Raw genomic sequence first — 56,920 nt, forward strand, 5'->3', positions numbered from 1 at the left:
TTTTTTTTACGCTCGACGAAAAACCGCAGCTCAGCCCTTGATGCGCTTCACGATCGCATCGGCGAAGCTGTCGGTGCTGCCCTTGCCGCCGATGTCCGGCGTCACGCTGTCGCGATCATTCGTCATGGTGTCGCGGATCGCCTGGCGCAGGCGGTCGCCCTTGGCCACCATGTCCAGGTAATCGAGCATGTCAGCGGCGGCCAGCAGCAGCGCGCAGGGGTTGGCGATGCCGCGGCCGGCGATGTCCGGCGCCGAGCCGTGCACCGCCTCGAAGATCGCCGCGTGCTCGCCGATGTTGTCGCCCGGCGCCAGGCCGAGGCCACCGACCAGGCCGGCGCACAGGTCGGACAGGATGTCGCCGAACAGGTTGGTGGTGACGATCACGTCGAATTGCTCGGGCTTCATCACCAGCTGCATGCAGGTGTTGTCCACGATCATCTCGTTGAACTCGATCTGCGGGTATTCCTTCGCGATCTCGCGCGCCACGTTGAGGAACAGGCCCGAGCTGGTCTTCAGGATGTTCGCCTTGTGTACGGCGGTGACCTTCTTGCGGCCCTTCTTCACCGCCAGCTCGAACGCGTAGCGGACGATGCGGCTGCTACCCTTGCGGGTGTTGCGCGCCACCGACTCGGCGATCTCGCCGTCGGCGGACAGGGTCTGGCCCTCGGAGCGGTAGGCGCCTTCGGTGTTCTCGCGCACCGTGATGATGTCGATGTTTTCGTAGCGCGACTTGGTGCCGGGGAAGCTCACCGCCGGGCGCACGTTTGCGTACAGGTCGAAAAGACGGCGCAGGGTCACGTTGACCGAGGTGAAGCCGCCGCCGATCGGCGTGGTCAGCGGGCCTTTCAGCGCGACCTTGTGCTCGGCGATCCTGTCCAGCGTGGCCTTGGGCAGCAGATCGCCATGCTTGTCCAGCGCGACCATGCCGGCGTCGACGAAATCGTAGGTCAGGCCGCAGTCCAGCGCGTCGAGCACGCGCAGCGTGGCGGTCATGATCTCCGGGCCTATGCCGTCGCCCGGGATCACGGCAATGGTTTTGTTCATGGGGATACTCCTTGGGGGACGATTGCGTGCGCGCATGGAACGGCGCAGGTCAAGACCGCCCATTATCGCCCATGCAACCGTTCCCGGACAGCCGATGGCCCGGGAAAACCGTTGCAAATCCTCGCACGGAGCATTGCAGAAACTCGCAGGGGGACATTCCCGTGCCTCCCCGCCGGTGAACAGCCTCGCCCGCGAACGGGCTCCCGCGCACGGTCAGCCGTGGTCGGCGCATTCCGCCGTGGCGGATTCGCCGGCTTCCAGCTTGTCCAGGAAATCCACCGCCCTGCGCAGATGCGGGATCACGATCGAACCACCCACCACCAGGCCGACGCTGAACACCTCGAAGAACTCGTCGCGCTGCACGCCGGCCTCCTTGCACTGGGCCACGTGGTAGCTGATGCAGTCGTCGCAGCGCAGCACCATCGAGGCGACCAGGCCCAGCATCTCCTTGGTCTTCACGTCCAGCGCGCCGGCCTTGTAGGTCTGCGTGTCCAGCGCGAAGAAACGCCGCACGACCTGGTTGTCCTCGGCCAGGATGCGCTCGTTCATGCGCTGGCGGAAGGCGGTGAATTCGGCAAGCTTGTCGCTCATGCGCCCTGCTCCAGCCATTGCGCCAACTCGCCGCTGCGGTCGGCGGCCACCAGGTCGTCGTAGCCGCCCACGTGCCGGTCGTTGATGAAAATCTGCGGCACCGTGCGGCGACCGCCGCTGCGCGCCAGCATCGCGTCGCGTTGCGCGGGATCGGCGTCCACGCGTACCTCGGTCCATTCCAGCCCCTTGGATTTCAGCAGGTTCTTGGCCGACACGCAGTACGGACACACGGCGGTCGAGTAGACCTCGATCTTGGACATCACGACACTCCACGAACAATGGGGAACTGCACAGCAGATGGGGCCGCGCGCGCCCGGCTCAAGCCGGACGGCTGCGGTGAACCGACGCAGCAGGACATGGTCACAATGCTATTGTCGCCGAACCCATGATCATGCCGCCACGTCCCGTTCCCTGCCTGCTCGCCACCCTGCTCTGCGCCGCGCTGGCGAGCACCGCCAGTGCCCAGCAGGACATGCGCCTGCCGGACCTGGGCAGTTCGGCCAACGCACTGATTTCGCCCAGCGAGGCGCAGGATTACGGCGCCTCCATGCTGCGCCAGATGCGCGCGCTGGACATGGTGGTCGACGACCCGCTGCTGGACGACTACATCAACGACCTCGGCTACCGGCTGGTCGCCAGCAGCGACAAGCCGAAGGAACACTTCGCCTTTTTCATCGTCAAGGACCCGGAAATCAACGCCTTCGCCGCGCCTGGCGGCTATATCGCGGTGAACTCGGGGCTGCTCACGATCACCCGTGACGAAAGCGAGCTGGCCGGCGTGATCGCCCATGAGATCGGCCACATCACCCAGAACCACCTGCAGCGTGCGTTCGAGGACTCGAAGAAGGATGCGCCGCTGATGGCCCTGGTGCTGCTCGGCGCGATCGCCGCCGGGGCCAGCAACCACAGCGGCGACGCACCGATGGCCGTGCTGGCCGGCGGCCAGGGGCTGATCGCGCAGAAATCGATCAATTTCACCCGCAAGGACGAGATCGAGGCCGATCGCGTCGGCATCCAGACGCTGTCCAAGGCCGGCTTCGACCCCAATGCGATGGCGGGCTTCTTCCAGCGCATGCAGGATGCGATGAGCGCCGGCGCCGGCGGCGAGGACGTGCCGGCGCTGTTGCAGACGCATCCGGTGACGACCAGCCGGATCAGCGACGCCAAGGCGCGCGCCGATGCGCTGATCGCCGCGCAGAAGCTGCGCGTGGGCACCACCGGGATCGATCGGCAGCAATGGGCGAGGAGCACGGCGCCGATCCCCTTCGTGAAGGACCCCACCACCCTGCTCGCTGCCCACCGCCCAAGCGATCTGGACACCTACGCGCTGATGCGCGAACGCGCCCGCGTGCTGGCCGGCGACGCCACGCGGCTGGCCACGTATTACGCGTCCAGCCTGCAGACGCGACGCGATTTCGACACCCCGGCAAATCACTACGGCTACGCGCTGGCGCTGACGCGCAGCGGCCGCGGCGCGCTGGCCATGGGGCAATTGCAGCCACTGCTGGACAACCATCCGGGAAACCTGCTGCTGAAGCTGGCCGTGGCCGATGCCCGCCTGCAGGCCGGCCAGCGGGCCGCCGCGCTGGCCATCTACTCGGAACTCAACACCCAGTCCCCGCGCAACCGTGCGGTCGCGCTGGCGTATGCCCATGCGCTCACCGCCGGCGGCGACAAGGACCAGGCCCGGCTCGCCGCCGGCAAGTTGCGGCCGCTGCTGGACAATGCCAGCGAACCGGAGATCTACAGCACCTACGCCCGCGCCAGCGACAAGGCCGGCGACAGCGTGCGCGCCGGCGAAGCCTACGCCGACGCGAGCTATTACTCGGGCCGACCGTACGACGCCATGGAGCAGCTCAAGCGGCTGCTCAAGCGCGACGACCTGGACTACTACGCCCGCGTGCGCATCCAGGCGCGGATCACCGAGCTGACGCCGCTGGTGCTGGAACTGCACAAGCGCAAGATCCGGACCGCGGACAGTCCCGGCGATGATTCGCGGCAATAAGTGCCGCACTGTCATCGCCGCGTAACATGGATTCGCTGCAATACTTTCGTCATCCGCCACGGCAGACCACCGCGTGCACAAACGCATCCTCATCGTTGAAGACGAAACCTCGATTCGCGAAATGATCGCCTTTGCCCTGCGCAAGGCCGGCATGGAAACCATGCAGGCGGTCGATGCCCGCGCCGCCCAGCTGGCGCTGTCCGAACAGGTGCCGGACCTGATCCTGCTGGACTGGATGCTGCCGGGCATGAGCGGGCTGGAGCTGGCGCGGCGCCTGCGCAAGGAAGAGCTCAGCCGCGAAATCCCGATCATCATGCTGACCGCACGCGGCGAGGAAATGGACCGCGTCAACGGCCTGGAGGCCGGCGTCGACGACTACGTGGTGAAGCCGTTCTCCACCCGCGAGCTGGTCGCCCGGATCAAGGCCGTCCTGCGGCGCAGCCAGGGCGACGACGGCACGGGTGTGATCGAACTGGGCGGTCTGCGCATCGACGGGGCCGCACACCGGGTGTTCGCCGGCGAGGAGCCGGTGGCGATCGGCCCCACCGAGTATCGGCTGCTGTATTTCTTCATGACCCATGCCGAGCGGGTCTACTCGCGTGCGCAATTGCTGGACCACGTCTGGGGCGGCAGCGTCTACGTGGAAGAGCGCACCGTCGACGTGCATATCCGCCGGCTGCGCAAGACGCTGGAGCCCTGGAAGCTGGATGAACTGGTGCAGACGGTGCGCGGCACCGGCTACCGCTTTTCCACCAGCATCTGAACGGCGCCGCCTCGCTTGCGTCGCCAGGATCTTTTGCCGATGCTGGCGGTCGCCGCATACGCCCCCGGATGACCCCGCTCCCGCATGCCTGACTGGAAACTCCCCACGTTCCTCGCCTCGATCCTGTGCGCCGGGGCGGCACTGGGCTGGCTGGCCGGAAGTTCCGCCTGGATCGGGCTGGCCATCGCCGCCATCCTCGGAGTCGTCTTCCTGCTGACCCGGCTCCGTCATCTGCAGCAGGCCATGATGGCCGCACCCGCTGCCGCCGGCGCCACTCACGATGACCGACTCATGACCCGCGCGCACCAGCTTGCCGCGAACCTGCGCGACCTTCGCCGGGCCGCGGACCACCTGCCGGATGCGGTGGTGCTGCTCGACCGTCACCAGCAGGTGCGCTGGTTCAACCACGCCGCGGGCAACCTGCTGGGACTGGATCGGGCGGGGGATCGCGGCCAGTCGCTGACCGAACGACTGGCCGGCTCCGAACTGGCCGACTGGCTGCGCGACGGGGCACAAGACCAGCTCGACGACGTCGCCGCCCCCGGCAACAAGGCGAGCCAGCTCAACGTCACCCTGCTGCCGTTCGGCAAGCATCAGCAATTGCTGCTGGCGAACGACATCACCCACCTGAAGCGACTGGAACAGGTGCGCCGGGATTTCGTCTCCAATGTTTCCCACGAGCTGCGCACGCCGTTGACGGTGATCCACGGCTATCTCGAATTGCTGGACCCCGAAGACGTGCCCGAGCTGGCGCCGGTGCTCACCGAGATGCGGGCGCAGTCGAAACGGATGGGCCAGATCGTCGAGGACCTGCTGACCCTGTCGCGACTGGAGACCCAGCACGAGGTGGTCGACGAACGCGTGCCCATGGCCGCCCTGCTGGCCACCGTGCGCAAGGAGGCCGAGGCGCTCAGCCAGGGCCGCCACCAGATCAGCCTGGAATCCACCGCCAACGCGGACCTGTTCGGTTCACCGAAGGACCTGCACAGCGCCTTGTCGAACCTGGTCAGCAACGCGGTGCGCTATACGCCCAACGGCGGCAGCATCGCGATCCGCTGGCGGCGCGAACCCGGCGGCGCGGTGTATTCGGTCAGCGATACCGGCTTCGGCATCCCCGCCAGCCACCTGGCCAGGCTGACCGAACGGTTCTACCGGGTATCCTCCAGCCGCTCGCGCGACAGCGGCGGCACCGGACTGGGGCTGTCGATCGTCAAGCACGTGCTGAACCTGCACCAGGCCCACTTGCAGATCGAAAGCGAAGCCGGTGCGGGTTCCACCTTTTCCTGCCACTTCGGCGATGCACGATTGCTGGCTCCCGACGCCGGCGAATGAAGCCGCTGCCACGGGCGCGATGTATTTGGCGCACGTCATGGGCCAGAATGAAGCATGCCCACACCACCGAGTTGCCCATCGCCCGATACCGGTCCCGGTGCACCGGAGTTGTATCTCAGCCGCGAGCTGGCCGCGCTGGAATTCAATTTCCGGGTACTGGCGATGGCGCGCGACCCCAGCGTGCCGCTGCTCGAGCGCCTGCGCTACCTGAGCATCGTGGCGAGCAACCTCGACGAATTCTTCGAGGTGCGGGTGGCGATGCTCAAGCACCACCACGCGTACGGTTCGGCCGCACCGGGTCCCGACGGGGTCAGCTCCGGCGACCTGCTGGTGCAGATCCGCAGTCGCGTGCTCGACCTGGTCGCCGAGCAGTACGCAACCTGGCAGGAACAGATCGGTCCCCAGCTGGATGCCGAGCAGATCCACATCCTCACCCGCAAACGCTGGAACCCGCGCCAGCGGCGCTGGCTGCAGGGCTATTTCGAGCACGAGGTGCTGCCGGTGCTGTCGCCGCTGGGACTGGACCCGGCGCATCCGTTCCCGCGCATCCTCAACAAGACGCTGAACATCGCGGTGGTGCTGAAGGGGCGCGACGCCTTCGGCCACGAGGGGCACATGGCGCTGGTGCGGGCACCGCGTTCATTGCCCCGGATCATCCGTGTGCCCGCCGAGGTCAGCGGCCCGGGGGAGCATTTCGTGTTCCTGGCCGAACTGCTGCAGGCCTTCGTCGACCTGATGTTTCCCGGCCTCAGGGTAGTCGGCTCGTACCAGTTCCGGGTCACCCGCAACAGCGAGCTGATCGTCGAGGAGGCCGAGGTGGAGAACCTGGCGCTGGCCCTCAGCGAGGAGCTGGTCGGGCGCGGCTACGCGCGGCCGGTGCGGCTGGAGATCGCCAACGATTGCCCGAAGGCGATCACCGCGATGCTGATCGAGAACTTCCAGCTTGAAGAGACCGACGTCTACCGCTGCGACGGCCCGGTCAACATCATCCGCGCCGGCCTGATCTACGACTGGCTGGACCGGCCGGAGCTGAAGTTCCCGCGGTTCAATCCGCAGCTGCCCTCGGCGCTCGAGAGCAACCGCAACAAGTTCGACCTGATCGGCCAGCACGACGTGCTGCTGCACCATCCGTACCAGAGCTTCGCGGCGGTGATCGACCTGCTGCGCCAGGCCACCGCCGACCCGCAGGTGCTGGCGATCAAGCAGACCCTGTACCGCGCCGGCGAGGACACCCCGCTGGTCGACCTGCTGGTCGAGGCGGCCCGCCACGGCAAGGACGTCACCGTGGTGATCGAGCTGCGCGCGCGCTTCGACGAGGAGGCCAACATCCGCCTGGCCACGCGGCTGCAGGAAGCCGGCGTGCAGGTGGTCTATGGCGTGGTCGGCTACAAGACCCACGCCAAGATGATGCTGATCGTGCGCCGCGAGGGCGAGGCGCTGCGCCGCTACGTGCACCTGTCCACCGGCAACTACCACCAGGCCAACAGCCGGATGTACACCGACATCGGGCTGATGACGGCCAACCCCGAGATCGGCGAGGACATGCACAAGGTCTTCCAGCAGCTGTCCGGCTTGGGACCCATCATCGACCTGAAGCGCCTGCTGCATTCGCCGTTCACGCTGTATCCGAAAGTGCTGGAGAAGATCGAGCGCGAGACCGCCCACGCGACCGCGGGTCGGCCAGCGCGCATCGTGGCCAAGCTCAACGCGCTCAATGAAGCGCGGGTGATCTCCGCGCTGTACCGGGCCTCGCAGGCCGGCGTGGAGATCGACCTGATCGTGCGCGGCGCGTGCACTCTCCGCCCCGGCCTGCCCGGCATCTCCGAGCGCATCCGGGTGCGCTCGATCGTGGGACGTTTCCTCGAGCACAGCCGGGTGTACTGGTTCGCCAACGATGGCGACGCGGAGATCTATTGCGCCAGCGCGGACTGGATGGAGCGCAACCTGATGCGGCGTATCGAGGTGGCCTTTCCGATCCTGGACCCGGACCTGGCGGCGCGCGTGTTCGAGGAAACCCTGGCCAACGGCCTGGCCGACAACACCCAGGCCTGGCTGCTGGGCAGCGATGGTCGCTATGTCCGCGCCACTCCCGGCGAGCACCCGCCGTACAGCGCCCAGCAGGGCCTGCTCGAACGCTACTGCAAGTGAGCCGATCGCCATGAACCGATGCAAGCCTTTCACGCGCGCGTGCGAGAATCCGTCCTTTGCCATCGCGGGAGCCCCGGCGTGAGCCCAGCCGAACAGACACCGATCCGCGATGGTGAACTCATCGCCGCGATCGACATGGGTTCCAACAGCTTCCACATGGTGGTCGCGCGGATGGAACACGGCGAGCCGCGCGTGATCGATCGCCTGCGCGACACCGTGCGGATGGCCGCCGGCCTGCGCGCCGACGGCAGCCTGGACGCCGAACGACGCGCCCGCGCGATCGCCTGCCTGGCCCGCTTCGGCCAGCGCATCGCCGGCCTGCCGTCGATACGGGTGCGCGCGGTGGCCACCAACACGGTACGCCGGCTCGCCTCGCCACAGACCTTCCTGACCTCGGCCGAGGCCGCGCTCGGCCATCCGATCGAAGTCGTCTCCGGGCGCGAGGAAGGCCGCCTGATCTTCCTCGGCGCCGCCCACGACCTGCCCGTTTCACGCGAGCCGCGACTGGTCATCGACGTGGGCGGTGGCAGCACCGAGTTCATCATCGGCCGGGGCCTGGCTCCGCTGCACACCGAGAGCGTGCAGGCCGGCTGCATTGCCTCGACCCTGCGTTTCTTCCCGGGCGGCAAGATCAACCGCAAGCGCTGGCAGCGCGCGGTGAGCGAGATCGGCGTGCTGCTGCAGCAGTTCGCCGAGGACTACCGCGAATCCGGCTGGCAGGATGCCTACGGCTCCTCCGGCACGGCCAAGTCGATCGGCTCGGTCGTGCAGGAAATGAAATTCTGCGACGACGGCATCACCCCCGCCTCGCTGGCCTCGCTGCGCGACGTGCTGATCGAACACGGCCAGATCAACACGCTCAAGCTGCCCGGCCTGGTCGAGGACCGCGCGCCCGTGCTCGCCGGCGGCGTGGTGATCATGGAAGCGGCGTTTGCCGCGCTGGGCATCGACCGGCTGCGCGTGTGCGAAAGCTCGATGCGCGAAGGGCTGCTGTGGGACCTGCTGGGCCGCGCCGGCGGCAGCGATCCGCGCACTGCCAGCATCGAGGCACTGGCCAGCCGCTATGGCGTGGATCGCGCCCAGGCACGCCGGGTCGAATCGACCGCACTGATGCTGTTCGACCAGGTGGCACGCAGCTGGAAGCTGGACGCCGACGCGCGCGAGTGGCTTTCCTGGGCCGCGCGCGTGCATGAGATCGGCCTGGCCATCGCGCACAGCCAGCACCACCATCATGGCGCCTACATCCTGCGGCACGCCGACCTGGCCGGCTTCTCGCGGCAGGAGCAGCAGTTGCTGGCCGCGGTGGTCGACATGCACCGGCGCAAGCCGGACAAGCCGGTGATTACCGCCCTGCCGCAGCGTTATCGCACACTGGCCCGATACACCACGGCGCTGCTGCGCCTGGCCGTGCTGTTCCGCCGCGCACGTCGCGCCGAGTCGCTGCCGCAGATGCGCCTGGCCGCCAGCAGCCGATCGCTGCGACTGACCTTGCCGCACGCGTGGTTCGAGCAGCACCCGCTCAGCGAAGCGGACCTGCAACAGGAACAGGCGCCCATGGCCGAACTCGGCCTGCGGCTGGAACTTTCCGGCAGCTGACGCGAACCCGCGCCGCGGCGTCGCCGCGTATGATGTCCCGAGGCCCCGACCATCTTTATGCCCATGCTGAAATCCCTGCTCGCCATCCTGCTTCTGTCACTGCCGCTGACGCTGACCGCGCAGACGGCCAAACCGGCGCCGGCTGCCGCGCCGGCGCCGCCACCGCAAGTCGTGCTGACCACCTCGCAAGGCGAGATCACGCTGGAGCTGTATCCGGACAAGTCACCCAAGAGCGTGGCGAACTTCCTGCAGTACGTCCGCGACGGCTTCTACGACGGCACGCTGTTGCACCGGGCGATTCCCGGCTACCTGGTGCAAGGCGGCCTGTATACCCGCGACCTGCAGCCCAAGCGCACCCGCTCGGCCATCGCCAGCGAGGCCGACAACGGCCTGTCCAACCTGCGCGGCACGGTGGCGGTCGCCCGTGGGGCGGACCCGAACTCCGGCACCGCGCAGTTCTTCTTCAACCTGGTCGACAACCGGCGGCTGGATTTCGCCGGCAACCAGAGCGGGCTGACCTGGGGCTACACCGTGTTCGGCAAGGTCATCAAGGGCATGGACGTGGTCGACAAGATCGCCGCCATGCCGACCCGCGCACTGGGGCCCTTTGCCGGCGACGTGCCCAATCCGCTGGTGTTGATCGAAAGCGCCCGGGTGATCGGCGAACAGGCACCAGCCTCCGCCGCCAGCGCCGCGAGTCCCGCCAAGGCAGCGTCGTCGGCGACGCCTGCGAACGCGGCCAAGTCCGGCAAGAAGGCTTCCAGGAAAGTTGCCAAGCCCGCCGGCAAGGACTGATCCGCCCATGAGCACCCTGTTCATCGCGGACCTGCATCTGGACGCCAGCCGACCGCAGATCACCGAGCTGTTCGAAAAATACCTGGCCAGCGACGAAGTCCGTCAGGCCGACGCCCTGTACATCCTGGGCGACCTGGTCGAGGCGTGGATCGGCGACGATGATGACGCCGAACTGCCCGCGCGCATCGCCGCCGCAACGCGCGGGGTGCGCGACGCCGGCGTGCCGGTCTATTTCATGGTCGGCAACCGCGACTTCCTGCTCGGCGAAGCCTTCGCCGAACGTGCCGGCCTGACCCTGCTCGACGACGGTGTCGTGCATGACGTGCAGGGCCGCCCCACCCTGCTGATGCATGGCGACGTGCTGTGCACCGACGACACCGCCTACCAGGCCGTGCGCCGCCAGGTGCGCACGCCCGAATGGGCCGCGCAGATCCTCGCGATGCCGCTGGAAGCGCGCCGCGCGTTTGCCGCCAAGGCGCGCGCCGACAGCAAGGCGCACACCGGCAGCACCATGGAAAGCATCATGGACGTCAACGCCGATGCCGTAGCCGATGCGATGCGCCGAGCGGGCGTGACGCGATTGATCCACGGGCATACGCACCGGCCCGCCATCCATCGCCTTGAGGTGGATGGAAAGCCGACCGAGCGGATCGTGCTGGGAGACTGGTACGAACACGGCTCGGTGTTGCGGGTGGATGATCGCGGCAACGTCGAACTGCGCGGGTTGGCGGTGGGCTGAGCCGCATCGTGCACTTGATCGGCGCTGGCGCCGTTTCGATCAAGTCGCATGAAGGGCCGCAGCGTTCATGCTCGGCTCCCTCCACAGCTTGCACGGGAGGGATGGGGTGGGTCGCTCTTGATCTCGCGGTGACGCAGCCAGGTACACAAGACGCCTGCTTCGATGGGCGATGCCATGACGTGGAGTTCGCGAGGGACTGTTTGGCCCATCCTTGGGCCGAACCTCTGCGCGCTGCGCTCCGGCGCCAGCCTGCGGCTGTCGTTGTTTGTTTCACACGATACCAAGCTCACGCCCTGCTCCCTCCCCTGCTTGCAGGGGAGGGCTGGGGTGGGGTTGCTCTTGATTTCGTGATGGCGCATCCGGATACGCAAAACGCCTGCTTCGATGGGCGATGCCATGACGTGGAGTTCGCGAGGGATTGTTCGGCCCATCCATGAGCCGAACCCTTCCGCGCTGCGCGCTCCAGGGCCAGCCTGCGGCTGCCCACAATGTTCCAGACAAAATTGTCGACGACGAAAGGCAGGATGCCGTAGTCGAACATCGGCGCAGCCGATGGCCGAAGGGCGAGGCACAGGATGTGCCGAGTAACCGGAGGGTTCGTCTTCCGCCAGATACGCACAACGCCGGCTTTGATGGAGTTTCACGCGGCGTGGTGTTCGGGGATTGTGAATCCCATCCATGGGATTCACCCTTCCGCGCTGCGCGCTCCAGGGCCAGCCTGCGGCTGTCCGAATTTGTTCCAGACAAATTCGTCGAACGGTTGGTTCGTCCACCACCTCTCTCCGCCAGATACGCAAAACGCCCCTTGCGGGGCGCTTTGCGTATCTGGCGGAGAGAGAGGGATTCGAACCCTCGATCAGGTGTTTAGCCCGATACTCCCTTAGCAGGGGAGCCCCTTCGGCCACTCGGGCATCTCTCCGGGGTTTTTGTTCCGCATTGCTGCGGAGCCGGCAAGGATACTGACCGGCGCGGTCGAGGTAAAGGCTTAATTCACTCGATCAGTGTTCGACGGACTCGTCGGGACCACTGCCGGGCTCGCTTTCGCCCTTGATGCGCTGATAGATCTCTTCGCGATGCACCGCCACATTCTTCGGTGCATTGATGCCGATGCGTACCTGATTGCCTTTCACACCAAGAACGGTGACGGTCACCTCGTCGCCGATCATCAGGGTCTCACCGACCCTGCGGGTCAGAATCAACATGATTTTGCTACTCCATAAAAGCTGTTGGTCACAGGCCTGCAGATCGACGTTGCCTCACCCCTGAGCGTCCGTCTTTCCGCAGTTCGACGAATGATCCGTCGAAGGCCCTACCCCGCCTTCCCGGCTCACAGCCAAAACACTCCTTGGCGTCCTGACTGGCGACACGAGCGTTTCCGACCGCGTCGACACTGTTTCGATAGTAACTGAGCACGATTCCCCTGTGCAATCTGCCAGGGTCGTGACGAATGGCACACGCAAAAGCTGATAGGGATCAATGCGCCGAGATCCACTCCGGCAAGACCGACAGGATCGTCGGCAGCTCCGGCGCATCCGTGCCGCCGCCCTGGGCCATGTCGGGCCTGCCGCCGCCCTTGCCGTCGATCTGTTTCGCCACGTGTGCCACCACGTCGCCCGCCTTGATCCGGGCCAAGGCCTTGCCGTGGACTCCCGCGATCAGCGAGACCCGGCCGTCTGCCGCGCCGGCCAGCAGGATCACGCAGTCGCCCAACTGCTGCTTGAGCTGGTCCACGCTGTCGCGCAGCGACTTGGCGTCGAGGCCTTCCAGCCGGGCCGCGACCACCTTGATTCCATCGACATCCGTGGCCGAACCGGCCAGGTCGGCGGTCGCCGAGCCGGCGGCCTTGCTGCGCAGGGATTCCAGTTCGCGTTCGAGTTTCTTCTGGCGATCGAACAGCTGGCGCAGTTTTTCCACCGCATCGTCGCCGCTGCTGGAAAGCAGCTGCGAGAATTCGGCCAGACGACGCTCTTCGTCGGCGATGTAGGCCAGCGCGCCGGCCCCAGTGACTGCCTCGATGCGGCGCACGCCGGAAGCCACGCCCGCCTCGCTGACGACCTTGAACAGGCCGATGTCGCCGGTACGGCCCACGTGGGTACCACCGCACAGCTCGGTGGAGAAATCGCCCATCTTCAGCACGCGTACTTCGTCGCCGTACTTCTCGCCGAACAGCGCCATCGCGCCAAACTCGATCGCCTGGTCGTAACCCATGTTGTGCACTTCGGCCGCCGCGTTGCGGCGCACCTCGGCGTTCACCAGGGCCTCGACCCGGGCCAGCTCGTCGTCGCTCATCGGCTTGTGGTGCGAGAAGTCGAAGCGCAGCCGCTCCGGCGCCACCAGCGAGCCCTTCTGCGTGACGTGGGTGCCCAGCACCTGGCGCAGGGCCGCGTGCAGCAAATGGGTGGCCGAATGGTTGAGCACGATGGCCTGGCGGCGCGAGGCGTCGACCGAGGCATCAACCAGGTCGCCGGTCCGCAGCGGCTGGTCGCCGTGCCAGGTGCCGGCGTGGCCGAAGAACACGCCGCCCATCTTCAGCGTATCGCCGACGTCGAAACGGCCGGACGCATTGGATAGCGTGCCGGTGTCGCCGACCTGGCCACCCGACTCGGCATAGAACGGCGTGCGATCGAGAATGACGAGGCCCTCCTCGCCCTCGCCCAGCTGGTCGACCTGCTTGCCGCCGCGCACGATGCCGAGCACCTTGCTGCCGCTGCCCTGCAGCGCCTCGTAGCCGAGGAACACGGTGGGGTTGAGCTGGCTGGCCAGCTCGGCCGGCATCTGCCCCTTGGCCTCGAACTTGCCCGCGGCGCGGGCTCGCTCGCGCTGTTCGTTCATGGCCTGCTCGAAGCCGGCCATGTCCACTTCAAGTCCGCGCTCACGCGCGATGTCGGCGGTAAGGTCGACCGGGAAGCCATAGGTGTCGTAAAGACGGAACGCATCGACGCCCGGGATCATCTTGCCGGATTTGCCGGCGATGTCGTCGAACAGGCGCATGCCGTGCTCCAGCGTCTCGCCGAAGCGCTGTTCCTCGGTGCGCAGCGCATCCTCGACGAAGGCCTGCCTTGCCGAAAGCTCCGGATAAGCCTCGCCCATTTCCTCGACCAGCGGCTGCACCATCTTCCAGAAGAAGTCGCCGCGCACGCCGAGCATCCAGCCGTGCCGCAGCGCGCGGCGGATGATCCGGCGCAGCACGTAGCCGCGGCCTTCGTTGGACGGCAGCACGCCGTCGACGATCAGGAAGGAACAGGCGCGGATGTGGTCGGCGATCACGCGCAGCGACTTGTTGCCCAGGTCCTGCGTACCAGTGAGTTCACCAGCCACACGGATCAGGTGGGCGAACAGGTCGATCTCGTAGTTCGAATGCACGTGTTGCAGCACCGCGGCGAGGCGCTCCAGGCCCATGCCGGTGTCCACGCACGGCGCCGGCAGCGGGCTCAGCGTGCCGTCGGGCGCGCGGTCGAACTGCATGAACACCAGGTTCCAGATCTCGATGTAGCGGTCGCCGTCCTCGTCCGGCGAGCCGGGCGGGCCACCGGCGATGTCCGCACCGTGGTCGTAGAAGATCTCGGTGCACGGGCCACACGGGCCGGTGTCGGCCATCTGCCAGAAATTGTCCGAAGCGAACGGTGCGCCCTTGTTGTCGCCGATGCGCACGATGCGTTCGGCCGGCACGCCGACCTGCTTGTTCCAGATGTCGAAGGCCTCGTCGTCGGTATGGTAGACGGTGACCCACAGCTTGTCCGCCGGCAACTTGAAGACTTCCGTCAGCAGCTCCCACGCGTAGGAGATCGCGTCGCGCTTGAAGTAGTCGCCGAACGACCAGTTGCCCAGCATCTCGAAGAAGGTGTGATGGCGCGCGGTGTAGCCCACGGCGTCCAGGTCGTTGTGCTTGCCACCGGCGCGCAGGCAGCGCTGCACGTCGGCCGCGCGGACGTAACCGGGTTTTTCGCTGCCCAGGAACACGTTCTTGAACTGCACCATGCCGGAGTTGGTGAACAGCAGGGTCGGATCGCTGGACGGCACCAGCGAGCTGGACGGCACGATGGTGTGGTCCTTGGAGCGGAAATAATCGAGGAAGGCGGAACGGATTTCGGAGGTTTTCATGCGGATCGCGATGGCTGGCGGCAACGGGCCACGCCGAGACCGGGCCAATCGCTCCGTCAACCCATGGCCGCGAGGCGATGGATGTCAGGAAATATCGTCGGCGTCGTCCACATCGGCGTGGGTAACATTCCGTACTGTGGCGGCGGCAAAGCCGCGACGCAAGAGGAATTGCGCCCGGCGGGCGCGTTCGGCGGGGTCCGCGGCGCCCTTCCCGCCATAGCGGCGACGCAGTTGGGCTGCGGCCGAGGCACCCCAGTCGACCTCGGCTTCATCCATCAGCTCGCGGATGCGCGCATCGGCCAGACCGTGGCTTTTCAGCTCCTGGCGCAGGCGCACAGGCCCATAGCCTTGCGCGATCCGGCTGCGCAGCAGCACCTCGGCGAAGCGGTCATCGTCCTGGTAGTGCTGCTCGCCGAGGCGGTCCAGCGCAGCGACGGCTTCGTCACCTTCGTAGCCGCCCTGGCGCAGCTTGGTCTTCAGCTCCTTGCGCGAATGTTCACGGCGCGCCAGCAGGCCCAGCGCCTTGTCGTAGGCGCTGCGTTTCGGCTTGGCCGGGTCATTCGTGCCAGGACGCTTTTTCATCTTCATCGCCATGCAAACGGGCACCCGATACGAGCGGATTTCCCCCGCGGTTCCCCCTGAGCGTAGCGCAGCGAAGTCAAAGGGCGCCCCTCGACTCCACCCCTGCGGATCCACGCTCAGGAGCAACGACCGGGAAGGCCTGCATTGTCGCGCCCGAATACGCCTACGACACCGGACCAAAACGCACATGGCCCGGGCAAGCCGGGCCATGTGCATGCAACAGACCGTCAACCCTCACGGTTCACGCTTCCTCGAGCGCCTCTTCAGCGGCGGCGGCAGCCGGCCGGCCGACCGGCACCAGCAGGCGTTCGCGCAGCTGCTTGTCGATCTCGTTGGCGATCGCCGGGTTGTCGCGCAGGAACTGGCGCACGTTCTCCTTGCCTTGGCCGATGCGGTCGCCGTTGTAGCTGTACCAGGCGCCGGACTTGTCGATCAGGTTCTGCGCCACGCCCAGCTCGATGATCTCGCCCTCGCGCGAAGTGCCCTCGCCGTACAGGATCTCGAACTCGGTCTGTCGGAACGGCGGCGCCACCTTGTTCTTGACCACCTTGACGCGGGTTTCCGAACCGATGATCTCGTCACCCTTCTTCACCGCGCCGATGCGGCGGATGTCCAGGCGCACCGAGGCGTAGAACTTCAGCGCGTTGCCGCCGGTGGTGGTTTCCGGGCTGCCGAACATCACGCCGATCTTCATGCGGATCTGGTTGATGAAGATCACCAGGCAACCGGACTTCTTGATGTTGGCGGTGAGTTTGCGCAGCGCCTGGCTCATCAGGCGGGCGTGCAGGCCGACGTGGGAGTCGCCCATCTCGCCCTCGATTTCCGCCTTCGGGGTCAGCGCGGCGACCGAGTCGACCACCACCATGTCCACCGCGCCGGAGCGCACCAGCATGTCGGCGATTTCCAGCGCCTGTTCGCCGGTATCCGGCTGCGACACCAGCAGGTCGTCGACCTTGACGCCCAGCTTCTCGGCGTAGGTCGGGTCGAGCGCGTGCTCGGCGTCGATGAACGCGGCGGTGCCGCCGGCGCGCTGGCAGCTGGCGATCGCCTGCAGGGTCATGGTGGTCTTGCCGGAGGATTCCGGGCCGTAGATCTCGACCACGCGACCGCGCGGCAGGCCGCCGACGCCCAGCGCGATGTCCAGTCCCAGCGAGCCGGTGGAGATCGTCTCGATCGCCTCGTTGACGCGATCGCCCATGCGCATGACGGCACCCTTGCCGAACTGCTTTTCGATCTGGCCGAGGGCGGAGGTGAGCGCCTTGCGCTTGTTGTCATCCATCGTAGGTATTCCGGTTGGGCTGTGAATGGGGAGCATGATGCCCGGGTCGAATCTCACGGGCTGCGATCTGCGCCATCGGCGCGGAGCGACGTGTACGCGGCCAGTATCCCACACTGGTCAAGCCGGTCTGGCGGCCGATCGCGTGTCACTCCGTCAGCGTTTTGCGCAAGCCGATGAGCGCGGCGGCCACTGTTTGTCGGCGCACCGCCTCGCGGTCGCCCGGGAAATGGAACAGCCGCGCATGGGCGTAGCCGCCACGACGCTTCCAGCCGATCCAGACCGTGCCCACCGGTTTGTCCGGCATGCCTCCGGAAGGCCCGGCGATGCCGGTCACCGCCACCGCCACGCCGGCGCCGAAACGCGCCAGTGCGCCGGAGACCATTTCCAGCACGGTTTCCTCGCTGACCGCGCCGGCATGCTCCAGCGTGCGGGGATTGACGCCGAGCAGCGCCTCCTTCGCCTCGTAGCTGTAGGTCACCACGCCGGCGTCATACCAGGCCGAACTGCCCGGCAAGTCGGTCAGCGTCTTGGCGATCCAGCCGCCGCTGCAGGATTCCGCCGTCACCAGCATCAGCCGACAGCGCTGCACCTCGGCCGCGGCCTCTGCAGCCAGTGCCAGCAACTCCGCATCGGTAGGAACAGACAACAACTCCATGCGAGACTCCCGGACTTGAACGCTTTGCGCCACGCGCAGAGGCACCGTTCTACCCGTTCCGCGCGACCACGCCAAGACTTGCATTGCATGAGCCAAGACGATCTCACCAAACACACCCCGTTCATGCGCCAGTACCTTTCGGCCAAGGCCGAGCATCCGGACGTACTGCTGTTCTTCCGCATGGGCGATTTCTACGAGCTGTTCTACGACGACGCCCGCAAGGCGGCGCGGCTGCTCGACATCACCCTGACCCAGCGCGGGCAATCCGGTGGTGCGCCGATCCCGATGGCCGGCGTGCCCTACCACGCGGCCGAGAACTACCTGGCGCGGCTGGTGCGGCTGGGCGAATCGGTGGCGATCTGCGAGCAGATGGGCGATCCGGCCCTGGCCAAGGGCATCGTCGAGCGCAAGGTGGTGCGCATCATCACGCCCGGCACGGTGACCGATGCAGCCTTGCTCGAGGATCGCCGCGACAACCTGCTGCTGGCGATCGCCGCCGGCACCCGCGGCGACTACGGCCTGGCCTGGGTCGACCTGTCCAGCGGCCGCTTCCTGCTCAGCGAAGTACCGAGCGCCGAGGCGCTGGCTGCCGAACTGGCGCGACTGCAGCCGGCCGAGACCCTGGTCGGCGAGGACGTGGCCTGGCCGAAACTGGTCAGCGCCCTGCCCGGACTGCGCAAGCGGCCGCCGTGGCATTTCGATGCCGATGCGGCGAAGCGCGAGCTCAATCGCTTCTTCGGCACGCGCGACCTGGGCGGTTTCGGCGTCGACGGCATGCCGCTGGCGGTCGCCGCTGCCGGCTGCCTGCTCGGCTACGTCGAGGAAACCCAGAAGAGCGCACTGCCCCACCTCACCGGCATGGCGGTGGAAAGCGCCAGCGAGACGATCGCGCTGGACGCCGCCACCCGGCGCAATCTGGAACTGGACACCCATCCCAGCGGTCGCATCGAACACAGCCTGCTCGGCGTGCTCGACGAAACCGTGACGCCGATGGGAGCGCGCGCACTGCGTCGCTGGCTGACCCGCCCGTTGCGTTCGCGCCAGGCCCTGCGCCGGCGTCATCAGGCGATCGGCATGCTGATCGACAGTCGCCGCCACGAATCCCTGCGCGAACAGCTGCGCGGCATCGGCGACCTCGAACGCATCCTCGCCCGCGTGGCGCTGCGCTCGGCGCGACCGCGCGATCTGTCGACCCTGCGCGATGGCCTTGCCGCCGCGCCGAAGTTGCGCGAACAGATCGCCACGCTGGACAGCCCGCTCCTGCACACCCTGGTCGAAAGCATCGGCGACCACGCGGACACGGCCGCCCTGCTCGCCCGCGCCATCGTCGAACAGCCGCCGGTACTGCAGCGCGACGGCGGCGTGGTCGCCGACGGCTACGACACCGAACTCGACGAACTGCGCCGCCTGTCCACCCACGCCGACCAGTACCTGGTCGAACTGGAGGAGCGCGAGAAGGCCGCCAGCGGCATCAGCACGCTGAAAGTCGGCTACAACCGTGTGCACGGCTATTACATCGAGATCAGCAAGGGACAGTCCGACAAGGCGCCCACGCATTACACGCGCCGGCAGACCACGAAGAACGCCGAGCGCTACATCACCGAGGAGCTGAAGAGCTTCGAGGACAAGGTGCTGTCGGCGAAGGAACGCTCGCTGATGCGCGAGCGCGCGTTGTACGAAGCGCTGCTCGACACGCTCACCGAAAAGCTCGAACCGTTGAAGGCCGCGGCCAGCGCGATCGCCGCGCTCGACGTGCTCGCCACCCTGGCCGAACGTGCCGAGGCACTGGACTGGAGCGCGCCCGAACTCACCGACGAGCCGGGCATCTGCATCGAACGCGGCCGCCATCCGGTGGTGGAAAAAGTCCGCGACGAACCGTTCGAGCCGAACGATTTGAAGCTCGACGACGCGCGCCGCATGCTGGTGATCACCGGCCCCAACATGGGCGGCAAGAGCACCTACATGCGCCAGAACGCGCTGATCGTGCTGCTCGCCCACATCGGCAGCTACGTGCCGGCCAGCCGTGCGGTGATCGGCCCGATCGATCGCATCTTCACCCGCATCGGCGCCGGCGACGACCTGTCGCGCGGTCAGTCCACCTTCATGGTGGAGATGAGCGAGACGGCCAACATCCTGCACAACGCCACCGCCGACAGCCTGGTGCTGATGGACGAGGTCGGCCGCGGCACCAGCACCTACGACGGCCTGTCGCTGGCACGCGCCGCGGCGGTGCATCTGGCACGCCATTGCCGTGCATACACCTTGTTCGCCACGCATTATTTCGAGCTGACCGAACTGGCCGGCGAATTCCCGTCGATCGCCAACGTGCACCTGGACGCCGTCGAGCTGCACGATCAAAAGCGGGGCGAGCAACTGGTATTCATGCACGCGGTGAAGGACGGTCCGGCCAACCGCAGCTTTGGCCTGCAGGTGGCGGCATTGGCCGGCCTGCCGAAGTCCGTGATCGCCGATGCGAAACGCACCCTGACCGAACTCGAACGCGGCATGCACCAGCACGTCAGTGCACCGGCACGCGCAGCCGAAGCCTCGCCGCAGTTGGGCTTGTTCGCCGCCGCCCAACCGTCTGCCGCCGAGCGTGCGCTGGCAGACATCGATCCGGATGCACTGACCCCGCGCGAGGCACTGGAGGCGCTGTACCGCCTCAAGTCGCTGAACTGAGCGCATGAAAAAAGGCCGGCGCCCTGTGACGCCGGCCTTTCCAGGCCCTCCCGACCCATCGCCGATGATCAGGATCGGCGATACCCCTCCCCAACTGTTGCCGCCTGCGTGCGGCTGGAATCGTCAGGCCGCTGCGCTGAGCCGCGCCGCGTCCAGCGCCTGACTCAGATCGGCCCACAGGTCGTCGACATGCTCGATGCCCGCCGACAGACGCAGCAGACCCGGCGTGATGCCGTGCTGCGCCTGGGTGGCGGCGTCGACGACGCGATGGGTCAGCCCGGCCGGGTGCTGGATCAGCGTATCGACCGAGCCCAGACTGACCGCCGGCGTGGCCAGCCTCACCGCAGCCATCACCGCGCTGGCGGCCGCATGCCCACCATGCATCTCGAACGCCATCAGGCTGCCCGGGCCATGCATCTGCGTGTCGACCAGATGCGCATTCGCCACCGTGCCGAGGCCGGGGTAGCACACCTTCGCCACCACCGGATGCGCCGCCAGCAGCTTCGCCAGCCTCTGCGCGTTGTCCTGCGCCTTCAGCACGCGCAGCGACAAGGTCTGCAGGCCGCGATGCAGTAGGTAGGCTCCCAGCGGATGCAGCAGGCCGCCGGTGGCGGCCCGCACCTGGCGCAGCGCCGCGGCCCATTCGGCGTCGCAGGCGACCACGCCGGCGATCACGTCGCCGTGGCCGCCGAGGAACTTGGTCGCGCTGTGCAATACCAGCGTGGCGCCCAGCGCGGCCGGTTGCTGCAGCACCGGGGTGGCAAAGGTGGAATCGACCAGCACCGGCACCGAGCCGGCCGCCTTCACAACGGCGGCGATGTCGATCAGGTCCAGCGTGGGGTTGGCCGGCGTCTCGATGATCACCAGCGCCGTGTCGGCATTGATCGCGTCGGCCACGTCCTTCGGCTCGACCCAACGCGTGGCGATGCCGAGCAGGCCCGAGTTCAACAGATGATCGTTGGTGCCGTACAACGGGCGCACCGCCAGCACATGCCGGCCGCGCTGGCCGGCGGCGAGCAGGCAGGCCGACATCGCCGCCATGCCCGAGCCGAACGCGACGGCATCGGTGGTGCCTTCCAGCTGCGCCAGCGCGTTCTCGAAACGCGCCACGGTGGGGTTGTGCAGGCGCGCGTAGATCGGATTGGCCGCCGTCGCCGCGCCGCCCACCAGCGCATCGAAGCTGGTGGTGCCCTCGGCCAGGTCGCGCACCGGATAGGTGGTGGACAGGTCCAGCGGCGGCGCGTGCACGCCCAGCTCACCGAAATCCTCGCGACCGGCATGTACACCCAGTGTTTCAAGACGCGGCATCAGTCCAGCCTCATTCGATGGAATGCCCGGATACTAGAATCATCCGCTATGCTGAAAATCCATCACCGAATTTAATTTCGCCAAAGCCCGAATCATGCGCCTGGACCGAATCGACTTCGCCATACTGCGCGAGCTGCGGAAGAACGCGCGGCTGCCCAACAAGACACTGGCCGAACGGGTGGGCGTGGCCCCCTCGACGGCGCTGGAGCGGGTGCGCCGGCTGCGCGAAAGCGGCTCGATCAGCGGTTACCACGCGGAGGTTGCCCCGGCGGCGGTGGGCATCGGCCTGCAGGCGATGATCAGCGTGCGGTTGGCGCGCCATTCGCGCGAAGATCTGGACGCCTTCCACGCCTACCTGCTGACCCTGCGCGAGGTACTGGCGTTCTATCACGTGGCCGGCGCCAACGATTACCTGCTGCACGTGGCGGTGGCCGACAGCGACCATCTGCGCGATTTCGCGCTGGATGCATTCACCACGCGACCGGAAGTGGCGCATATCGAGACCAGCCTGATCTTCACCTTCCGGCGCAATCCCGACGTGCCGATCTACCGCGAGGCGGATGAAGGCTGAGAGCTGCGATCATTCCGGACCGCGGGCAGCGAATTTCTTCACCGGCCGAGGCCGTTGCGGAACAGTCCGCGCTCAACCGATACCGTGGGCCAGCTTCAGGACCAGCGGCGGCGGTGTTGCCGGCGCGGCCAGCTGCGCGGTCACGTCCGCATCCGGCATGGCGATATCCGGAATGTCGGTCAGGTCTTCGGCGGTCAACTCGACCGCCTCCAGCGCAGCGGGCTGCTGCTCGACCAGTGGCGAATCCTGACGTGCGGGCAATCGTCCCGACTGCACCAGCTGGCCGATGCGCAGATACACCTCGTCGCGGTCGAAGGGCTTCTGCATGAAGTCGTCGGCGCCGAAACGCTGCACGTAGAACTGCTCGGTGGCCTGCGGGTTGCCACTGATCATCACGATCGGGATGTCCCGCGTCAGCGGGTCATGGCGCAGCGCGCGCAGCACCGCGAAGCCGTTCATGCCCGGCATCACGATGTCCAGGAAGATCAGTGACGGCTGCTCGCTGCGCGCCAGCTCGATCGCCGCCTTGCCGTCGCCGGCTTTCAGCACGGCGTAACCGTCCTGCCGCAGCATCTTGCCCAGCACGGCGCAGATCGTGGGGGAATCGTCGACCACCAGCATGCGCGCACCCAGCGGTGCCTGCGCTTCAACGCGATGGATGGCCTCGACATGGTTGCCCAGCAGGCGCTTGAAAAAGCCGATGCCATTCTTCAGTGCGTGTCCGTCCATGCAAGCCTCCGCGGCCATGTGGTGGCTGGATCGCCAACCCGGTGGATTTGAAGGGATAGTCCTCCATCCACGCAGGGCATTCTGCGATGCACTGCTCAGAGCCCACGAAGAAACGCCGTTTTCCACGGGTTTTACCCGCGAATTCGCGACTATTGAAGGCCGTGCCGCCTCGACTGGCGTCTGATCCGCGGCGGCTCAACGATCATGCTTGAGCCGGCGCAGATCACGCCGCGCCTGCTTGTCCGGTCGTTTCGGCGGACCGCTGGCACCGATCAGGTGATGCAGCTCGCGCGCCGCCTCGCGTGCCACGCGGCTGGCCTCGGTCTCACGATAGAGAAGCTGTGCGGCGCTTGCCGGCCCCCGCCGATCGGACAACGCCAGCACCTCGACTTCCATCCGTTCCTCACCGCGGCTGATCTTCAGGCGGTCGCCCGAATGGAGCGTTCTTGCCGGTTTGCAGCCGGCGTCATTGACGTCGATGCGACCACCGTCGATGGCCTGCTTGGCGAGGCTGCGGGTCTTGAAGAAACGTGCGGCCCACAGCCACACGTCGACGCGTGTGGTGGCCGGCGCGGGTATCGGAGACTTGTTCATGGCGCCCATTGTCGCGCCATCGACGTGCTTCAGTCGTGCGTGGCGGCCGGCGCGACCATGTCGTGCGGGTCGGGCATGGCGATATCGGGAATCGCCGCATGCTCGGCCTCGGTGTGCTCGGGCTCGCCCGCGGGCGCTTCCACCTCCGCCCGCGGGCGCACGACCAGGCGTCCGCTGCGGGTCAGGTGTTCGATGCGGGCAAACACTTCACCGCGGCCAAACGGCTTCTTCATGAAATCATCGGCGCCGAAACGCTGCACGTAGAACTGCTCGGTGGCCTGCAGGTTGCCGCTGATCATCACGATCGGGATGTCGCGGGTCAGCGGGTCGTGGCGCAGTGCGCGCAGCACCGCGAAGCCGCTCATGCCGGGCATCACGATGTCGAGGAAGATCAGGTCGGGGCTTTCCCGACGCGCCGTCGCCAGTGCCTGCTCGCCGTCGGCCGCCTTCAACACCATGTGGCCGTTCTGCATCAGCATCTTGCCGATCACCGCGCGGATGGTGGCCGAATCGTCGACGACCAGGATGCACGCGCTCTTGGGTTCCCCGGTGCGCGGCACGGCACGACGTTCGCCATGTTCGCTGCCGAACAGCCGCTTGATCAGTTCGAAACCAGCCATGCCCCGAGCTCCCCTGCCCCGTTCGGGCTAGTTTCGACGTACTCCGCGTCGGACGCAAGAAATGCGTTACCCGCCAAGCAGCGCGTTGCCCAGCGGAATGGTCAGCAGGGACAGCACGATGCCGGCGCCCAGCACGGTATTGGCCAGGGTCGGTTCCAGCCCGTATTCGTCGGCCAGGATCGTGGCGGACACCATCGGCGCCATCGCCGCCTGCAGCACGCCCACGGTCAGGACCAGTCCGTCGACGCCGGCGGCAGCCCCCATGGCCCAGCACAGCACCGGCGCCAGCAACAGCTTCCAGGCCAGGCCCCAGCTGGCCGCCCCCAGTTGCCGCTGGCCGGGGTGGAACCTGAACTGCAGGCCGACCGAAAACAGCGCCAGCGGGGTCAGCGTGGCGCCGATCGGCACAAACACCCCGTCCAGCAGTGGCGGCCAGCCTCCGCACATACCGGCCACGATGCCGATCAGCAGCGCGATGGTGGGCGGGAAGGTGAAGATGCGGCGGGCTACCAGGCCCAGCTCCGGCTTGCGCCCCGAATACAGCGAGGCCACCACGATGCCGCCGATCGCCAGCACCGGGAAGCAGCCCAGTTGGTCGGCCACCACGGCCAGCGCCAGCCCCTGCTTGCCGTGCAGCGCCTCCATCAGCGGATAACCCATGAACGAGGTGTTGCCCAGCCCGCAAACCAGGATCAGCGCGCCCGTACGCTGGCGCGACCAGCCCAGCCGCGGCCCGAGCAGGCCGAACAGCAGCCACGCGCCGCCGAAGGTCAGCCACATCACCGCCACCAGGAACCACAGCTGGGGATCGAAGCTGACCTTCGGAATCAGTTCCAGCACCAGCGCCGACAGCGCCACGTTCAGCACCCACCAGTTGATGCCCTGCACGATGCCGGCCGGCGGCTTCGCGTAGCGCGCCACCAGGGTGCCGAGAATCAGGCAGACGAACAGCAACAACATCGCACTCATCGAACGGGTGCCGCGGGGAAAGTCCGGCAATTAGACGCGAAGCGGGCACGACTGAAAAGCCGCCATCGCGGAACCGTCGGCGATAATCCGCCGCTTGCGATTGCCCATGGCACCATGGCCCCGATGAATGACCTCACCCACCTCGCCCACGGACTGGCCGGCGACAACACGCCGCCGGATTGGCCACCGCTGCGCGCGGACGAAGTCGAAGCCGTGCTGCGCGACTATCCCGCCATCGGCGACCCGGCCCGCATCGCCTGGCACAGTCCGCGCCCGCTGTCGGCGGCGTGCCTGGTCGAAAGCCCGCGCGGCACGTGCTTCGTCAAGCGCCATCACCAGCGCGTGCGCGGCGTGGAAACGCTGGGCGAGGAACATCGCTTCATCGCGCACCTGCGCGAGCGCGGCGTGCCGATCCCCGAGGTATTGCGCCACGCCGGTGGCGGCACGGTCACCGCACGCGGCGAGTGGGTGTACGAAGTGCACCGCTGTGCTGACGGGATCGACCTGTACCGCGAAACGATCTCGTGGGAACCGCTGTCCGACCGCGAGCACGCACTGGTCGCCGGACAGATGCTGGCCAGCCTGCACGAGGCCGCCGCCGACTATCGCGCCGCCCAGCGCAGCACCCACATCCTGGTCGCACGCAGCGAACTGATCTGCGCCGTCGATCCCGTCGCGACGCTGGCCGCGCAACTGCCGCAGCGGCCCGCGCTGGCCGCCTATCTGCGCGATCGCCACTGGCAGGACGAGCTGGGCGACCTGCTGGCCCCGTGGCACGCCGCCGCCCAGCCGGGGCTTGCACGGCAGCCGCCGCTGTGGACCCACGGCGACTGGCACGTGTCGAACCTTTACTGGAGTGACGACGGCGCCGGCGCACGGATCAGCGACGTGCTCGACTTCGGCCTGTGCGCGCGCAACTTCGCACTGTTCGACCTGGCCACCGCGATCGAGCGCAACGCGATCGCCTGGCTGGAGCTGGATCGGCGCAACGACGTCGCCCACCCCGACATCGCCCGGGCGCTGATCGACGGCTATCACCGGCAGCGGCCATTGAGCCGCGACGACCGGCAGCTGCTGGCCAGCCTGCTGCCGCTGGTGCACGTGGATTTCGCGCTGTCCGAAGTCGAGTACTTCCAGGGCATCACGCAGTCCCCGGCCAACGCCGACGTGGCCTGGGACACCTTCCTGCGCGGCCATGCCGCGTGGTTCCACACGCCGCCGGGACAGGCCCTGCTGCAACTCATCCGCGACCTCGACTGAGAGGTTGTGCGTTTTCAACCTCTCAGTCCGGCCACGGATAGCCGGGCGCGGAGCAGTCACGCAAGTGGCTGATTCGCGTGAGCGCGTCCGGGCATGTACCGGACACGCGATGGAAGCTCGAGCAGTTCCGCTCGATCCGTGGTTCAATACGCGTTCTTGAAGCGGGGGTGCCCGGCGTAGCCGGGCTGAGAGAGTCCCTTGGAACCTGATCCGGCTTGTACCGGCGTAGGGAGCTTGCAGATCCGGCGCGTCCTTGCGACTGCCGGGTCGCCGTCGCTTCGTCCGTACTCCCTTGACGACGACGATGACGATGCTTCTTTCCCGCACTCCCCTGCTGCTCGCCCTGCTCGCGGTGATCGCCCCCGTGCATGCCACGGATACCGCCGGCGAACCGCAGGCCACGCGCCTGTCGCCGGTCCACGTGAACGCGAACGGCAGCAACGGCTACCACGCCGACAACTCGCAACTGGACACCTTCGGCAGCTTTGGCAATGCGCCGCTGCAGGACACGCCCGCCGCGATCACCGTGATCACCCGCGACCAGATCGACGACCGCCAGCCGCATACGCTGAGCGAACTGGCACGCAGCGACGCCGCACTCGGCGACAGCTACGCGCCGGTCGGTTACTACCAGGATGTCGCCATCCGCGGCTACGCGCTCGACCTGGCCACCGGCTACAAGCTCAACGAAATGAGCCTGGTCGGCGAACAGCCGATCGCGCTGGAAGACAAGCAGCGGGTGGAAATCCTCAAGGGCCTGGGCGGCCTCGAAGCGGGCGTGGTGGCGCCGGGCGGCCTGGTCAACTACGTCAGCAAGCGGCCGACCGACGTGCGCAGCGCCACCATCGGCACCGATTCGCACGGTTCGCGCTACCTCGCCATAGACGTCGGCGGCTGGCTGTCGCCGACGTTCGGCGTGCGGGTCAACGCGGCCCATGACGGCGTGCAGTCCTACGTCGACCACGCCGACGGCCGGCGCAACTTCATCTCGCTGGCAGCCGACTGGAAGATCAGCCCGAACGCCACCCTGCAACTGGACAGCAACTATCAGTCCAGCTCGCAGCGCTCGGTGTCCGGCTACCAGCTGCTCGGCGGCCGCGTGATCCCCGCGCATCCCGAGCGCACCCGCATGCTCGGCTTCGAACCGTGGCAGCAGCCGGTCGGCATCGACGCCAGCAACAGCACGCTGCGCCTCGACTACCGCCTGGCTGATGCCTGGACGGCCCAGCTCTCGGCCAGCCACAGCCGCGCGGTGATCGACGACAACGTGGCGTTCGCCTACGGCTGCTTCTACTCGACCGACTGCGCCAGCGGCGCCACGCCGGGCTGGTTCTTCGCACCCAACGGCGACTACGACGTCTACGACTACCGCAGCCCCGACGACACCCGCGCCAACGACGAAGCGCGCGCGGTGCTGAAGGGCGCGTTCGACACCGGCGCGGTCAGCCACGAGATCAGCCTGGGCGCCAGCGCGTTCCGCCGCACCATCGACCGTCGCGCCGACGTGTACGACTACGTCGGCACCGCCAACATCGATCAGCTGGACCCGCCGTACTTCGCGCCGTCGCCGAATCAGCCGGGCGCCTCGGTGCGTCGCCTGACCAGCTGGCAGCATTCCGTGTTCGCGCTGGATCGCCTGCATCTCGGCACGCAGTGGCAGTTGCTGGCCGGCGGGCGTTTCGTGCGCCTGCACGAACGCGCCAATGATTCCGACGGCGTGCCCGAGCGCGACACGCGACTGGGCAAGTTCCTGCCGCAGGCGGCCGTGCTGTACCAGCCCACCACGCGGCTGACCACCTATCTCAGCTACAGCGAAAGCCTGTCGCTGGGCAACGAGGCGCCGTACTGGACCGCCAACGGCGGCACCACGCTGGCCCCGCTGCTGGCGCGCCAGACCGAGGCGGGCGTGAAGTACGCCGCCAGCGATGCCCTGAGTCTGTCGGCGGCGTTGTACCGCATCAGCCAGCCATACCAGTTCGCCCGACCGGACAGCAGCGCCGAGGGCTTCACCTTCGTCCAGCAGGGCAACGAGGCGCATGCCGGACTGGAACTCAACGCCGCCGGCCAGCTGACCGATCGCCTGCGCCTCACCGCCAGCGTCAACCTCATTCGCGCACGTGCGCAAGACAACGGCGCGCCCGCTTACGAAGACCACCAGGTGGTCAACGTGCCGCGCCTGCGCAGTGCGGTGTACCTGGACTATCGCCTGCCGTTCGCCGACCGGCTCAGCCTGCTCGGCGGCTGGCGCTACGCCAGCAGCAACGTGGCCACGCCCGACGGCGTGACGCGGGTGCCGGCCTACCACGTGTTCGATGCGGGCCTGCGCTACGCCAGCCAGTGGAACGGCCACGCGATGACCTGGCGGCTCAGTGTCGACAACGCGTTCAACCGCTTCTACTGGCGCGACACCGGCAGCTCCGGCGGCGACAGCTACCTGTTCCCGGGCGCGCCGCGGCTGGCGCGCCTGTCGCTGACGTTCGCGTTCTGAAGATGACCTGGGTCGAACTCATCGCGGCCATCGTCAGCGCGCTTGGCGTCTGGCTCACCGCCCGGCGCCAGCCATGGTGCTGGCCGATCGGGCTGGTGTCCGTGCTGATCTACGCCTGGGTGTTCGTCGACGCCAGGCTGTATTCCGATGCACTGCTGCAACTGGCGTTCGCCGGATTCATCGGCTACGGCTGGTACCGCTGGCTGCAACACCTGGGCGAAGACGGACTCGTCCAGGTGGCGCCGCTGCCGCGGCGTCAGGCGATCATCCACCTCGCCATCGGCGGCGTCGGCGCGATCGCGCTCGGCGCCTTCATGCATCACCTCACCGACGCCGCCCTGCCCTGGCTGGACGCGGCGCTGACCGCCTTCAGCCTGGTCGCCCAGTGGTGGCAGGCGCGGCGGCACGTGGCCGCGTGGTGGCTGTGGATCGCGGTGGACGTGATCTACGTGGGCGAGTACGTCTACAAGCACCTGCTGATCACCGCGGTGCTGTACGCCGGCTTCGTGGTGCTGGCGGTGATCGGCCTGCGCGCGTGGCAGGGCGCCGGCCGCCAGCCGGCCGAAGCGTCGCCTGCCGCTTGAACGGCGCGACCCGGCCGCGCTACCGTCGACGCGTCGCCCTCGCGTTCAGCGCGGCCTAACCCGCGCGGCGGCAACATCCAGCCGATGCCAGAAGCGTGGGCGGTAGAAACCAAGCGGCTGCGGCTGCGTGGTTTTGGCCAGCTTTTCCGCTCACTTTCGTTGAATAGCTACGGCTATTCGCCTCAAATGATCGAGAAACCTGACTCAAAACCACTTTGCCTCGCTCGCTTGGTTTCTACCGCCCACGCTCCTAGTCATCCAGGATGGACGTCCCCATGAAAGTCCGGCCGAACCGAATTTCCCTGTCATGCCTGGCGCTCCTGCTGCTGGCCGCCGCGGGCACCGCGGGCGCGCAGAACATCTACAAGTGCACCGTCGGCGGACAGGTCAGCTACACCGACCATCCCTGCCCGCAGGGCAATGGCGAGCTGCTGCACCAGGCCGACGACACTGAAGTCATCGACCGCTACCTGCGCCTGGGCCAGGACAAGCTGGCGAAGAGCTATGCCGATTCGCACCACCTCGAAGCGCTGTACCAGCAGCGCATCGAGGCCCGCCAGCAGGCGCAGGACGAGAAGGAACAGCGCCAGGCCGACGAAGCCTACGCCGCGCAGCAGCGCGCCGAGCAGGAACGGCAGCAGGCGCTGGTCGACGAGGCCGCCGAGCGCAACCGCCTGCAGGGCGAGAACGAAGTCCTGCGCCAGCAGAACGACGCCTACCAGGACCAGCTGCAGCAACAGCCGGCGTACAACCCGCCGCCGGCGTACTGGGTACCGTATCCGAACCGTCGTCCGGGCCGCGATCACGACCACCACGGCGATGGCGACGGTCATCACCGCCCGCCGCCGAAGGAACCAGTGTTCCACCCGTGCAAGCAGCTGGCCGGTGGCCGCGTGCAGTGCTGAGCTGACGGGATGAAACGGCATCACGCGTGATCGCAACGCCGGTGTTCGCTACGGCAACGCCGGAATCGCCAGGCTGCGTTCGGCATCGCCGGTGGCACCGGTGCGCAGGGTGGGCGGGATGTGTCCCACGTCGCCCACCGAGATGACCTTGAAGCGGCCGTCGGCCTCGACCAGGATTCTGGTGATGCTGGCGTTGCCCACCGACATTTCCAGCCAGGCCTTGCTGTCGACGCCCAGTGCACGGACCACCATGTTGCGGATCACGTTGCCGTGGCAAACCATCAGTTCGGTCTGCGCGTGGCCGTGCGCCGGCTTGAAGTAATCCGCGAACAGGCGATCGAATTGGCGGGCGCAGGCCGCAAGGTCCGCCGGTTTCTCGTCGGCGGTCACTTCGGTGCGACGGGTCGGCGGCGTGCATTCGGCCAGGTCGTCGACCACCTCGAAATGCCGGCCCGGAAAGTCACCGGCGATGACGGCCGCGGTGTCGCGCGCACGCTGCACCGGGCTCACGTACATCGCATCGAAGCGCTCCGGCAAGGCGGCCAGCCGGGCGCCGGCCAGATGCGCCTGGGCCACGCCGATCGGCGCCAGGTGCGGACCCAGTTTCGGGTCAGCCTTCGCGTCGGGCAGGTAGTAGCCGTGGCGCACCAGCACGATGGTGCGCGTGGCGGGCGCCTCGGTCGCGCCGATTGACGCCACCGGCAGCAGGCACAGCAGCGTCAGCAAAAGTCGTGGAAACATGGCGTGCCCCGTTGCGGTCAGTGCGCCGAGTATCCAACGCCAACACGCAACGAACCAGCTCAGGCCGCCAGTCGGCGCGGCAGCAAGGTCCCGGACGAAGCGCGCTACTTGCCGGCAGCCACCGGGACGAAGCGCAGGTCCTGGTAGTCCCAGCTGAAATCGGCGATCGGCGACACCGCCTTCATCCTCATCTGCGCGATGCTGCCATCGGGGTTCAGCGCGAAGCTCACGTAGGCATCCTCCACGTCGGGCATCGCCCAGTGCGTGCGGAAGGTGTCGTGGCGCACGTGCTCCAGTACGCCATGCAACCCGGGCGAGCGATCGAAGCTGATCGTCAGCGCACCGTTCGCATCCTGGCGCAGGGTGGCCGTGCCGTACCACGGGTCGCGATACACGCCGGCGTATGCCGAAAGCGGCAGCGACGGAGCACCGCGGGACTGCGTGTCACTGCCCGCAGTCTTCAGCGCCGCCGCAGCGCTCGCCCTGATCCCCTCGAACATCCTGCCGTAGCCGGCGATCCAGTCCGGCGAGGGAAGTCCCAGCAGGCTGTCGAGCAGATGCTCGCGCATCGCCAGCAAGGTGGCGGGATCTTCGGCGTTGAGCATCACGGCGAACGCCGCGTGTCGTTCCGGAATGATCACCACCGCGGAATAGCCGCCCAGCACGCCGCCCAGATGGGTGATGATCCGGTGGCCGCGGTAGTCCTGCACCTCGAAGCCCAGTGCGTAGGCGTTGAATTGCGGTTGCGCCAGCGCGACCTCGGCCGGCAGCGGAGCGATCGGGATCAGCGTCTGCGGCGTCCACAGCATCTTCGCGGCCGCGGCGCTGAAGATCGGCCTGGCGTCCTTCCGCCGACCGCCATCGAGCTGCAGCCGCAACCATTGCCCCATGTCGGCCGCACTGACCTGCAGCGCACCGGCGGCCGCGAACACGCTGCCGGTCATCACCGTGGTCAGCACCCGCTGGGGGCCGACGCCGCGCACCGGCGTGGTGTTCTTGCCGTGCAACGCGGCCTGGTCGGCGGTGCGGGCATCGATGCTGGTCTGCGTGTCGCGCATCTGCAGCGGGTCGAGGATGTGCTGCTGCACGAAGTCCTCCCAGCGCTGGCCGGAAACGGCTTCGACGAGTTGCCCGGCGACGATGTACAGCACGTTGTCGTAGTCGTAGCCGCCGCGGAACGAGCGCACCGGCTTCAGGTAGCGGATGTCATGCACCAGTTCCGCGCGCGTGCGGTCGCTGGTGGGAAACATCATCAGGTCGCCCTCGCCCAGGCCCAGCCCGCTGCGATGCACCAGCAGGTCGGTCACCGTCATCTCGGCCGACGCATAGGCGTCGTACATGCGAAAGCCGGGCAGCTTGTCCACCACGCGGTCGTCCCAGTGCAGCTTGCCCTGGTCGACCAGGATCGCCAGCGCTGCCGCGGTGAAGGCCTTGGTGTTGGAACCGATCGGGAAGATCGTGTGCGCGTCGACCCGCGCGGCCTCACCCAGCTTGCGCACGCCGTAGCCGTGCGTGGTGATGGTCTGGCCATCGACGATGGTCACCGCCATGCCCGGTGTGCCGAAGGTCTTCATGGCCCGCGCGGCGAAGGCGTCCAGATCCTGCGCCGGCGCGGCAGGCAGCGCCGGGGCGCCGGCGACGACCAGCGCGATGAGCAACCCGGAGAGGCAACGGCGCAGCGACAGTCGCGGAATCCTGCAGGTCATGCTCTTGCCTCGCTCGATGATGTCGCCCATGTCAGCGCCGTTTTGCCGGCTTCTTCGCCTTCTTGTGCTGTCCGGCACGGGCCGGCTTGCCCTCGCCCGACATCGAAGGCCCGTCGTAGCCGATGAATTTCTGGCGCAACTCGGTGATGTCGCCGACCCGTCCGAGGATGTCGCCCATCTCGCGGATCACCGCGTTGATCAACAGGCTGAACAGGCTGGTGAGCGTGCCGAAGCTGTGCCAGGCGCGGCCGGTCTGCATCGGGATCATCAGCACGTGCGGAGTCAGCTGGCGCGCCCAGTAGCACTGCGTGTCGGTGATGATCAGCAGCGGAATGCCGCGCTCGACCACCTCCTCGGCCAGCAGGCGGAAGTGGCGCGAATAGCGGCGGATGTCGATCAGCACCACGCAACTCTGCTCGGTGGAATCCAGCAGCATGCCGGTATAGGAGCCGTCGGCGCCGGATTCGAACGACACCCGCGGCCGCACGTGCTGCAGCGAGGAGGCGAAGCCCAGTCCCAGGAAGGAGCCGTGCTGGAAGCTGGCCACCGACACGCGATCGGCCGACACCAGCATCTTCACGATGGGCGCCCATTCCTCGCCCCGCGCCAGCGCGTAGACATCGTTGAGGCTGCGGATCTCCGCCTGCAGGCTCTCGCTGATGTAGTCGGCGTCGGCTGCCGGTTCGGAGGTCTTGTACAACTGCATCCACGGCGCATCGCCGCGCAGTTCCTCTTTCAGGTCGCCGACGCCGGCATAACCCAGGTTGCGCAGGAACCGACCCACCGTCATCGCGCTCACGCCCACGCGCTTGCCCAGCGACGCGGCCGTCTCGAACGGGATGCCGCTGATGTTGTGCAGCAGGTAGCTGGCGATCTTCTGCTCGGCCGTGGTGAAGCTGTCCCAGCGGCTCTTCAGCTTTTTTTGCAGGTCCTTGGTCATCGTCATCCGCTTATCTGGCCAGCGCCATGGCGGCGCCTTCCGTTCCATGGGTTTCCACGTCGCCCAGGCGACGGCCAAGCATATACAACAGCGCGGCCGACACGCCGGCCACCGCCGCGATCAGGGCGAAGAACCAGGCGTGACCGAGCCGGCTCCACAGCGTACCCAGCGCGCCGGCCAACAGATTGCCGAAGAAGCCCGCGAAGAACCAGGTGGCGATGCTGGTGGCGCGAAAACCCTCCGGCGCCATGCGCCCGAACAGGGCCAGCCCCACCGGCAGGATGTACAGCTCGCCGGTGGTCATCAGCACGAACCAGGCCGCCAGCCAGCCCCAGTGCGCGCGCACGCCGTGCGCCTCGCACCACGCCGACAGCACGGCCAGCATCAGGTAGGAACCACCCACGATGGCGGCGCCGAACGCCATCCGCCCGAGCAGCGGCGTCTCCACGCCGCGTTGCGCCAGCCGCGCCCAGCGCGCCACCAGCAGCGGGGTGAAGGCGAACACCACCACCGAGTTGATCGACTGGAACCAGGTCATCGGGATGACCCAGCCCGAGGCCAGCTCGCGGTCCACGCCCTGGTCGATCCACAGCGCGATGGTGTTGCCGACCTGCTCGTAGGCGCCGCGGAACACCACCACGATCGCGGCGACGCCAAGCAGCAGCGCGAAACGATCGATCACCGCCCGATCCACCGGCGGCCGCGCCGCCCTTGCCTCGGCGCCGCGCTTCGGTTCCGGCGGCAGGTAACGGGCGCCGGCCAGGTAGATCACCAGCGACAGCAGCATGCCGAAGCCGGCCGCGGCGAAACCCCAGTGCCAGCCGTACGCCTCGCCCAGCGTGCCGCAGATCAGCGGCGCCAGGAACGCACCGAGGTTCACCCCCACGTAGTAGATGTTGTAGGCACTCTTGCTGCGCGGATCGCCATCGCGGTAAAGCCCTTCGATCTGGCTGGCCAGGCTGGGCAGGAACAACCCGTTGCCCAACGCGATGGTGGCCAGCGCCGGATAGAACAGCGGCTCGGAGGCCATCATGAAATGACCCAAGGCCATCGTGGCGCCGCCGATCATCACCGCGTTGCGCTTGCCCAGCCAGCGGTCGGCCACCATGCCGCCGAACACCGGCGTGAAATACACGAAGGCCGCGTAGGCGCCGTAGATCAGCGAGGCGTATTGCTGGTCCAGGTCCAGGTGCTTGGTCATGTAGTAGACCAGCAGCGCGCGCATGCCGAAGAAGGAGAACATCTCCCACATTTCGGTGAGGAACAGCACGCTCAGGCCGCGCGGATGGCCAAACCAGTTTTTCTCGCGTGCTGGAATCATGCTGTCGGACACGGTGCGATGTCGCTCCCCTGTGGTCTAGGCGGCCGCCGCCAGCGGCCCGCCCCATATCGCATCGTCGCACCAGATGCGGCCATGCTCGTAGATCGCCGACGGTGCCGGGTCACGCCGCAAGTAGATCGGCCCGTCCAGGTCCACCACCTTGCACGACTGGCCCAGCACGAAGGCCGGCGCCATCGCCAGCGACGAGCCGGACATGTTGCCCACCATCAGCTCGAAGCCCAGCTCGCGTGCCTGGGCGGCCATCGCCAGCGCCTCGGTGAGGCCGCCGCACTTGTCCAGCTTGATGTTGATCATGCCGACCCGGCCCACCAGCGACGGCAGGTCGTGATGATCCTGCACGCTCTCGTCGGCGGCGATCATGATCGGGCTGTCCAGCCCGTCGAGCCAGGCCTCATTGCCGATCGGGAACGGCTGCTCCACCACCGCCACCCGCGCCTCGACCAGCGCCGGCAGCAGGCGCGCGAACGAGTCGCGGGTGAAACCCTGGTTGGCGTCGACCATGATCCACGCATCGGGGCACGCCGCGCGCACCGCACGCACGCGCTCGGCGTTGAGCTCGTCATTGGTGAGCTTGAGCTTGAGCGCGCGGGCACCGGGGAAGCCCCGCGCGATCCCGGCCATCGTCGCCGGCGCGTCGGCGCCGAGGGTGAAGGTGGTCACCAGCGGCTGCGGCGCCTCGCCACCGGCCAGCATCCACACCGGCCGGCCGCTGCGCTTGGCCTCCAGATCCCACAGAGCGCAATCGACCGCATTGCGCGCGCCGCCGGCCGGCAGCAGTTGCAGCAGCTCCTGCCGCGTCAGGCCGCCCTCGATCCGTTCGCGCAGCGCCTCGACCTGCACCTGCATCGCGGCCGGCGTGTCGTTGCGGTAGTAGACGCCCAGCGCCTCGCCACGACCGAACCGGTCGCCCTCGTGCAGGGTCACCACCAGCGCCTCGAACTCGTCGAAGGTGTAACCGGTGATGTGGAACGGCTCCTTCAATGCCCACTTCTCGAGCCGCGTGTGCAACTGCAGCCGTGCGTGTCCCTCGGTACCCATGATCTCTCCTGCCTGATTGATGTCGATGCGCAGCGGTCCGTCAGAACCTCACGTTGAAACTGACCAGCCCGAACGCCACGATGAACCAGGCCAGGTAGATCGCCGCCAGCGCCAGCAGCGTTTCGCCGGCAAGCACCCAGCGGCCGCGCCGCGGTGCCATCCAGGCACGCACCGCATGCACCAGCACCGCCAGCGCACCGAGCAGGCCGAACACGCCGAGTACGTAAAGCAGGTAGAGCCAGCCCGTGCCCGAGCCGTCCAGCAGCTTCGACTCGTCGGCCGAGGTCACCGCGATGAAGGTCAGCCAGCCCAGCACCACCACCAGCAACGCCAGCACGCCGAGATGCGACAGCAGGCGCGTGCGCAGCTGGAGCGCCGTCAGCTGCAGCGGCCGCCGGTAATGCCGGCGCACCCAGCCGCCGACGAACCAGCTCAGCAAGGTTGCCAGCAGGATCGCCACCGACGCTCCCAGCAACGGACCGACCGTGCCCAGGCTGCGAGCCGCGGACACGCGCTGGAACAGGAACACCGGCACCTCGGCATCGGTAGCCCAGTAACGGATGCCGCCGTTCGCGTCGGCAACGAAGGCCAGTTGCGACTTGCCGTTCACTTCGCTGTAGTGCAGCGGCCCGGTCTCGTGCCACTGCAGCGGCTTGCCCGCGTAGTCGGTGAGCATCGACACCGCCAGCGTGCCGTCGGGTTTCGCCGCCACGTTGACCTGGCCGAACAGGTACAGCATGCGCAGCGCACTGTCGTTGCGGCGGCTGGCCTGGTACCAGCCAGTCACGCGCGCGGCATCAGCCTTGGCGGTGTCCACGGTCGACGGTGACGGTGCTTCCTTGGGGAAATAGCGGTCGAGAAATGCCTGGAAGATCGCCTTGCGGATCACGTGCACGCTGCCCGCATCGCCGGCGCTGTTGAACGACATGAAGATGCCGACGTTCGCATCCAGCAGCAGATGCAGGTCGCTGTGGAACACCATGGTGTCGCCGCCGTGGCCGATGATGCGCTGGCCGTTGCGATCCTCCTGGTAGAAGCCCAGGTCGAAGCCGTTCAGGCCCGGCGCCGCCGTGTACTGCGGGCTGTGCATCAACTCGGCGGTGGCCTGCTTGAGGATGCGGGTGTCGCCGAAACGGCCGCCCTGCAGCTGGGCGATCATGAAGTTCGCCATGTCGGTCGCGCTGCTGCTCAGCGCGCCGGCCGGCGCGGGATCGACCAGTTCGAACGGCTGCGGCTTGCCGTCGGAGGCGCTCTTGTAGCCCTTGGCCATCAGCGGCGCCAGCTGCGGCGGCAGCGGCATCGCGAAGCTCGAGTGATGCATGTCCAGCGGGTCGAGGATGTGCTGCCGGATGTAATCCTCGAAGCGCTCGCCGGAGACGCGCTGCACGATGTAGCCGGCCAGTCCGCAACCGTAGTTGGAGTACGCCACGATCTCGCCCGGCGGGAAGATCCGCGCGGGGATATGCGTCTTCAGGTAGCGCTCCAGATCGACGTCCTCGGGCTTCTTCGGCAACAGTCCGCGGGCGGTGTCCTCGAAGCCGGCGGTGTGCGTCATCAGCTGACGCAGCGTCACCGGCTTGCCGTCGCGCGCCGGGATGGTGAAGTCGAGGTATTCGTTGACGTCGTGGTCGAGGTCCAGCTTGCCCTGCTCCACCTGCTGCATCACCGCCGTCCAGGTGAACAGCTTGGAGGTCGAGCCGGGCCGGAACAGCGTGGTCTCGGGCGACACCGGCGTGCGCCTGGCCAGGTCGGCGTAGCCGTAGCCGCGGGCGAACAGCAGCTGGCCGTCCTTGACCACCGAGATCACCCCGCCGGCGACGTCGCCGCGCTGGATCATGTACGGCACCATGCCGTCGAGGAAGGTGGCCAGGTCGTCGGCGGTCAATGCATGCGCGACGCCAACCGGCGGCGCCAGCGCCGCGGCCGGCGCGGCGGCGACGGGCACGGCCGGCACCGGCAGGATCGAGCTTGCGGGTGCGGGGTTCGGCGACGACGGCACCTGCGCCATCGCGATGCCGACGGCACAGGTGATCGCTAATGCCGCGGCGAATTTCGCATAGCGGTTCATGGACGCACTCCGGATACGGTTCGGTGGAAGGGCATGCTCAGAAATCGACGCTGGCGGACAGGCCCACCGTGCGCGGCATCACGTAGACGGCGGCGAACGGATTGGCGTGGGGGTCGGTGGTTTCCGACGCCAGCGAGGTGATGCCGCGTTCGTTGGTCAGGTTCTTGACGTAGGCCTTGACCGTCCAGTTGCCGAAGTTGACGCCGGCGCGCAGGTCGATGCCGTCGTAGTCGGGCACGTCGCGGCGCGGGCCCGGCGCGGCGACGAAGTCGGTCTTGCGCTCGCCCACGTAGCGATAGCCCGCGCCGACGAAGCCGGACCAGCCGCTGGCCAGCGGAAAGTCGTAATCCACGCCGACGCTGGCGTTCCACTTCGGCACGTAGGGCAGCCGATCGCCCTTGTAGCCGAACAGGCCTGGCGGCGTGTCCGCGTCCAGCTTCGCGTCGGTCCAGCTGGCATTGGCCGACAGCAGCAGGCCCCGCACCGGTGCGTACTGCCAGGCCGCCTCGACGCCCTGGCTGCTGGCCTTGCCGCCATTGCCCATGAAGCCGATGCCGCCGGAGACGACGGTGAGCTGGATCTGGCTCCAGTCGATGTAGAAGGCGGACACGTCGAAGGTCATGCGCCGCTGCATCGTGGTGGCCTTCAGGCCCAGCTCGTAGCTCACCAGCTTGTCCGGACCGAACGTCAGCGGCGCGCCCAGCCCCGGCGGCACGCCGACATTCGGGCCGCCCGGACGGAAGCCGGAGGCGATGCGCCCATAGACCATCAGGTCGTCGCTGAAGCGGAAACTGGGATTGAGCAGGTACGTGGTCGGGTTGTCCGATCCGCGGATGGTGAATTGAGTGGGTCCGAGGATCAGCCCGTCACCGGTTTGCGCGTAGGTGGTGCGGTCGCTGCTGTAGCGCGCGCCCAGCAGCACGCTGAAACGCGAGGTGGCGTGCCAGGTCACGTCGCCATAGGCGGCCCACTCGGTGAAGATCGCCGGCCCCATCGACAGGTCGGCCAGCGTCGGCAGCGCGATCGGTTCGCCGGTGCTGGCATCGAAGCTCAGGATGTTCTGGTGGGCGGTGGTCTTTTCGCGCGTGTAGAACACGCCGGCGCGCCATTCCACGGTCTGCGTCTCCGGCGACTGCAGGCGCAATTCCTGGGTGAACTTGTCCAGCGTCATCGGGTTGACCAGCGAATAGCCACCGTTGGGCAGGCCGAACAGCGGGTTCAGCAATGGCCCGTAGGCCGCCGTGACGTCGGCGTTGGAGTTCATGTCCAGCGTGCCGTAGCTGGTCGACGAAAACAGTTTCGCCCCGCCGAAGTCCGCGTTGAGCGACGCGTCGTAGAGCCGGTACTTCAGCCGGAACTGGCCGGTGCCGGGCGAGCGCACCTGCTGCAGGTCGCCGTGGATCGGCTTCAGCGTCAGCGCATCGACGTCGACGCCGCCATCGACCAGGCCGGCACCGTCGCTGCCCAGGTTCTGCGCCAGCGCCGACAGGCGCAGCGAAACCGTGTCGCTCGGCGTCCACAACAACTGCGCGCGCGTGCCGCTCACCTTGGCGCGGTTGACGTCGTGCTTGCCGGTGAGGACGTTGTCGACATAGCCGGGATCGTGGCGTTCGTACGCATTGATCCGCAAGGCCAGCTTGTCCGCAGCCAGCGGCACGTTGAACATCGCGTGCACGTCCGAACCGGTGCCGCCATCCTCGACGCTGCTGACGCCGGCACGCAGACGACCGTAGGCGCGGGTGGCGTCCGGCGGCGTGGTGACGAACTTGACCAGCCCGCCCAGCGTGTTCGATCCATACAGCGTGCCCTGCGGCCCACGCAACACCTCGACGCGCTCCAGGTCGGCCGGATCGATGTCCGGCGTCAGCACGCTGCCGGCGGCGTACACGGTGCTGGAGCCGAACGGCACGTCATCGATGTAGGTGCCCACCGTCGAGTTCGGCTGGCCGCTGCCGGAAGTGATGCCGCGCAGCACCAGCTGGGTCCTGCCCTGCCCGCTGGAAATCACATTGAGCCCGGGCACCCGCGTGGCGTAGTCGGCAAAGTTGACCGCGCTCTCGCGTTCGAGCTGCAGGCCCTGCAGCGCCGATACCGCCATCGGCACATCCTGCAAGCGTTCGCTGCGCTTGTTCGCGGTCACGATGACCGTGCCCAGGTCGGTGGGTGCGGAACTGGCGGAGGCCGGTGACGATTGCTGACCCGCCCCGGCGCCCGACGCATCCTCCGGCGGGGTGCTGCCGGACGCGGGCGCGCCGGCATCGGAACCACCCGGCGACGATGGCTGGGCCGCGATGCCCAGCGGCGACCACAGGGCCACCGCGATGGCAACGCAGATTCCCCGACGAGCATGCTGCAGATAGCGAAAATCCATGACTCTCTCCCCCGAGATGGTCGCGTGGACAGCCCACGATCCGCAGTGTTATTCCATTAACATCGTCGTGTCAATGATATTTTGATATCAAATTGGCGAACTACCGCCTGCCAGGCACCGATGGCCAGGGTCATCCACGGCGGCGCGAACCGGTCGATCGACCGCCATTCATTCATGAAGTTTGCCTTTGTAGTTTGGCTTTCCATCTGACAGACTGCGCGGATGAACAAGCCATCCGTCAATCCGGCGGCGGCCGATGCCATGGCGACGGCCGTCGAGTTGCGCGTGCTGGTGGGCAAGCTGCGGCGGCGCCTGCGCGAACAGATCAACCTGGGCGGCCTGCCGTGGTCGCAGGTGTCGGTGATCGGGCACCTGGAGCGCGACGGGCCCGCCACCATCACCGCGCTCGCCCACGCCGAAGGCATGCGCCCGCAATCCATGGGTGCAAACGTTGCGGCATTGCTGGAAGCCGGGCTGGTGCGCGGCACGCCCGATCCCGACGACGGGCGGCGAACCCTGCTGTCGCTGACCCCCGCCTGCCGCAAGCTGATCAAGGCCAGCCGCGCGGCGCGGGAGGACTGGTTGTTCCACGCCATCCAGACCCGGCTGGCGCCGAAGGAGCAGGCCCGGCTTGCCCGCGCCGTCGCCCTGCTCAAGCGTCTCGTCGAGCCGTGACGGCAAGGCCGCGGCACATCTCCCCTCCGCGAAACGTAAGCCCGCCTCCCCCAAGGACGCCCTCATGGCCATCACCACGCTCGACCCGATCACCGCGCTGATCGTCATCGACTTGCAGAAAGGCATCGTCGCCTATCCCACCGCCCATCCGGCCGCCGAGGTGGTGACCCATGCCCGCGCGCTCGCCGAGGCGTTTCGCCGCAACCGCCTGCCGGTGATCCTGGTCAACGTGAGCGGCGGCGCGCCGGCGCGGACCGAACGCCCGCGCAACCTGGATGATCTGCCCGCCGACTGGGCCGAGCTGGTGCCCGAACTGGGTCGGCAGCCGCAGGATCACGTGGTGACCAAGCACACCTGGGGCGCATTCACCGGCACCGGCCTCGACACGTACCTGAAAGCGCAGGGCGTCACCCAGATCGTGCTCGCCGGCATCGCCACCAGCATCGGGGTCGAATCCACCGCGCGCCAGGCGCACGAACTGGGTTACCACGTCACCCTCGCCGTCGACGCGATGACCGACATGAGTGCCGAGGCCCACGCCAACAGCATCGCCCGCATTTTTCCGCGACTGGGCGAAACCGGCAGCACCGGCGAAATCATCGGCCTGCTCGGCACGCACGGGTAACCGGGGCGGGGTCCGCAGCGAATTCCGGTGGAAGCCTGCTGCTCTAGCGGGCATCTGCCCGGAATCCGGACCATGAACAACCCGCTGATCGCCCGCTGGGCGCCCCTTCCGCTACGCCTGATCGTCGGCTACGGATTCATGGAGCACGGGTTCGCCAAGATCATCCACGGTCCGGCGGGATTCGCCGCCATCCTGCAGGCGCTGGGCGTGCCGGCACCGCACCTGATGGCATGGCTCACGATCCTGGTCGAAGTGTTCGGCGGCCTGGCGATCCTCCTTGGCGCCTTCGTGGCGCTGGCAAGCCTGCCGATGGCGGTGGTGCTGCTGGTGGCCATCTTTACCGTGCACCTGCCGTACGGCTTCAGCTCGATCAAGCTGCTGGCGGTCACCGCGACGGGCGCGCATTTCGGCCAACCGGGATACGAGTGCGACCTGCTGTACCTGGCCGGCCTGGCCGCGCTGGTACTGGGGGGCTCCGGCCCCTGGTCGGTCGACGGGTTCATCCGGAAACGTCGACAGGCTGCGCTTCGCTAGTCGAGAGCGGCTTCCGTGCACTCGCCCCGGATGAATGCCTGCACGATCAGGCTCGCGCCGATGACGACCAGCCCGAGATGGATGCAGCGCAGGCGGCTCGGCAGCGAGTACAGGGAAACGCCGCGATCAGCACGACCAGCGGCGCGGAGCATCGTTTCGTCCGCTGTCACCTGCCGGCGAACAGGGCTTGCAACTGCGGGTACGGCATCGCGCCTTCGGCCATTGATTCGGAGCGGCCGCTGTCGAGGAAATCCTGCGCCAGCTTCCCCGCCTGCCCCCACAGCATCTGCGCAATGCCCGAGCCCGCGCTCAATCGCCGCACGCCCAACCGCTCCAGCTCGGCCGCCGGCGCCAGCCCCGGGTACGCCATCACGTTGACCGGCAAGCCGGCGCCTTCCACCACGGCGGCGATCTCGCCGGCATCGCGAAGACCCGGCACGAACAAGCTGTCGGCGCCGGCCGCGCGATAGGTCGCGCCACGCGACAACGTTTCCCCGACCCGCTGCGGCGCGTCGATCAGGCTGGCCAGGAACACGTCCGTGCGGGCATTGACGAAGATGTCTGCGCCGGCGTTCGCGGCAGCGTTCCGGATGGCCTCGATCTTCGCGGCAAGCTTCGCCGGCGCATCGCGGCCGTCCTCGATGTTGATGCCGGCAATGCCCGCGTCGAGCAGGCGGCGGACGGTTTCACCCACCGTCTTTGCGTCGTCCGAGTAGCCGTTTTCCATGTCGACCGACAACGGCACACGCAATACCCGCGCCATGTTGACGGCGGCGCCGATCGCCGCATCGGCCGGCATCTTTCCGCCATCGGGGTAGCCCAGCGCCCATGCCACGCCCGCACTGGTGGTGGCGATGGCCCGTGCGCCGAGGCTCTCGAACAGGCGGGCGCTGCCGGCATCCCAGGCATTGGGAAAGCGCAGGAGTCCGGGGCCGCCATGCATCTGGCGGAAGGTGGTGGCGTGCTGTGACATGGGGGGGGCTCCGTGACTGGCCTTGGGGAAGTCGAAGGGTAACGCCAGATGCCCGCCTCCATGACACCTCTTCGCCACCGCAGGGCGCGGGGGCGCTCCGCATCGCCCGCGAAAGGAATACGCTTCGCGAACCGCTGCATCCACCCGGGGGAAAACGCATGAACAGCCGCTCGATCCATACGTTGCTGGCCGCCTGCCTTGTCGCTGGCGTGGCATGGAGCCTGTGCCACGCACAGGCTGCCCCGAAGCACGCCGACACCCCGCTGGAATCCACCGCGCCAACCAACACGCGGGCGACGATGGAGACGATGCAGATCCCCAGCCACGGCGCGCTGATGAATGCGCTGGTCTACGTCGCCGCCGGTACCGGCCCGCATCCGGCGGTGATCCTGCTGCACGGCTTCCCCGGCAACGAACGCAACCTCGACCTGGCGCAGGACATGCGCCGCGCCGGTTGGGACGTTCTCTACTTCAACTACCGCGGCTCCTGGGGCACGCCGGGCGACTTCTCGTTTTCGCACGGCATCGAGGACACCGCCGCGGCGCTGGCTTACCTGCGCCAGCCCGAGGTGGCCAGGAAGCTGCGGCTCGATCCTGCGCGCATCGTGCTGATCGGCCACAGCATGGGCGGCTTCATGACGGTGCAGGCCGCCGCGGCCGATCCCGCGATCAAGGCCTTCGCCACGCTTTCCGCAGCGGACATGGCGGAGCACGCCATCCGGCTCGTGCGCAAGGACGGCGAAAGCGCGGGCCTCAAGGCCATGGCCAGCGGCCTCGCCAACGAAGGCATGGCGCCGCTGAGCGGCTGCACCCCGGACGGGCTGGCGCGCGAACTGGTCGATCACGCCGCGGGCTGGGCCTTCCCCGCGAAGGTCGCCGCGCTGAAGAACCGCACCGCCCTCATCGTGACCTCCGACGACGGCCTCGCCCCGGACAACCAGGCGTTCGCCGCGGATCTGCGCAAGGCCGGCGACAGCCACGTTACCACCGTGCACCTTTCCACCGACCACGCCTATTCCGACCGGCGCATCGAACTTTCGAAAGCCGTGCTCGCGTGGCTGGCATCGCTGCCGAAGTAGCCGGGTTGCCGTTGTCGTCACGCCCCGAAGCTTGACTCTTTCGGGCGCCGGGGGCACCGTCGCAGTGACAACAGGAGCAGCACCAGGCTGCTTCAGCGAGGGCACCATGAAATCGATACCACGATCCGCCGTTTTTGGCGCCCTGCTGGCCTGCTCCGGCTTGGCCACCGCCGGGTCCGCCTCGCTCAACGAGTTTCCGCCCAAGGTGATGCCGGTGCTGGTGCAGGTGAATTCGCACGGCAAGGTCACTGGCGCCTCGCCGGCCATCGAACTCTCGCCCAAGGTCAACCGACTGCTCCGCGCGAACCTGGACGAGATGATCACCAAACCCGCGGTCGACAAGCACGGGCGCCCGGTTTCCAGTCAGTTCGTGATCAACCTGGTCCTGCAGGCATCGCCGCTGGACAACGGCAACTACAACGCGCACTTCACCTACCTGTCGACCGCACCCGTGCCGGCGGGCTCCTGGTACTGGGTGCACATCGATGGCCATCGACTCGCCCTGGCCGAACGCGACCCCCTTTTCCGCCGGTCACCGCGCTTCTACCACCACGATCGCTATCAGCCCGCCTATCAGCGCAGCCAGCACGTATCGCCGACGCCACCCATCAGCAACACCACGCGCAACTCGCCCGCTCCGTCACCTCCGGTGCACGGCAGATAAGCCCGGAAGCCCGCCCATCGGCGGGCTTTCCATTCGGCGAAAGGTCTATCCGTTGGCGCAACCCGACGGCAGCGGCAAGCCGCTGGACGACCACCGGGCGCGCCCGCTTTCGGCCAGAATGGGTCCCTTCCAGACCTCCGGCGACGAGCACCCATCATGTCCCTGACGCGCAACCTGCTGCTTGCCGCACTGCTCCTCGGCGCCACGACGCCGGCACCTGCACCCGCGGCCGAGCTGAAGCCCGCTCAGATCGCCGCCATCGATCGCTATGTCACCGCCGAGATGGCGCGCCAGCATGTTCCCGGTGCCGAAGTGGGCGTCTATCGCGATGGCCACGCGCTGCTGGTGAAAGGCTACGGTCTGGCCAACATCGAATGGCAGGCGCCGGTCACGCCGACCACGCTGATGCAGTCCGGCTCGGTCGGCAAGCAGTTCGCCGCCACCGCGGTGATGATGCTGGTGGAACAGGGCAAGGTGAGCCTGGACGACAGCATCACCCGATACTTCACCGATGCGCCGGTGAGCTGGAAGCCGATCAGGGTGAAGAACCTGCTGTCGCACACCTCCGGCCTGGCCGAGTACGAAGATCCCTCGCGCACGCAGCCCGGCGGCCTGTTCGACCCGCGCAAGGACTTCACCGAAGACGAGCTGGTGAAGAAGATCGAAACCCTGCCGATCGAGTTCAAGCCGGGCGAGCGCTGGGACTACCGCAACACCAACTACGCCCTGCTCGGCGTGCTGATCCACAAGGTCACCGGCCAGGACTACCGCGATTTCATGCGTGAGCGGATCTTCGCGCCGCTGGGCATGATCTCCACCCGCGGCATCTCCGAGCGCGACATCATCCCCGGCCGCGCAGCCGGTTACCAGATCGTCGGCGGACAACTGAAGAACCAGACCTGGGTGTCGCCCAGCCTCAACTCCACCGCGGACGGCACGCTCTACTTCAACGTGGTCGACCTGGAAAAATGGGATCGCGCGCTGTACGGCACCAGCCTGCTCAGCCGCAAATCGCTGGAGATGATGTGGACGCCCTTCGTGCTCAACGACGGCCAGCCCAACGCCAGCCACTACGGCTTCGGCTGGGCCAGCGACAGCATGAACGGCCATCGGGTGATCCAGCACAGCGGCGCGTGGCAGGGCTTCACCTGCACCATCAACCGCTACGTCGACGACAAGCTGACCGTGGTGGTGCTGACCAACCTGGACGCCGCTCACGCCAGCCCCGTCTACATGTCCCACGTCATCGCCGGCCTGGTGGAGCCGGCGCTGATGCCGAAGCCGAATCCCGCGATCAAGGACGACAAGCCCGAGATCGCCGCCCACGCCCGCGACGTGTTGCAACGCATACTGGCCGGCGAGAACCTCGCCATCGAGTTCGACCCCGACGCCGGCTACGCCTTCGACCCCAACGACGCGACCGACATGCGCAGCCAGTTGCCCGCGAAGTGGGACGCCGCGCCGCTCCGGCTGATCAAGCGTGGCGAACACGACGGCGCCGTGCGTTCGGTGTATCGCGTGGGCCAGGAAGGCGATACGCGGATCATGCTGGTGGAACTGGACGCGAAGGGAAAGCTGCTGAACCTGGCGGTGAAGTCCGATCCGGACAACCGCTAGCGCCGCGACAAGCGGCGCATTCGTTCGTGTCGTGGAAGAGCGGAAGCCGGATCAGGCCTGGCCGATGCCATCCAGTTCGGCCATCACCTCATCGCCCAGCCGCAGGCCGGCCGCCGCCAGGTTCTCCCGCAGATGTGCGACTGACGACGTGCCGGGAATCAGCAGGATGTTGGGCGAGCGGGCCAGCAGCCACGCCAGCGCCACCTGCATCGGCGTGGCCTCCAGCCGCGCCGCCACATCGGACAGCGTCCGCGACTGCAGCGGGCTGAAGCCGCCCAGCGGAAAGAACGGCACATAGGCCACACCCTGACGGGCGAGTGCGTCGATGAAGTCGTCGTCGTCGCGATGCGCCAAGTTGTACTGGTTCTGCACGCAGACCACCGGCGCGATGCCCTGCGCCTCGGCGACCTGGCTGGCGGTGGCATTGCTGAGGCCGAGGTGGCGGATCAGCCCCTGCTGGCGCAATTCCGCCAGCACACTGAACTGCGCTTCGATGCTGCCTTCGCTGGGCGCGTGCACGTCACCCATCACGCGCAGGTTGACCGCATCCAGCACATCCAGGCCGAGGTTGCGCAGGTTGTCGTGCACTGCCTGCACCAGTTCGGCTGGACTCTGCGCCGGACGCCAGGACGCATCGTCGCCGCGCAGCGCGCCGACCTTGGTCACGATCACCAGCTCCTCGGCGTACGGGTGCAACGCCTCGCGAATGATCCGGTTGGTGACGTGCGGTCCGTAGAAGTCGCTGGTATCGATGTGATTGACGCCGGCCTCCACCGCGGCGCGCAGCACCGCCAGCGCCGCCGCGTGATCCTTCGGCGGACCGAACACGCCCTTCCCCGCCAGCTGCATGGCGCCGTAACCCATGCGGTTGACCGTACGGTCGCCGAGCGAAAACGTGCCTGCCTGTGCGAGCTTGCTCATGATGTTTCTCCGGGAGGATGAAGGGACGGGATGAACTATAGGAAGGCCACGCCCTCTTGATAATCCGCCACAATCCATACGGGTCGTGCGGAGAACGGGACAATGGCAACAGAGCTACAGGATCTCCAGGCGTTTCTCGCCGTGCTGCGAGCCGGCGGGTTTCGGCAGGCGGCGCGCAGCGGCGGCGACTCCGCCTCCAAATTGAGCGAGGCGGTGCGTCGGCTGGAAAGCCGACTCGGTTTGCGCCTGCTCCATCGCACCACGCGCAACGTCTCGCCCACCGAAGCCGGCGCGCGACTGGCCGAGCGGCTCGCGCCCGCGCTGGCCGAAGTGGAAGCGTCGCTGGACGTGGTCAACCACTTCCGCGACCGCCCCGCCGGCACGCTGCGAATCAACGTGCCGGCGAACGTGGCGCGCACGGTATTGCCCGGCATCGTCACGCCCTTCCTCAAGCGCTACCCCGAGATCCGGCTGGAAGTGATCGTGGAAGACAGCTTCGTCGACCTGATGGCCAGCGGCTGCGATGCCGGCATCCGCTACGACGAGCGGCTGGCGCAGGACATGATCGCGCTGCCGATCGGCCCGCGCACGCAACGCCTGGTCACCGCCGCCGTGCCCGCTTACCTGCAGGCACACGGCACGCCCGAACACCCGCGCGACCTGCTGCAACACGCCTGCCTGCGCGGCCAGTTTTCCGGTGGCGCCGTGCCACTGTGGGAGTTCGAGCGCGACGGCGAAATCGTGCGCGTCGACCCGTCCGGTCCGTTGCAGGTACGCACGGGCGCGGCCTTCGATCTGGCCGTGCAGGCGGCGCTCGACGGACTCGGCATCATCCACCTGTTCGAGGATTGGCTGCAGCCGCATCTGGACAGCGGCGCACTGGTGCCGGTGCTGGAACCGTGGTCCCAGCGCTTCAGCGGGCCGTTGCTCTATTACGCCGGTCGGCGTCACCTGCCCTCGCCGCTGCGGGCCTTCGTGGATTTCATCCGCGAAGGCTGACGCCTGTCTCAGGTCGAACTCGTCACGTGCCTGACTCGCGTCGCGACCCTTGGCGTCGCCTTCCGGGGCGAAACGCTCGTTGCTGCCGGAATGCCATCCGCTCTGGATGACAGTCACCCGAATGTTGGTGGACGCACCGACGCGGTCAGCGCAGCCCCACCGTACCGTTGGCCGCCTCGACCAGCTTCGCCGGGTCGTAACCCAAGCCATCCTTGAACACCAACACCACGTTCTCGATGTCCTTGATGTTGTCCGCGGGGTTGCCCTTGACCAGCACCAGGTCGGCCGCCTTGCCGACGTCGATCGAACCGATCTCCTTGTCCACGCCCATGAAGCGCGCGCCGTTCAAGGTGGCGATCTGGATGGCCTGCACCGGCGCGAAGCCCGCCTCCACCAATAGCTCCACCTCGCGCTGGTCGCCATAGCCGGCGATCACGCCGCCGTAGCCGGTGGGATCGAGACCGGCCAACAAAGTGCCACCGGCCTTGACGAAGGCGTGCTCGAAAGCCATCTCCAGCTGGAACAACTTCGGCCACGGGGAATCCTTCATCGCCGCGACGTGCTCGCGCGTCTTCAGGTATTCCTCGCGGGCCTGCGGCAGCATCGCATCGAGCACCCGCGCATCCAGCGGCGCGCGGCCAGGCACGAAGGTCTCGAACACCGGCAGCGTGGACGTCACCGCGACCTGCTTCGCCACCAGATGCCTGATCAACTGCCGGATCTCCGGACCGTCGACCTTCAGCGTGGCCAAGTGCGCGCTGGCCGCCTTCGTGTCCGGGCACACATCCGGCTGCTTGCCGGCGCTGAACTCGGTGTCCACGAACAAGCCGTGTTCGAGGTTGTCGATACCCAGATCCGCCGCCTCGGTGAACCCGATCGAACACAGGTGGCCGGTCACCTTGATACCGCGCGCATGCGCCGCCGCGATCGCCGCCGACAGCTCGGCGCGAGTGATGTGCATGTACGCCTTGAACGAGGTCGCGCCCTCGTCCATCCAGTAATTCACCGTATTGCGCGCATCGTCGGCATCGACCAGCTCGTGCATCTGCGGCATCAGGCTGCCCTTGCCCTCCAGATACGGCCCGGTCGTGTGCATCTTCGGTCCGGGAATCAGGCCGGCATCGATCGCCTTCTTCAACGCCAGATCCGTATACGGCTCCACGCTGCCGGTGGTGCGGATCGTGGTGACTCCGCCAGCCAGGTACAGCTTGGGGAAACTCGACGCCTGCTCAGGCGCGAGCAACTCCTTCGACGCCGGATTCACCCTGGGCGCCGGATAGAACATGTGGTCGTGCATGCCGACCAGGCCGGGCATCAGCGTCTGCCCGCTGCCGTCGATCACCGTCGCATCCCTGGGTACATCCACATGGCGCCCGACCGCCGCGATGCGCCCGTCACGCAGCAGCACCGTCTGGTTCTCCCTCGCACCGGTGCCATGTCCGTCGATCACCCGCACATGCGTGATCGCCAGCAGCGGCTGTGCATGCGCGACGTAGGCCTGCACCTGCGGCGCCAGCGTTGGCATCGCCGCGCGGGATGACGTGGCCAGGGCAAGGCCCGCCAGTAAAAGCGCGACGGCCAACACCGTGCGCGAACGATCCATCGACAAACCGTGCATGGTCAGCTCCCCAGAGTGAAACGCTGCAAGCCGCCGCTTGCCATCCAGCCGAGTATCCGCGCTAGCCGACGCATGCGGAAGTGCGCCTGACCAATTTGCAGTCGCGTCTGGACAGCAGTGCACTGGCACCGTCGCCGCAGAGCCGTTGCGCTAACCTCCCCGCCAGCCGTTGCTGTATTACGCTGCTCCCCGCAACCAGCCGCCACCATCGCGGGCATCCGTCGACTTCATCCGGAAGGCTGAAGCGCATCGCTCCCCTCAAGCCCGAGAGCCCATGAGCAAGATCGGCACCGCCCTCTGCCTCACCTACCTGCTGGCCATCCTCGTCTGCCTGGGATGTGCCATGGCCGCCCACGGCGACCCCAAGGGTCAATTCGTCTTCGCGCAAATCCCGATCGCCCTGCAAGGCAGCCTGGCGGCTGGGCTGGGATTCGGTCCGGCGCTGGCCAGACTGTCTTGGCCGGAGGCTTATCTATATCTGGCGGGGTCGACGTTCGTGTTGCTCTATGCCTTTGGTTGGCTGCTCACGCTAGTCCCGAAGCGCCTCTCAACTCGGCGTTGAGACGAGGTCCCGCTTCACCTGCACGTGGCAATACAAACCTCATTGCGAAAAGCGCACCACAGGTTCCGTTTTGCCCTAACCTGGCCGCACATCAATGGGCATGGCGGGAGCCGAGGCATGGCAACGGGTGAAGACTGGTCGCGATTGGAGGTGGAGAGTTGTGTGGCCGACTATCTGCACATGCTCGCACTTGAACTCAACGGGCAGCAATTCAACAAGTCCAATCGCATCCACGAGTTAGTGCAGCGGCTGGATGGCAGAAGTAATTCATCCGTTGAATACAAGTTCCGCAACATCAGCGCGGTCATGAATGAACTTGGCTGGCCAACGGTCACGGGCTACAAAAGCTTGGCGAACTACCAACTATTGCTGATGGAAGTGGTGGAATCCCAGCTTCAGAGCAATATCGCCCTGCAGGACGCAGTACAAGCTGCCGTCGAACGTCCCGCGACTGTCGCGTCCATTGAAAACCCGACAGCCATCTGGGTTCCCATACCAAAAGCAGCAACCCAAGTAAGGGAATCGCCCGCAGGCTACGCGGCTCGCTTTTCTCCGGCCAAACGTGACTATCTGGCGCAAGAGGCGCGCAATCGTTCGTTGGGTCTCGCCGGCGAGCAGTTCGTGATGGAACTTGAAGCCCGGCGTCTATACGCAGCCGGCATGAAGTCGCTGAGCGAACGCGTCGAACACGTCTCAGCCACGCAGGGTGATGGCCTCGGCTACGACGTACTGTCCTTTGAGGAAAACGGTCGTGAGCGGTTGATCGAGGTAAAGACCACGTCTTTCGGCGAACTGACACCCTTCTTCGTCAGCCGAAACGAACTGGCACGTTCGGAGACCGATGCAGAATCCTATCGGCTGTACCGCCTTTTTGACTTCCGCGAGCGCCCCCGCCTCTTCGACCTGCCTGGCGCCATCGCCGTGCATTGCCAACTAGACCCGGTGTCCTATCTAGCGCAGCTGACCAGCTAGTCGCGGGCAGAGCCTCCAACGCTGTGCCGAGCGGCTGTCGCCTGAGTAGCAGTTGGTCCGGCAAGGCCACCCTGTCGAGCGGTCTATAGGCGGAAATACAAGATCCCTGCCAGTCCCGGGACAGTCCCTGACCGCTCGAAGCGTCGAGCAAAAAGTCGGGACGGCCGAGAAAAAAGCTCGGGCGGCCGAGTAATTTTCTCGAACGATGGAGAAAAGAGCTCGGTGGCCCGAGAAAAAAGGTCGGCATGCCGAGAAGATGAACTCGGCGTGCCGGGAAAAAAGCTCGGGTCGCCGAGTTATTTGCCCGGACCGAGGAGAAAACAGCTCGGACAGTCGAGAAAAAGGCCGACAAGCCGAGCAGGTGAACTCGGCGCCCCGGGAAAAAAGCCCGGACGATGGAGCTATCTGCTCGGGCCGCGGAGTGAAGAGCTCGGCGCGTCGAGCAACGAGTCTCGAAGCCAAGCGCATGGTTCGGCCCACGGGGGAATTTCCGGGCCGTCCGGGCGAAAACCGGCCGGCCCGGGAACCAGAGCGACCTGACGAAGCAGGAGGATCGCAGTATGGTTAGGTGTGCCAGGGACACTCAGGGGGAGTGAAGTGGCCAGACGAACAAAAAGCGGCTTCGAACAGATGGCGGCCATGCCGTGGTGGCTCAGCATACTGATCGGCGTGATTGGCTACATCGCGATACGCCACGGCATCGGTTGGTATTTTGGCGCGGTCAACAACCCGTATACGTCGGGACTGGGCAAGCTCGCCGCCGACGGCATCTATGCCCCGCTCGCGTGGGTGCTGCTGATCGTTTGCTGGCTCGCTGCCATCGGCTCCTTCATCGGCCGGCGTCGCCGCCGCCACCTGTTCGACAGCCAGACCGGCATCGACAGCCTGCGCCAGATGAACTGGCGCCAATTCGAGCAACTCGCGGGTGAAGCCTTCCGACGTCAGGGCTATGTCGTCGAAGAAACCGGCCTCGGTGGTGCCGACGGCGGCATCGACCTGATCCTGCGCAAGGGCGGCAAGACCACGCTGGTGCAGTGCAAGCAGTGGCAGAACTGGCAAGTCGGCGTCAAAGTCGTGCGCGAGATGTATGGCCTGCTAGTGCATCACAAAGCCGCCGCAGTGAAGATTGTTGCCCTCGGCGACTACACCAGCGACGCCCGACGTTTCGCCCAAGGCAAACCCATCGAACTGACCCACGGTGGTGAACTGATCGCCACGGTGCGCTCGCTGCAAAAGACCAATGCGCGCGCGATGAGTCCGCTGGATACACCACTCGCCCTCAGCGGAAGCATGGTCGCTAGCCTGCTGCTGATCACAGTGCTCTCGTCATCTACGCCGACCGAACCACCGCCAGCCGTCGCGAGCCCCATCGTCACCCAGACCGCATACAGACCGGAACCACCCTCCCTGCCCCGCCCCGCCGCGGCATCCGCAGCGCACGCCAAGGCAACGATCTATGTGAGCGATTCACAGAACGACGCGGAGCTGCGCGAGTGGAAGAAGCAAAACGCCGAGTCAATGAAAATTCTGGAGAAGACGACGAAGGAAATGCCGTTGCGCTGACTTCGCTTCACGCCGCGAAGCATGGCCTAGCCGCCACAGAACAAAACGCGCATCCTGGTGCGAGTCAATCGGATAAAAGGGGAATGCTTACTATGGATGCACAAGAAGGCTTAGAGGAGGCACTCCCAAGTGGTGGTAACTGGACAACGCAACAGCTCAAACTCGCCTTCAACCTCTACTTCCAAACGCCATTCGGCAAGTTGCACAAGACGAACCCGGAAATCGTTCGCCTAGCCCATCTCATCCGGCGCACGCCCAGCGCGTTGGCGATGAAGCTCGTCAACTTTGCCAGTCTGGACAGCTCGATCACCGAAAGTGGCCGCAAAGGTCTCTCGGGCGCGTCGGCTCTTGATCGCAAGATATGGAATGAATTTCATCAGGACTGGGAAGGCCTTGCGCTCGAATGCGAAGAGCTACGGCAGCAGTTCGCTCATGGCTCGCCATTCTTGTCGAATGGTGAGCGCGACGAACCCGAGAATGACCTGACCGACTTCACTGGAGAAACTCGCCTTGCACTTGTCCATCAAAGGATCAAGCAGGATTTCTTCCGCCGTACCGTGCTCGCCAGCTATCGCAATCGATGCTGCATCTCCGGAGTCAGTGAGCCACGCTTGCTCGTCGCAAGCCATATTGTCCCGTGGAGTCAGGACAAAGCCAATCGCCTGAATCCACGCAACGGTCTATGCCTTTCCGCCATTCATGACAAGGCTTTTGACAACCATCTATTCACTCTGAGCGAAGACTGGCGCGTCATCCTATCGGCGCAGCTCAAAGCCAGCAGGGACAGCTTCGTGCAAGAAGTATTCTTCCCGGCGGAAGGGACACAGATCGAGCTACCAGAACGCCTCAAGCCTGACCAATCACTGGTTGCGGCTCATCGTCAGCGTACGTTGCAAGACGCATAGAAAATCCCGTCGTCTCATGACTCGAAAAATTGAGTGCACCCTGCTCCGATTTCGGAACAGTCGCGCCCACTGAGACAACGTGACGCCAGCGTTGATCGCTCCGCAACTGTCATTGAGGCCAGTTCATGAGCGACAAACACATTCCCGAAGACACTTTCTGGGATCACTGGGGCGTCATACAGAACGCCGATAGCGGCATGTTCGAATACGACGACGTTAAGGATCAGCCGCTCGAACACGTCTGGACGATCGTCGATACCGGCGCCTACGAAGATGAAAATTGGTACGCCATGCCGGGGTTCCATATCGTCAACAAGCTTGGCTACATCATGACCAAACGAGCGTGGACTGCAGATACCCCGGACGCGATCTACCATCTGCACGAAGACGAAGACGACGGGGAACGCCACGTATTCTTGTACCAGTACCGTGATGCCTCGAATTACAAGGCAGGCGGCATGTTGCTTCTTCATGGTGCGACCCATGACGTTGAAGAAGACATGATCCGGGGTTGCTGTGACGCGGAAACGTATTTCGTCGCCGAACAAGTCGGGGTACCCGCCCTCTGCGAACAGCTCTACGTTTTCGGTGGTGGGCCAACCGATGATGACCACGCCTTCCATGAATTTCAGGGCTTACGCGCAGCCACTGCCGAAGAAATCGCGTCCCTGCCGTTGTGGGGTGGCCTAAGAGATCTGACGTGCCGATTCCTCCGCACGGGTGGCAACTGGGACTGCTCGCTATCGCCCAACTGCTTCTAGAGGGCAGACGGAGAACTGGAAAAGGGGGAGCTAGGTCACGACAACTCCCTCCGCCCCCTTTGACGCAGCACCACTCTTCCAACGCGAACTCCACAAACCCCAGGCTATAGCTCATCGAGCTTGACCTCGATTCGGCGCGCAGCCGCGCACCAGCTCAGCCAGCTCAAGACTTCCAGTCGATCCAGCAGACGGCGCGCACCCCTCACATCGGCACGGCACAAAGCGCATCGCCCCGAGGCGCCAGTGCTTCAGTCGCTCCTCTCGCCAACTCGGGCTGCGATCAAATTCGGAGCCTCGACAAGCAAGCCACCGCTCCACGAACCGCAAGCGACCTTGGATCCGTCGGGCGAAAACTGGACATCGCATGCAAATTTGAGCGGCACTTCATGGATTCGCTCCAGACCAGGAATCGAATAGAAGGCCACGCCTTCGCCCACAACGGCCGCAAGCATGCGTGAATCCGGTGACCACGCCAGCGTCCGCGGAAGTACACCAGCAACGCCAGACAGGCTTGCAACAACCGACAGACCATCAACATCGAAAAGGGAGATCACGTCGCGGTCAGATACGGCACAGGTGCTTCCATCAGGTGCGATCGATAGATCATCAATATTCGCATGTCTCAGCCGGATGGTTCGCAGCGGCGTTGTCATCGGCCAGCCCCACACGTAAACGTGATCAGGCGCTGCCGGCTGATCCGCTCTCGTTGATACCGGAGAGTGAACCGTAAACCATCGCCCTGAATGGTCGTCACGAACGACCTTGGTAATCATCTCGCCAGGAAAGTGACGCTGGAACTCAATGGCGCCGGTTGTGGATGAGCGCACCGTGAGAACGCCGCTCCACGAACCATCCACCAGAAATTCGCCACAGGCTGAATAGCAGATATTGCTACCCTCGACGCCGCCAAGGTCAAGGACGCGAATGATTTCACCCTTCTCGGTGTCCAATACGACGATCTCGGCGGATGTGTTCTTTACCGCCATTTCCGCTTCAGACGGATGAACAGCACAATGAGAAGGATGACTCAGAGGATGTGTTCGAAATCGCTTCTTGCACGTGGCCATATCCCAGACAACCACGTCCCGAGAAAGCGTTGCGAGAAAGCTGCCCGAGCGAGAAAACTCGCATGCGTAGCATCGCAGCAACTTCAGTGGCCGGAATCCTTTCATTTGCCTCTCCCAACGATTCGCGTGATACCTCAGCCCCATGAATGATCACGCGTCCGATGTCTTGTGTCGATTCGCCCGGCGAATGAAACGACTCACCAGCGGCGAACAAGGGCCCGGGCAACTGACTCACGGTCCTGCGTAACGGGCAACCCGAGTGCGAGCTGAGGCGGACGAAACCTCTTGGCCATGGACGACAGGGGCAAGTGCGATCCCAGCCTTCGCCGGATGACGATGGAAGAGAGATGGCGCAATCTCGGCCTTCGCCGGAATGATGATGAGGCAAGGCGGAGCAATCCCGGCTTTCGCCGGGATCGCAGCCAAGTACGACAGGACGCCACTGCCACCGAATCACTGCAGCCAGTACCCGATCAACTCACTCCAACTCCCCCAACCGCTCCTGCAACCTCTGCCGCCAATCCTCATCCTGCTCCCCCGCGATCAACGCCTTCAGCGCGGCCACCTGCGCCACGTCCAGCGCCTTCTTCGCCGAAGAATGGACGTCCGGCACCACGCCGACGTTCTCCCAGTCGGTGTGCGTGACCGGGCTGATCGGGCGTCCGGAGGGGACGAACATCATGAAGTGCGCGGTCAGCCGGTGCGGGCCGCCGCCGTGGGCGCCGCCGCCGGTGGTTTCGCCGATCAGAGTGGCGCGCTGGTTGTTCTTCAGCGCATAGGCGAAATCTTCGCAGCCGGAGAACGTGTCGCTGCTGGTGAGCAGGTAGACCTTGCGCGACTGG

Annotated in this window: 51 protein-coding genes, 1 tRNA gene and 1 riboswitch (1 of these 53 cut by a window edge); of the genes, 25 read left to right on the plus strand and 27 right to left on the minus strand. The window is 66.5% G+C overall.

Annotated features, from left to right (window positions below):
• Positions 1-30: 30 nt before the first annotated feature.
• From ASD82_RS05640 to grxC, 3 genes are all read right to left on the minus strand, one after another.
• Positions 31-1,044, minus strand: coding sequence for an isocitrate dehydrogenase (locus ASD82_RS05640; protein WP_056716695.1), 1,014 nt, complete (start codon positions 1,042-1,044; stop codon positions 31-33).
• A gap of 213 nt (positions 1,045-1,257) precedes the next feature.
• Entirely contained in the window at positions 1,258-1,635 is a 378-nt protein-coding gene (locus ASD82_RS05645; RefSeq protein ID WP_082585256.1) for a carboxymuconolactone decarboxylase family protein, read from the minus strand.
• Entirely contained in the window at positions 1,632-1,895 is a 264-nt protein-coding gene (grxC, locus tag ASD82_RS05650; protein ID WP_056716700.1) for a glutaredoxin 3, read from the minus strand. Before grxC ends, ASD82_RS05645 begins: the two co-directional genes overlap by 4 nt.
• Before the next feature lie 125 nt (positions 1,896-2,020).
• On the opposite strand from grxC, the gene ASD82_RS05655 reads away from it, so the two are divergent.
• From ASD82_RS05655 to ASD82_RS05685, 7 genes are all read left to right on the plus strand, one after another.
• Positions 2,021-3,640, plus strand: coding sequence for a M48 family metalloprotease (locus ASD82_RS05655; protein WP_056716702.1), 1,620 nt, complete (start codon positions 2,021-2,023; stop codon positions 3,638-3,640).
• 73 nt (positions 3,641-3,713) lie between these two features.
• Positions 3,714-4,403: a phosphate regulon transcriptional regulator PhoB gene (phoB, locus tag ASD82_RS05660; RefSeq protein ID WP_056716704.1), complete on the plus strand. Its 690-nt coding sequence runs from the start codon at positions 3,714-3,716 to the stop codon at positions 4,401-4,403.
• A 291-nt stretch (positions 4,404-4,694) separates the two neighbouring features.
• On the plus strand, positions 4,695-5,735 hold the full coding sequence (gene phoR / locus ASD82_RS05665) for a phosphate regulon sensor histidine kinase PhoR (protein WP_235580644.1): 1,041 nt from the start codon (positions 4,695-4,697) through the stop codon (positions 5,733-5,735).
• A 54-nt stretch (positions 5,736-5,789) separates the two neighbouring features.
• Positions 5,790-7,883 carry a polyphosphate kinase 1 gene (gene ppk1 / locus ASD82_RS05670; protein ID WP_056716707.1) on the plus strand — a complete coding sequence of 698 codons (2,094 nt, stop codon included), beginning with the start codon at positions 5,790-5,792 and terminating at the stop codon, positions 7,881-7,883.
• Positions 7,884-7,961: 78 nt separating this feature from the next.
• Positions 7,962-9,479 (plus strand): Ppx/GppA phosphatase family protein, encoded by a 1,518-nt coding sequence (locus tag ASD82_RS05675; RefSeq protein WP_056716709.1) that lies wholly within the window; start codon positions 7,962-7,964, stop codon positions 9,477-9,479.
• Positions 9,480-9,542: 63 nt separating this feature from the next.
• Positions 9,543-10,274: a peptidylprolyl isomerase gene (locus ASD82_RS05680; protein ID WP_056716711.1), complete on the plus strand. Its 732-nt coding sequence runs from the start codon at positions 9,543-9,545 to the stop codon at positions 10,272-10,274.
• Positions 10,275-10,281: 7 nt separating this feature from the next.
• Positions 10,282-11,013, plus strand: coding sequence for a UDP-2,3-diacylglucosamine diphosphatase (locus ASD82_RS05685; RefSeq protein ID WP_056716713.1), 732 nt, complete (start codon positions 10,282-10,284; stop codon positions 11,011-11,013).
• A gap of 826 nt (positions 11,014-11,839) precedes the next feature.
• Here ASD82_RS05685 and ASD82_RS05690 read toward each other — a convergent pair.
• The 6 genes from ASD82_RS05690 to ASD82_RS05715 all read right to left on the minus strand — a co-directional run bounded on the left by ASD82_RS05690 (position 11,840) and on the right by ASD82_RS05715 (position 17,630).
• Positions 11,840-11,932: transfer RNA gene (locus ASD82_RS05690), tRNA-Ser, on the minus strand.
• 79 nt (positions 11,933-12,011) lie between these two features.
• Entirely contained in the window at positions 12,012-12,215 is a 204-nt protein-coding gene (csrA, locus tag ASD82_RS05695) for a carbon storage regulator CsrA (protein ID WP_056716714.1), read from the minus strand.
• A gap of 271 nt (positions 12,216-12,486) precedes the next feature.
• Positions 12,487-15,114 carry an alanine--tRNA ligase gene (gene alaS / locus ASD82_RS05700; protein ID WP_056716717.1) on the minus strand — a complete coding sequence of 876 codons (2,628 nt, stop codon included), beginning with the start codon at positions 15,112-15,114 and terminating at the stop codon, positions 12,487-12,489.
• An 84-nt stretch (positions 15,115-15,198) separates the two neighbouring features.
• A complete protein-coding gene (locus ASD82_RS05705; RefSeq protein WP_082585257.1) occupies positions 15,199-15,708 on the minus strand; it encodes a regulatory protein RecX in 510 nt (169 codons plus the stop codon).
• 229 nt (positions 15,709-15,937) lie between these two features.
• Entirely contained in the window at positions 15,938-16,975 is a 1,038-nt protein-coding gene (recA, locus tag ASD82_RS05710) for a recombinase RecA (RefSeq protein WP_007806195.1), read from the minus strand.
• Positions 16,976-17,120: 145 nt separating this feature from the next.
• The gene (locus ASD82_RS05715) at positions 17,121-17,630 is read right to left on the minus strand and encodes a CinA family protein (RefSeq protein WP_082542815.1); all 510 of its coding nucleotides are present in this window, start codon (positions 17,628-17,630) and stop codon (positions 17,121-17,123) included.
• Between the two features lie 87 nt (positions 17,631-17,717).
• Here ASD82_RS05715 and mutS point away from each other — a divergent pair, with 87 nt between their 5' ends.
• Entirely contained in the window at positions 17,718-20,309 is a 2,592-nt protein-coding gene (mutS, locus tag ASD82_RS05720; protein ID WP_056716720.1) for a DNA mismatch repair protein MutS, read from the plus strand.
• Between the two features lie 123 nt (positions 20,310-20,432).
• Here the strand turns inward: mutS and ASD82_RS05725 are convergent, their stop codons facing one another.
• Entirely contained in the window at positions 20,433-21,617 is a 1,185-nt protein-coding gene (locus tag ASD82_RS05725) for an aminotransferase class I/II-fold pyridoxal phosphate-dependent enzyme (protein ID WP_056716722.1), read from the minus strand.
• Positions 21,618-21,711: 94 nt separating this feature from the next.
• Between ASD82_RS05725 and ASD82_RS05730 the strand changes: the two genes are divergently transcribed.
• Positions 21,712-22,188, plus strand: coding sequence for an Lrp/AsnC family transcriptional regulator (locus ASD82_RS05730; protein WP_056716724.1), 477 nt, complete (start codon positions 21,712-21,714; stop codon positions 22,186-22,188).
• Between the two features lie 72 nt (positions 22,189-22,260).
• On the opposite strand, the gene ASD82_RS05735 is transcribed toward ASD82_RS05730, so the two are convergent.
• From ASD82_RS05735 to ASD82_RS05750, 4 genes are all read right to left on the minus strand, one after another.
• Positions 22,261-22,917, minus strand: a complete 657-nt coding sequence (locus ASD82_RS05735; protein WP_056716726.1) for a response regulator — start codon at positions 22,915-22,917, stop codon at positions 22,261-22,263.
• A 195-nt stretch (positions 22,918-23,112) separates the two neighbouring features.
• Positions 23,113-23,520 carry an RNA-binding S4 domain-containing protein gene (locus ASD82_RS05740; RefSeq protein WP_056716728.1) on the minus strand — a complete coding sequence of 136 codons (408 nt, stop codon included), beginning with the start codon at positions 23,518-23,520 and terminating at the stop codon, positions 23,113-23,115.
• Between the two features lie 20 nt (positions 23,521-23,540).
• Positions 23,541-24,131 carry a response regulator gene (locus ASD82_RS05745; protein ID WP_056716731.1) on the minus strand — a complete coding sequence of 197 codons (591 nt, stop codon included), beginning with the start codon at positions 24,129-24,131 and terminating at the stop codon, positions 23,541-23,543.
• A gap of 66 nt (positions 24,132-24,197) precedes the next feature.
• Positions 24,198-25,091: an AEC family transporter gene (locus ASD82_RS05750; protein ID WP_056716783.1), complete on the minus strand. Its 894-nt coding sequence runs from the start codon at positions 25,089-25,091 to the stop codon at positions 24,198-24,200.
• Between the two features lie 132 nt (positions 25,092-25,223).
• Here ASD82_RS05750 and ASD82_RS05755 point away from each other — a divergent pair, with 132 nt between their 5' ends.
• From ASD82_RS05755 to ASD82_RS05770, 4 genes are all read left to right on the plus strand, one after another.
• Positions 25,224-26,360 carry a phosphotransferase gene (locus ASD82_RS05755; protein ID WP_056716733.1) on the plus strand — a complete coding sequence of 379 codons (1,137 nt, stop codon included), beginning with the start codon at positions 25,224-25,226 and terminating at the stop codon, positions 26,358-26,360.
• Between the two features lie 153 nt (positions 26,361-26,513).
• Positions 26,514-26,609, plus strand: a riboswitch (TPP riboswitch).
• A gap of 55 nt (positions 26,610-26,664) precedes the next feature.
• Positions 26,665-28,848: a TonB-dependent siderophore receptor gene (locus ASD82_RS05760; RefSeq protein ID WP_056716735.1), complete on the plus strand. Its 2,184-nt coding sequence runs from the start codon at positions 26,665-26,667 to the stop codon at positions 28,846-28,848.
• A gap of 2 nt (positions 28,849-28,850) precedes the next feature.
• The gene (gene pnuC, locus ASD82_RS05765) at positions 28,851-29,432 is read left to right on the plus strand and encodes a nicotinamide riboside transporter PnuC (protein WP_007806225.1); all 582 of its coding nucleotides are present in this window, start codon (positions 28,851-28,853) and stop codon (positions 29,430-29,432) included.
• Between the two features lie 275 nt (positions 29,433-29,707).
• Positions 29,708-30,337, plus strand: a complete 630-nt coding sequence (locus tag ASD82_RS05770; RefSeq protein ID WP_200950236.1) for a DUF4124 domain-containing protein — start codon at positions 29,708-29,710, stop codon at positions 30,335-30,337.
• Positions 30,338-30,385: 48 nt separating this feature from the next.
• Here the strand turns inward: ASD82_RS05770 and ASD82_RS05775 are convergent, their stop codons facing one another.
• From ASD82_RS05775 to ASD82_RS05805, 7 genes are all read right to left on the minus strand, one after another.
• A complete protein-coding gene (locus ASD82_RS05775) occupies positions 30,386-31,078 on the minus strand; it encodes a histidine phosphatase family protein (RefSeq protein WP_082585258.1) in 693 nt (230 codons plus the stop codon).
• A 104-nt stretch (positions 31,079-31,182) separates the two neighbouring features.
• Positions 31,183-32,814: a serine hydrolase gene (locus tag ASD82_RS05780; protein WP_056716739.1), complete on the minus strand. Its 1,632-nt coding sequence runs from the start codon at positions 32,812-32,814 to the stop codon at positions 31,183-31,185.
• A 1-nt stretch (position 32,815) separates the two neighbouring features.
• Complete coding sequence (locus ASD82_RS05785; RefSeq protein WP_235580643.1) at positions 32,816-33,730, minus strand: MurR/RpiR family transcriptional regulator; 915 nt, start codon at positions 33,728-33,730, stop codon at positions 32,816-32,818.
• Positions 33,731-33,734: 4 nt separating this feature from the next.
• Entirely contained in the window at positions 33,735-35,045 is a 1,311-nt protein-coding gene (locus ASD82_RS05790) for a peptide MFS transporter (protein ID WP_056716741.1), read from the minus strand.
• 36 nt (positions 35,046-35,081) lie between these two features.
• Positions 35,082-36,104: a dipeptide epimerase gene (locus ASD82_RS05795; RefSeq protein ID WP_056716743.1), complete on the minus strand. Its 1,023-nt coding sequence runs from the start codon at positions 36,102-36,104 to the stop codon at positions 35,082-35,084.
• Positions 36,105-36,144: 40 nt separating this feature from the next.
• Positions 36,145-38,172, minus strand: a complete 2,028-nt coding sequence (locus ASD82_RS05800; RefSeq protein ID WP_056716745.1) for a serine hydrolase domain-containing protein — start codon at positions 38,170-38,172, stop codon at positions 36,145-36,147.
• A 37-nt stretch (positions 38,173-38,209) separates the two neighbouring features.
• A complete protein-coding gene (locus ASD82_RS05805; protein WP_056716746.1) occupies positions 38,210-40,543 on the minus strand; it encodes a TonB-dependent receptor in 2,334 nt (777 codons plus the stop codon).
• Between the two features lie 222 nt (positions 40,544-40,765).
• Between ASD82_RS05805 and ASD82_RS05810 the strand changes: the two genes are divergently transcribed.
• The 3 genes from ASD82_RS05810 to ASD82_RS05820 all read left to right on the plus strand — a co-directional run bounded on the left by ASD82_RS05810 (position 40,766) and on the right by ASD82_RS05820 (position 42,377).
• Positions 40,766-41,218, plus strand: a complete 453-nt coding sequence (locus ASD82_RS05810) for a MarR family winged helix-turn-helix transcriptional regulator (RefSeq protein ID WP_056716747.1) — start codon at positions 40,766-40,768, stop codon at positions 41,216-41,218.
• Positions 41,219-41,282: 64 nt separating this feature from the next.
• Positions 41,283-41,843, plus strand: coding sequence for an isochorismatase family protein (locus ASD82_RS05815; protein WP_056716749.1), 561 nt, complete (start codon positions 41,283-41,285; stop codon positions 41,841-41,843).
• Between the two features lie 72 nt (positions 41,844-41,915).
• Positions 41,916-42,377: a DoxX family protein gene (locus ASD82_RS05820; protein WP_056716752.1), complete on the plus strand. Its 462-nt coding sequence runs from the start codon at positions 41,916-41,918 to the stop codon at positions 42,375-42,377.
• On the opposite strand, the gene ASD82_RS17660 is transcribed toward ASD82_RS05820, so the two are convergent.
• Positions 42,374-42,529 carry a hypothetical protein gene (locus ASD82_RS17660; RefSeq protein ID WP_157599029.1) on the minus strand — a complete coding sequence of 52 codons (156 nt, stop codon included), beginning with the start codon at positions 42,527-42,529 and terminating at the stop codon, positions 42,374-42,376. The genes ASD82_RS05820 and ASD82_RS17660 overlap by 4 nt on opposite strands.
• 14 nt (positions 42,530-42,543) lie before the next feature.
• On the minus strand, positions 42,544-43,350 hold the full coding sequence (locus ASD82_RS05825) for an isocitrate lyase/phosphoenolpyruvate mutase family protein (RefSeq protein WP_056716754.1): 807 nt from the start codon (positions 43,348-43,350) through the stop codon (positions 42,544-42,546).
• A gap of 158 nt (positions 43,351-43,508) precedes the next feature.
• On the opposite strand from ASD82_RS05825, the gene ASD82_RS05830 reads away from it, so the two are divergent.
• The 3 genes from ASD82_RS05830 (at position 43,509) to ASD82_RS05840 (ending at position 46,710) form a co-directional block, all read left to right on the plus strand.
• The gene (locus ASD82_RS05830; protein WP_056716758.1) at positions 43,509-44,429 is read left to right on the plus strand and encodes an alpha/beta hydrolase; all 921 of its coding nucleotides are present in this window, start codon (positions 43,509-43,511) and stop codon (positions 44,427-44,429) included.
• Between the two features lie 106 nt (positions 44,430-44,535).
• The gene (locus tag ASD82_RS05835) at positions 44,536-45,093 is read left to right on the plus strand and encodes a hypothetical protein (RefSeq protein WP_056716759.1); all 558 of its coding nucleotides are present in this window, start codon (positions 44,536-44,538) and stop codon (positions 45,091-45,093) included.
• Positions 45,094-45,249: 156 nt separating this feature from the next.
• A complete protein-coding gene (locus tag ASD82_RS05840) occupies positions 45,250-46,710 on the plus strand; it encodes a serine hydrolase domain-containing protein (RefSeq protein WP_056716761.1) in 1,461 nt (486 codons plus the stop codon).
• A 51-nt stretch (positions 46,711-46,761) separates the two neighbouring features.
• On the opposite strand, the gene ASD82_RS05845 is transcribed toward ASD82_RS05840, so the two are convergent.
• Positions 46,762-47,631 (minus strand): aldo/keto reductase family oxidoreductase, encoded by an 870-nt coding sequence (locus tag ASD82_RS05845; RefSeq protein ID WP_056716763.1) that lies wholly within the window; start codon positions 47,629-47,631, stop codon positions 46,762-46,764.
• Between the two features lie 102 nt (positions 47,632-47,733).
• Here ASD82_RS05845 and ASD82_RS05850 point away from each other — a divergent pair, with 102 nt between their 5' ends.
• Positions 47,734-48,630 carry a LysR family transcriptional regulator gene (locus tag ASD82_RS05850; RefSeq protein ID WP_056716765.1) on the plus strand — a complete coding sequence of 299 codons (897 nt, stop codon included), beginning with the start codon at positions 47,734-47,736 and terminating at the stop codon, positions 48,628-48,630.
• Between the two features lie 145 nt (positions 48,631-48,775).
• Here the strand turns inward: ASD82_RS05850 and ASD82_RS05855 are convergent, their stop codons facing one another.
• A complete protein-coding gene (locus tag ASD82_RS05855; RefSeq protein WP_056716768.1) occupies positions 48,776-50,248 on the minus strand; it encodes an amidohydrolase family protein in 1,473 nt (490 codons plus the stop codon).
• 274 nt (positions 50,249-50,522) lie between these two features.
• Between ASD82_RS05855 and ASD82_RS05860 the strand changes: the two genes are divergently transcribed.
• The 5 genes from ASD82_RS05860 (at position 50,523) to ASD82_RS05880 (ending at position 55,011) form a co-directional block, all read left to right on the plus strand.
• Positions 50,523-50,810, plus strand: coding sequence for a hypothetical protein (locus ASD82_RS05860; RefSeq protein WP_056716769.1), 288 nt, complete (start codon positions 50,523-50,525; stop codon positions 50,808-50,810).
• Positions 50,811-50,927: 117 nt separating this feature from the next.
• Positions 50,928-51,782 (plus strand): DUF3883 domain-containing protein, encoded by an 855-nt coding sequence (locus tag ASD82_RS05865; protein ID WP_200950237.1) that lies wholly within the window; start codon positions 50,928-50,930, stop codon positions 51,780-51,782.
• 597 nt (positions 51,783-52,379) lie between these two features.
• Positions 52,380-53,345, plus strand: coding sequence for a restriction endonuclease (locus ASD82_RS05870; protein ID WP_056716772.1), 966 nt, complete (start codon positions 52,380-52,382; stop codon positions 53,343-53,345).
• The gene (locus ASD82_RS05875) at positions 53,276-54,250 is read left to right on the plus strand and encodes an HNH endonuclease (protein ID WP_200950238.1); all 975 of its coding nucleotides are present in this window, start codon (positions 53,276-53,278) and stop codon (positions 54,248-54,250) included. Before ASD82_RS05870 ends, ASD82_RS05875 begins: the two co-directional genes overlap by 70 nt.
• Before the next feature lie 125 nt (positions 54,251-54,375).
• Positions 54,376-55,011: a hypothetical protein gene (locus ASD82_RS05880; protein ID WP_056716774.1), complete on the plus strand. Its 636-nt coding sequence runs from the start codon at positions 54,376-54,378 to the stop codon at positions 55,009-55,011.
• Between the two features lie 248 nt (positions 55,012-55,259).
• Here the strand turns inward: ASD82_RS05880 and ASD82_RS17665 are convergent, their stop codons facing one another.
• Together ASD82_RS17665 and ASD82_RS05885 are read right to left on the minus strand one after the other, a co-directional pair.
• Complete coding sequence (locus ASD82_RS17665) at positions 55,260-56,183, minus strand: WD40 repeat domain-containing protein (RefSeq protein WP_157599198.1); 924 nt, start codon at positions 56,181-56,183, stop codon at positions 55,260-55,262.
• A gap of 373 nt (positions 56,184-56,556) precedes the next feature.
• Positions 56,557-56,920, minus strand: partial view of a S41 family peptidase gene (locus ASD82_RS05885; RefSeq protein ID WP_082585259.1) — the 3' portion only. The gene runs 734 nt beyond the window's last position; only the last 364 of its 1,098 coding nucleotides appear in the window; the start codon falls outside the window, past its right edge — the gene reads right to left on this strand; its stop codon occupies positions 56,557-56,559.

This window comes from Rhodanobacter sp. Root179 (assembly GCF_001428465.1).
Lineage (GTDB): Bacteria > Pseudomonadota > Gammaproteobacteria > Xanthomonadales > Rhodanobacteraceae > Rhodanobacter.

What these genes read in the sequence shown, in the direction of transcription:
- phoR (WP_235580644.1), top strand. Translation starts at nt 4,695, where the DNA reads ATGACCCGCGCGCACCAGCTTGCCGCGAACCTGCGCGACCTTCGCCGG.
- ASD82_RS05655 (WP_056716702.1), top strand. Translation starts at nt 2,021, where the DNA reads ATGATCATGCCGCCACGTCCCGTTCCCTGCCTGCTCGCCACCCTGCTC.
- ASD82_RS05680 (WP_056716711.1), top strand. Translation starts at nt 9,543, where the DNA reads ATGCTGAAATCCCTGCTCGCCATCCTGCTTCTGTCACTGCCGCTGACG.
- csrA (WP_056716714.1), bottom strand. Translation starts at nt 12,215, where the DNA reads ATGTTGATTCTGACCCGCAGGGTCGGTGAGACCCTGATGATCGGCGAC.
- ASD82_RS05775 (WP_082585258.1), bottom strand. Translation starts at nt 31,078, where the DNA reads ATGTTTCCACGACTTTTGCTGACGCTGCTGTGCCTGCTGCCGGTGGCG.
- ASD82_RS05735 (WP_056716726.1), bottom strand. Translation starts at nt 22,917, where the DNA reads ATGGACGGACACGCACTGAAGAATGGCATCGGCTTTTTCAAGCGCCTG.
- ASD82_RS05845 (WP_056716763.1), bottom strand. Translation starts at nt 47,631, where the DNA reads ATGAGCAAGCTCGCACAGGCAGGCACGTTTTCGCTCGGCGACCGTACG.
- ASD82_RS05810 (WP_056716747.1), top strand. Translation starts at nt 40,766, where the DNA reads ATGAACAAGCCATCCGTCAATCCGGCGGCGGCCGATGCCATGGCGACG.
- ASD82_RS05745 (WP_056716731.1), bottom strand. Translation starts at nt 24,131, where the DNA reads ATGGCTGGTTTCGAACTGATCAAGCGGCTGTTCGGCAGCGAACATGGC.
- ASD82_RS05685 (WP_056716713.1), top strand. Translation starts at nt 10,282, where the DNA reads ATGAGCACCCTGTTCATCGCGGACCTGCATCTGGACGCCAGCCGACCG.
- ASD82_RS05820 (WP_056716752.1), top strand. Translation starts at nt 41,916, where the DNA reads ATGAACAACCCGCTGATCGCCCGCTGGGCGCCCCTTCCGCTACGCCTG.
- ASD82_RS05780 (WP_056716739.1), bottom strand. Translation starts at nt 32,814, where the DNA reads ATGGGCGACATCATCGAGCGAGGCAAGAGCATGACCTGCAGGATTCCG.
- ASD82_RS05815 (WP_056716749.1), top strand. Translation starts at nt 41,283, where the DNA reads ATGGCCATCACCACGCTCGACCCGATCACCGCGCTGATCGTCATCGAC.
- mutS (WP_056716720.1), top strand. Translation starts at nt 17,718, where the DNA reads ATGAGCCAAGACGATCTCACCAAACACACCCCGTTCATGCGCCAGTAC.
- ASD82_RS05825 (WP_056716754.1), bottom strand. Translation starts at nt 43,350, where the DNA reads ATGTCACAGCACGCCACCACCTTCCGCCAGATGCATGGCGGCCCCGGA.
- ASD82_RS05790 (WP_056716741.1), bottom strand. Translation starts at nt 35,045, where the DNA reads ATGATTCCAGCACGCGAGAAAAACTGGTTTGGCCATCCGCGCGGCCTG.
- ASD82_RS05795 (WP_056716743.1), bottom strand. Translation starts at nt 36,104, where the DNA reads ATGGGTACCGAGGGACACGCACGGCTGCAGTTGCACACGCGGCTCGAG.
- ASD82_RS05850 (WP_056716765.1), top strand. Translation starts at nt 47,734, where the DNA reads ATGGCAACAGAGCTACAGGATCTCCAGGCGTTTCTCGCCGTGCTGCGA.
- ppk1 (WP_056716707.1), top strand. Translation starts at nt 5,790, where the DNA reads ATGCCCACACCACCGAGTTGCCCATCGCCCGATACCGGTCCCGGTGCA.
- ASD82_RS05770 (WP_200950236.1), top strand. Translation starts at nt 29,708, where the DNA reads ATGAAAGTCCGGCCGAACCGAATTTCCCTGTCATGCCTGGCGCTCCTG.
- ASD82_RS05640 (WP_056716695.1), bottom strand. Translation starts at nt 1,044, where the DNA reads ATGAACAAAACCATTGCCGTGATCCCGGGCGACGGCATAGGCCCGGAG.
- ASD82_RS05880 (WP_056716774.1), top strand. Translation starts at nt 54,376, where the DNA reads ATGAGCGACAAACACATTCCCGAAGACACTTTCTGGGATCACTGGGGC.
- ASD82_RS05750 (WP_056716783.1), bottom strand. Translation starts at nt 25,091, where the DNA reads ATGTTGTTGCTGTTCGTCTGCCTGATTCTCGGCACCCTGGTGGCGCGC.
- ASD82_RS05725 (WP_056716722.1), bottom strand. Translation starts at nt 21,617, where the DNA reads ATGCCGCGTCTTGAAACACTGGGTGTACATGCCGGTCGCGAGGATTTC.
- recA (WP_007806195.1), bottom strand. Translation starts at nt 16,975, where the DNA reads ATGGATGACAACAAGCGCAAGGCGCTCACCTCCGCCCTCGGCCAGATC.
- pnuC (WP_007806225.1), top strand. Translation starts at nt 28,851, where the DNA reads ATGACCTGGGTCGAACTCATCGCGGCCATCGTCAGCGCGCTTGGCGTC.
- ASD82_RS17665 (WP_157599198.1), bottom strand. Translation starts at nt 56,183, where the DNA reads ATGAAAGGATTCCGGCCACTGAAGTTGCTGCGATGCTACGCATGCGAG.
- alaS (WP_056716717.1), bottom strand. Translation starts at nt 15,114, where the DNA reads ATGAAAACCTCCGAAATCCGTTCCGCCTTCCTCGATTATTTCCGCTCC.
- ASD82_RS05755 (WP_056716733.1), top strand. Translation starts at nt 25,224, where the DNA reads ATGAATGACCTCACCCACCTCGCCCACGGACTGGCCGGCGACAACACG.
- ASD82_RS17660 (WP_157599029.1), bottom strand. Translation starts at nt 42,529, where the DNA reads ATGCTCCGCGCCGCTGGTCGTGCTGATCGCGGCGTTTCCCTGTACTCG.
- ASD82_RS05785 (WP_235580643.1), bottom strand. Translation starts at nt 33,730, where the DNA reads ATGACGATGACCAAGGACCTGCAAAAAAAGCTGAAGAGCCGCTGGGAC.
- ASD82_RS05730 (WP_056716724.1), top strand. Translation starts at nt 21,712, where the DNA reads ATGCGCCTGGACCGAATCGACTTCGCCATACTGCGCGAGCTGCGGAAG.
- ASD82_RS05835 (WP_056716759.1), top strand. Translation starts at nt 44,536, where the DNA reads ATGAAATCGATACCACGATCCGCCGTTTTTGGCGCCCTGCTGGCCTGC.
- ASD82_RS05715 (WP_082542815.1), bottom strand. Translation starts at nt 17,630, where the DNA reads ATGGAGTTGTTGTCTGTTCCTACCGATGCGGAGTTGCTGGCACTGGCT.
- ASD82_RS05840 (WP_056716761.1), top strand. Translation starts at nt 45,250, where the DNA reads ATGTCCCTGACGCGCAACCTGCTGCTTGCCGCACTGCTCCTCGGCGCC.
- ASD82_RS05805 (WP_056716746.1), bottom strand. Translation starts at nt 40,543, where the DNA reads ATGGATTTTCGCTATCTGCAGCATGCTCGTCGGGGAATCTGCGTTGCC.
- ASD82_RS05830 (WP_056716758.1), top strand. Translation starts at nt 43,509, where the DNA reads ATGAACAGCCGCTCGATCCATACGTTGCTGGCCGCCTGCCTTGTCGCT.
- ASD82_RS05860 (WP_056716769.1), top strand. Translation starts at nt 50,523, where the DNA reads ATGAGCAAGATCGGCACCGCCCTCTGCCTCACCTACCTGCTGGCCATC.
- ASD82_RS05705 (WP_082585257.1), bottom strand. Translation starts at nt 15,708, where the DNA reads ATGGCGATGAAGATGAAAAAGCGTCCTGGCACGAATGACCCGGCCAAG.
- ASD82_RS05800 (WP_056716745.1), bottom strand. Translation starts at nt 38,172, where the DNA reads ATGAACCGCTATGCGAAATTCGCCGCGGCATTAGCGATCACCTGTGCC.
- grxC (WP_056716700.1), bottom strand. Translation starts at nt 1,895, where the DNA reads ATGTCCAAGATCGAGGTCTACTCGACCGCCGTGTGTCCGTACTGCGTG.
- ASD82_RS05865 (WP_200950237.1), top strand. Translation starts at nt 50,928, where the DNA reads ATGGCAACGGGTGAAGACTGGTCGCGATTGGAGGTGGAGAGTTGTGTG.
- ASD82_RS05855 (WP_056716768.1), bottom strand. Translation starts at nt 50,248, where the DNA reads ATGCACGGTTTGTCGATGGATCGTTCGCGCACGGTGTTGGCCGTCGCG.
- ASD82_RS05645 (WP_082585256.1), bottom strand. Translation starts at nt 1,635, where the DNA reads ATGAGCGACAAGCTTGCCGAATTCACCGCCTTCCGCCAGCGCATGAAC.
- ASD82_RS05760 (WP_056716735.1), top strand. Translation starts at nt 26,665, where the DNA reads ATGACGATGCTTCTTTCCCGCACTCCCCTGCTGCTCGCCCTGCTCGCG.
- ASD82_RS05740 (WP_056716728.1), bottom strand. Translation starts at nt 23,520, where the DNA reads ATGGGCGCCATGAACAAGTCTCCGATACCCGCGCCGGCCACCACACGC.